This is a genomic window from Streptomyces griseoaurantiacus, from assembly GCF_036189845.1.
In the GTDB taxonomy this organism is placed as follows: Bacteria; Actinomycetota; Actinomycetes; order Streptomycetales; family Streptomycetaceae; genus Streptomyces; species Streptomyces griseoaurantiacus.
Window position 1 is genome coordinate 4296984 of record NZ_CP108326.1, and the last position, 55338, is coordinate 4352321.

The window sequence follows — 55338 nt, forward strand, 5'->3', positions numbered from 1 at the left end:
CCACGGCGCTCCGGCGGGCCGTGCGCAGCGCGTCCCAGGTGAGCAGGACGAGGGCAGCCCACACCAGGACGAACCCCGCCCACCGCTCGGGCGGCATCTCCTCGTGGAAGTAGAGGATGCCGAGCAGGAACTGGAAGACCGGCGTCAGGTACTGCAGCAGCCCCAGCGTGGACAGCGGCACCCGGATCGCGGCGGCGCCGAAGCACACCAGCGGCAGCGCGGTCACCAGTCCGGCCGCGGCGAGCAGCGCGGCGTGCCCGAAGCCGTGCGAGGCGAAGGTGGAACCGCCGTGCGCGCCGAGCCACAGCAGGTAGGCGAGCGCCGGCAGGAACTGCACGGCGGTCTCCGCGGCCAGCGACTCGATGCCGCCCAGGTTGACCTTCTTCTTCACCAGGCCGTAGGTGGCGAACGAGAAGGCGAGGCAGAGGGAGACCCACGGCGGCCGGCCGTAGCCGACGGTGAGGACGACCACCGCGAGGGCGCCGATCCCGACGGCCGCCCACTGCGCGGTGCGCAGCCGCTCCTTCAGCAGCAGCACGCCCATCGCGATGGTGACCAGCGGGTTGATGAAGTAGCCGAGCGAGGCCTCGACGACGTGCCCGGAGTTCACCGCCCAGATGTAGACGCCCCAGTTGACGGTGATCACGGCGGCGGCGATGGTGACCAGCCCCAGCCGCCGCGGCGAGCGCAGCAGTTCTCCGGCCCACGCCCAGCGGCGCATCACCAGCAGTGCCACCCCCACGATGCCGAGCGACCAGACCATGCGGTGGGCGAGGATCTCCACCGCGCCGGCGGGCTTCAGCAGGGGCCAGAACAGGGGGACGAGGCCCCACATGCCGTACGCGGCGAAGCCGTTGAACAGGCCGGCGCGCGATTCGCCGCCGTGCCCCGTCGATCCCTTGGTCGGCTGCCCGGACACCGGCGCCTCCTCTCCCACGCTCTCCCGCTCCACGGCGGCTTCGGGGCCGTACGCCGGTTCCGTCCTCCGCGACCGCGCGGCACGGACGGCCGACCGTACGACCCTCCGCAAGGTAACGCCGGAAACCCCCGCCTGTCATGTCCGTACCGGAATACGGTCATGACAGGCGGGGGGGGGCGGCAACCGGGAGAGCCGGGGCGTCGGGGAGGTCGGAGTGCCCCGGTGCCCCGGGTGTCCGGGGAGTGCCGTGGGGTCAGCCCTTGAGCGCCACCGCGATCGCGTCGGCCAGCGGCGTGGTCGGGCGGCCGGCCAGGCGGGAGAGGTCGCCGGTCGTGACCTCCAGCTCGCCCTCGGCGATGGCGGCGTCCACGTTCGCGAGCATCTCCGCGAAGGGCCCGGGGACCCCGGCGCCGGTCAGGATGGCCGCGTACTGCTCGGTGGAGACGGGGGTGTAGCGGATCTCCTTGCCGGTCTGCCGGCTGATCTCGGCCGCGTACTCGGCGAAGCTCCACGCCTCGTCGCCGCCCAGCTCGTAGGTCTTGTTCTCGTGGCCCTCGCCGGTGAGCACCGCCACCGCGGCGGCCGCGTAGTCCGCACGCGCGGCGGAGGAGAGCCGGCCCTCGCCCGCGGCGGCGACGACCGCGCCGTGCTCCAGGACGGTGCCGAGCTGCTCGGTGTAGTTCTCGTGGTACCAGCCGTTGCGCAGCAGCGCGTACGGCAGGCCGGAGGCCAGCAGCGCCTCCTCGGTGCCCCGGTGGTCGTCGGCCAGCGAGGCCGTCAGGCTCGCGGGGGCGCTGGTGTAGGCGAGCAGGGCGACCCCGGCGGCCCGGGCCGCCTCGATGACGACCTTGTGCTGCTGGACCCGGCCCTTGGCGAACTCGTTGCCGGAGATCAGCAGCACCTTGTCGCCGGCCGAGAAGAGGCCGTCGAAGGTCTCGGGCGCGTTGTAGTCGGCGACGGCGAGCCGTACGCCCCGCGCGGCGAGATCGGCGGCGCGGGACTCGTCGCGCACGACGGCGGTGACCTGGCCGGCGGGGACCTTCTCCAGCAGCTGTTCCACGACGAGTCGGCCGAGGTGTCCGGTGGCTCCGGTGACGACGATGCTCATGGGGGGTGCGCTCCTACGGGGGATGGTCGGAAGTTCGTCTGCTGCACTCACCCTAGGAGCTGCACTAACCAAATGACAGTACCCACTTTGAAGTAAGGTACTGGTGTCGGGGTAGGGTACGGGAATGGCGACGACCAGAGTGATGACCAAGGTGCCGAGCGCTGCGGAAGAGGCCGGGACGATGTGTCCCCACCGCCTCGTCCTCGAACACGTGACCAGCCGCTGGGCCGTTCTCGTGCTCGTCGCGCTGCTGGAGCGCCCCTACCGCTTCGGCGAACTGCGCCGGGAGGTCAACGCGATCGGCGGCAGGTCCGTCAGCGAGAAGATGCTCACGCAGACCCTGCAGACCCTCGAACGCGACGGCGTGGTCCACCGGGACGCCAAGCCGGTGATACCGCCGCGCGTCGACTACTCGCTGACGGACCTGGGCCGGGAGGCGGCGGAGCAGGTACGCGCGCTCACCCGCTGGGCGGACCGGCGCATGGACGACGTCCTGCGCGCCCGCGTGGTCTACGACGAGGCGCGCGCCGCGCACGAGGAAGCCCGGACCGCGTCGGCGGTCCGGGCTTCCTGAGGTACCGGCTCCCGCACCTGGTGCGAGGTCCGGCGGATCGGTTCAGCCGATGACGGTCCAGGTGTCGCCGCCGGCCATGAGTGCGGCGAGGTCGCCCTTGCCGTTCTGCTCGACGGCGGTGTCGAGTTGTCCGGCCATGAGGGTGTCGTAGACGGGGCGGTCCACGGAGCGGAACACGCCGATCGGGGTGTGGTGCAGGGTGTCGGGGTCGGCGAGCCGGGACAGGGCGAAGGCGGTGGTGGGTGAGGCGGAGTGTGCGTCGTGGATGAGCACCTGGGCTTCGTTGTCCGGGGTCACCTCGACGACCTGCAGGTCTCCGGTCGCGGGGTCGCGGACGACGCCCTTGGCCCGGTCCGGGCCGAAGCGGATGGGCTGTCCGTGTTCGAGGCGGATGACGGCTTCCTCGGCCTGCTGCTGGTCCTTGAGGGCTTCGAAGGCGCCGTCGTTGAAGATGTTGCAGTTCTGGTAGATCTCCACCAGTGCGGTGCCGGGGTGGGCGGCCGCCTGCCGCAGGACCTCGGTGAGGTGTTTGCGGTCGGAGTCCACGGTGCGGGCGACGAAGGAGGCCTCCGCGCCCAGCGCGAGGGAGACGGGGTTGAAGGGCACGTCGAGGGAGCCCATCGGCGTCGACTTGGTGATCTTGCCGATCTCGGAGGTCGGCGAGTACTGGCCCTTGGTCAGTCCGTAGATCCGGTTGTTGAACAGCAGGATCTTCAGGTTGACGTTGCGGCGCAGGGCGTGGATGAGGTGGTTGCCGCCGATGGACAGGGCGTCGCCGTCACCGGTGACGACCCATACCGACAGATCCTGGCGCGAGGTGGCGAGGCCGGTGGCGATGGCGGGGGCGCGGCCGTGGATGGAGTGCATCCCGTAGGTGTTCATGTAGTACGGGAAGCGGGAGGAGCAGCCGATGCCCGAGACGAAGACGATGTTCTCCTTGGCCACGCCCAGTTCGGGCATGAAGCCCTGGACGGCGGCGAGGATGGCGTAGTCGCCGCAGCCGGGGCACCAGCGGACTTCCTGGTCGGACTTGAAGTCCTTCATCGACTGCCGGGCGGCGGCCTTCGGCACCAGCGAGAGCGAGGCGAACGTCGTGCTCGCGGGGGTGCCCGCGGCGGCGGGTCCGCGGCCGGCGGGCCCGCCCGTGCCGTGTGCGGTCGTCGTCTCAGTCATCGATGGCCTCCTTCAGAGCCGTGGCGAGCTGTTCGGCCTTGAACGGCATGCCGTTGACCTGGTTGTACGAGTCTGCGTCGACCAGGTACTTCGCGCGGATCAGGGTGGCGAGCTGGCCGAGGTTCATCTCGGGGATCACGACCTTGTCGTAGGCGGCGAGGACCGTGCCCAGGTTCTTCGGGAAGGGGTTGAGGTGGCGCAGGTGGGCCTGGGCGATGTGTTCGCCGGCGGTGCGCAGCCGCCGTACGGCTGCCGTGATGGGGCCGTAGGTGGAGCCCCAGCCCAGCACCAGGGTGCGGGCGGTGTTGCCGGGGTCGTCGACCTCCAGGTCGGCGACCGCGATGTTGTCGATCTTGGCCTGGCGGGTGCGGACCATGAAGTCGTGGTTGGCGGGGTCGTAGGAGATGTTGCCGGTGCCGTCCTGCTTCTCGATGCCGCCGATGCGGTGTTCCAGGCCGGGCGTGCCGGGGACGGCCCAGGGGCGGGCCAGGGTCTGCGGGTCGCGTTTGTAGGGCCAGAACGCCTGGGTGCCGTCGTCCAGGGTGTGGTTGGGGCCCTGGGCGAACTCCACCCGCAGGTCGGGCAGTTCCTCGAGTTCGGGGATCCGCCAGGGCTCGGAGCCGTTGGCGAGGTAGCCGTCGGAGAGCAGGAAGACCGGTGTGCGGTAGACCAGCGCGATCCGTGCCGCCTCCAGCGCCGCCTGGAAGCAGTCCGCCGGGGTGCGCGGGGCGATCACCGGCACGGGTGCCTCACCGTTGCGGCCGTACATCGCCTGCAGCAGGTCCGCCTGCTCGGTCTTGGTCGGCAGCCCCGTCGACGGACCCCCGCGCTGGATGTCCACGATCAGCAGCGGCAGTTCCAGGGAGACCGCGAGCCCGATCGTCTCCGACTTCAGCGCCACCCCCGGCCCCGAGGTCGTCGTCACCGCCAGTGAACCCCCGAAGGCCGCCCCCAGCGCCGCCCCGATACCCGCGATCTCGTCCTCGGCCTGGAAGGTCCGCACACCGAAGTTCTTGTGCTTCGACAGCTCGTGCAGGATGTCCGAGGCCGGCGTGATCGGGTACGAGCCCAGATACAGCGGCAGCTCCGCCTGCCGCGAGGCCGCCACCAGACCGTAGGACAGGGCCAGGTTCCCGGAGATGTTGCGGTAGGTACCCGTCGGGAACGCGGTCGCCGCCGGGGCGACCTCGTAGGAGACCGCGAAGTCCTCCGTCGTCTCCCCGAAGTTCCACCCCGCACGGAACGCCGCGATGTTCGCCGCCGCGATGTCCGGCTTCTTCGCGAACTTCGTCCGCAGGAACCGCTCCGTGCCCTCCGTCGGCCGGTGATACATCCACGACAGCAGACCCAGCGCGAACATGTTCTTGCTGCGCTCGGCCTCCTTACGGGACAGCGCGAACTCCTTCAGCGCCTCCACCGTCAGCGTCGTCAGCGGCACCGGATGGATCTGATAGCCGTCCAGCGAGCCGTCCTCCAGCGGAGAGACCGCGTAGCCGACCTTCTGCATCGCCCGCCTGGTGAACTCGTCGGTGTTGACGATGATCTCCGCGCCGCGCGGCAGGTCCCCCACGTTCGCCTTCAGCGCCGCCGGGTTCATCGCGACCAGCACATCGGGCGCGTCACCCGGAGTGAGGATGTCGTGGTCGGCGAAGTGCAGCTGGAACGACGAGACACCCGGCAGGGTCCCGGCGGGCGCCCGGATCTCGGCGGGGAAGTTCGGCAGGGTCGACAGGTCGTTGCCGAACGAAGCGGTCTCGGAGGTGAAACGGTCACCCGTGAGCTGCATACCGTCACCCGAGTCACCCGCGAACCGGATGATCACCCGGTCCAACCGGCGGACGTCCTTGGTGCCCGCCGGTTTGCGCTGTCCTCCCACGAGGGCCCCGTCGGCCCCGTCGGCCTGTTCCGTTGTGCTGCTGACCTTGCTGGTCACTGAACTGGACCTCCCTCGAGGCGGCTGGCCGGGAGCGGTCGTCCCGCCGACCTTTCCGGCACAACCCTACGTCGGTAAGGGTGGCCTTCCCTCGGCCGTTCGCATGATGGACGTGGAAATGAGACCGCACGGCCGTGTGTGCGGCATCCCTGTTGACAAATTGTCAACGAGGACCGGCCGGGCAGTCTAGGAATTCAGATAGGTGAGCACGGCCAGCACCCGGCGATGGTCCCCGTCGCTCGGCGACAGGCCCAGCTTCAGGAAGATGTTGCTGACGTGCTTCTCGACCGCGCCGTCGCTCACCACGAGCTGCCGCGCGACCGCCGAGTTCGTCCGCCCCTCCGCCATCAGCCCCAGCACCTCCCGCTCCCGGGGGGTGAGCCCGGCGAGCACGTCCTGCTTGCGGCTGCGGCCCAGCAGCTGCGCGACCACCTCGGGGTCCAGTGCCGTACCGCCCCGCGCGACCCGGACCACGGCGTCCACGAACTCGCGGACATCCGCGACACGGTCCTTGAGCAGATAGCCGACCCCGCGGCTGGAGGCGGCCAGCAGCTCGGTCGCGTAGCGCTCCTCGACGTACTGCGAGAGCACGAGCACGCCGAGCCCGGGATGGGTGCGCCGCAGCTCGACGGCGGCGCGCACGCCCTCGTCCGTGTGGGTGGGCGGCATGCGCACGTCCGCGACGACGACGTCGGGGAGGGCGCCCTCGGCGGACAGCTCGGTGATCGTCTTGATCAGTGCCTCACCGTCGCCGACACCGGCGACGACCTCGTGCCCCCGGTCGGTGAGGAGGCGGGTCAGGCCCTCCCTCAACAACACGGAATCCTCGGCGATGACCACTCGCACCCTGTCCTCCACGGCGATGTTCCCCCTGCGATCCATGTGCGCCCCGCGCGCAGCGACAGCCCAAGCATCGCAGGGGACGGCGGCGGGCGGGGAGGGACGGCCCCCCGCTCCGCCCCTCCCCGCCCGGCCCCGCTCCGGGACCTGCCTCCGCCGGGCGTCGCGCCCGGCGGGTCTCAGGCCCGCCAGGGCAGCTCCGCCGTCACCCGGGTGGGCCCGCCCACCGGGGAGTCGACCACCAGCAGACCGTCCACCGCGTCCAGGCGCTCCGCGAGACCCGCGAGCCCGGACCCCCCGGCCACATCGGCCCCGCCCACCCCGTCGTCCTCCACCTGCAGCATCAGCCGGTCCTCGGCCCGCCACACGTCCACGACCCCCCGCTGCGCCCCGCTGTGCTTGCTGACGTTCTGCAGCAGCTCGCAGACCGTGAAGTAGGCGATGCCCTCGATCGCGGGCGCCGGCCGCGAGGGCAGGTCCACGTCCACCGACACCGGCACCGTGCAGCGCGAGGCGACCGAGGAGAGTGCCGCGTCCAGGCCCCGGTCGGTGAGGACCGCGGGGTGGATGCCGCGGGCCAGGTCCCGCAGCTCCTGCAGCGCCGTCTTCACCTCGCCGTGCGCCTCGTCCACCATGCGCGCCGCCGCCTCCGGGTCCTCGGTGACCTTCTCCTTGGCCAGCCCCAGGTCCATCGCCAGCGCCACCAGCCGGGCCTGCGCCCCGTCGTGCAGGTCGCGCTCGATGCGCCGCAGGTCCGCCGCCGCCGTGTTCACCACGACCCCCCGGTCCGACTCCAGCTCCACCACGCGCGCCGACAGCCGCGAGGGCCCGAGCAGCCCGTGCACCAGCACCCGGTCGACGGTGGTCAGCCCGCGAACGATCCACGGGGTGGCCATCGTGAACAGCAGGCCCACCAGCGCCGTCACCGTGATCTCGAACGGGTTGTCGAGGTAGATGCGGTGGGTCCCGTCACCGTAGAGCTGGAGGCCGCCCTGCCCGGCCCACATCGGGAAGACCCAGAACCACAGCGGGTAGGTGAGCGTCGCCCAGCCGTACGCCCAGAGGGTCAGCGCGACGGTGAAGGCGAACACCGCCCACGGCAGGTGCACCAGCGCGTACAGCAGGTGCCGCCACGAGGAGCCGCTGCGGAACATCGCCCCCGTCCAGGCCAGCACCCCCCGCTCCCGGGGCCGCAGCGGCTCCGGCTCGGCCACGTCGAGGCCCAGCAGGCCCCGCGCCCGCGCCCGCTCCAGCGTGCCGAAGCCCCGGCAGGTCGCGAGCGTCGCCGCGAGCAGCGGGATGCCGACGAAGGTGACCAGCAGACCCGCCCCGAGCGACACCATCGTCACGGTCAGCGTGAACATGAGGACGCTGAGCGGCAGGCTGAGCATCAGGTACGAGAACTCGCGCCAGCTCCGCCCCTCGAACGGTGCCCGCAGCCCGGCCGGCAGCCGGTGCCCGCGCCCCTCGGCACCGCCGCCGCGCCCCCCGCGGCCGTACACCTCGTGAACGTCGTGTCCCGGGTCGTACTCCCGCGCGTATCCCTGCCCGTACTGCGTGGCCATCGCCGCCGTCCGTTCGTGTCGTCGTGCTCCGTCGCTGTGCACAAGCCTCCCGGTCGGGGGCCCGCGCGGCCATGCGGCGGGTCGGCGTCCTCATGCGGGGGTTTTCCCCACCCCGGGCCCACCCCGGGCCCACCCCGGGCCCACCCCGGGCCCGTGCGGGCCTACGGGTGCCGGGTCACGGGGCTGCGGCCCGTCCGGTCCCGGTGGCCCTCCCGGTCCCACCACGGCAACTCGGCCGTGACCGTCGTCGGGCCGCCCTCCGGCGAGTCGATGACGAACAGGCCGTCGACCGCGTCGAGCCGGTCCGCGAGCCCCGCCATGCCCGTGCCGCCGTCCAGCCGCGCCCCGCCCCGGCCGTCGTCCCACACCTGGATCAGCAGCCGCCCCTCGGCCCGCCACACGTCGACGGCCGCCGAGCGCGCCCCGCTGTGCTTGCTGATGTTCTGCAGCAGCTCGGAGACGGTGAAGTAGGCGATGCCCTCGATCGCGGCCGCCGGCCGGGCCGGGAGCTCCACGGTGACCTTCACCGGCACCGTGCAGCGCGTGGCCACCGAGGAGAGCGCCGCGTCCAGGCCCCGGTCGGTGAGGACCGCGGGGTGGATGCCGCGGGCCAGGTCCCGAAGCTCCTGCAGGGCGAGCTTCACCTCGCCGTGCGCCTCGTCCACCATCACCGCGGCCGCGTCCGGGTCCTCCAGCAGCTTCTCCTTCGCCAGACCGAGCCCCATCGCCAGCGCCACCAGCCGGGCCTGCGCCCCGTCGTGCAGGTCGCGTTCGATGCGCCGCAGGTCCGCCGCCGCCGTGTCCACCACGAAGCCGCGGTCGGACTCCAGTTCACGGATGCGCCGCTCCAGTTCCTCAGAGGGGGAGAGCAGCGCCCGCACCAGCACCCGGTCCACATTGGTCAGCCCTCGTGCCACGAAGGGCAGCACGGGCCACAGCACGAACAGCGAGACCAGCGCCGTGGTGAAGGTGAAGATCCCCCACGGCAGCCGGATCAGGTCGTACAGCATCGTCCGCCAGCCCACCGGGTCCTTCAGCGCCAGCCACAGCCGGCGGCTCCGGCGGCCGCCCACGAGCACGGGGATCGGCGTCGGCTCCGCCACCCGCACACCGAGCAGCGTCCGCGCCCTCGCCCGCTCCAGCCGGCCGAGCTGCCGGGAGCCGGCCAGCCCCAGGGCCAGCAGCGGCAGACCGATCACGGTCACCGTCAGCGCCGAACCGACGGACAGCACCGTCACCGCGTAGACGAAGCCGATCAATGCCATCGGCAGGTTGCCCAGCAGGTGGACGATCTCCCGCCAGGTGCCTGCCGTGAGGGCGAACCCGGGGGGCGGCAGCCGCGCGTCCTCCGGCCCCGCCCCGGCCGTCCGCGCCGTCCCCGCTGCCGCTGTCGTCAGGTGTTCCGTCATGCCGTCAGCGTGCCGGTCGGGAGCCGAGAACGCCATGAGGCGGACCGGCTCGCGCCACCGGGGGAAAACCCCACCACGGCCCCGCCGAAACCCGGCCACGGCGCCGCCGCGGCGGCCCCGCGCATCCGTCCCGGCCCACCTCTCGCGCGGTGTGCCGGCCCGCGCGGAGGGTACCCCCGCATCCCAAGGTGTGACGGGCTGCTTACCGTCTCTTTAGCAGGGCCTAGACTCCCGTGCGTACGGATCGCCGGACTCACACAGTTCGCGAAGGTCACGAGGGTCGCAGAAGTCACACGGTCAGGGAGCGAGGGGCGGGCGTGCCGGAGCCGGAACAGCCGGGACAGACGGTCGTCGTCGCGGCGGACTACTTCTCCTCCTATTCGGTCGTCGGACTGCTCGCCGTCGTCGGCGTGCTCTTCGTCACCGTGGCGTTCGGCGCCAACCGCCTGCTGCGCCCCGCCGTGCCCACGCCCGAGAAACTCCTGACGTACGAGTGCGGCGTCGACCCCGTCGGCGAGGGCTGGGCCCACACCCAGGTCCGCTACTACGTCTACGCGTTCCTCTACGTGATCTTCGCGGTCGACTCGATCTTCCTCTTCCCGTGGGCGACGGTGTTCTCCGCTCCCGGCTTCGGCGCGGCGACCCTCGTCGAGATGTTCCTCTTCCTCGGCTTCCTGGCCGTGGGACTGCTCTACGCGTACAAGAAGGGCGTCCTGACATGGACGTGACCCCCACCCGTTCCGGAGGCGCCGACGGTGCGGCAGGTTCCGGAGGCCCCGGTGCTCCCGGTGCCTCACGGCCGGTGTTCCTGCCCGACCCCGCGCCGGTGACCGGCCCCTCCGGCCCGCCGGACCCGACGGGCTCCCCGGGCACGCTCGAGCCCCGGCGGCTCGGCACACTGGCCCGGCTCGCCCCCGAGCCGATGAAGGTGGTCCTCAACTGGGGCCGCCGCTACTCGCTGTGGGTCTTCAACTTCGGACTCGCCTGCTGCGCCATCGAGTTCATCGCCGCCTCGATGTCCCGCCACGACTTCATGCGGCTGGGCGTGATCCCCTTCGCGCCCGGCCCCCGCCAGGCCGACCTGATGGTCGTCTCCGGCACGGTGACGGACAAGATGGCGCCCGCCGTGAAGCGGCTGTACGAGCAGATGCCCGAGCCGAAGTACGTCATCTCCTTCGGCGCCTGCTCCAACTGCGGCGGCCCGTACTGGGACTCCTACGCCGTCACCAAGGGCGTCGACCAGATCATCCCCGTCGACGTCTACGTCCCCGGCTGCCCGCCCCGGCCCGAGGCGCTGCTGCAGGGGATCATCAAGCTCCAGGAGAAGATCGCCCGCGAGTCGCTGGGCGAGCGCTACGGCGCGCAGCACGGCGGGAGCGGCGGGCCGCGCCCGTCGACGGCCGCGCTCGGCTCCGGCCTCGTACGGGCCCCGGAGACGCCCGGAAGCGCGGGCGGCACCGGGGGGCCGGGGAGTGCCGAGGCTCCGGGGAGTGCCGGGGGTTCGGGAAGCGACGGGGGTTCCGGGGGTCCGGAGTCGTCCGAGGCTTCGGAGACGTCCGAGACTCCGGGGGCTTCCGAGGGCCCGGGGGCTTCGGGACGCGCGGCCGGTTCCGAGGGTCCGGGGGAGGGTGCGCGATGACCGAGGCCGGCTGGCTGCCCGCCCCCGTCGGCGAGCTCTTCGGTCCGGAGGCCACGGCCGAGGAGTCGTACGACCTCCTCACCGTCGACGTGCCGCCCACCGAGTGGATCACCGCCCTGCGCACCGCCCGGGACGGCCTCGGCTGCACCTACTTCGACTGGCTCAGCGCGGTCGACGAACCGGGCACCGGCTTCCGCGTGTCCGCCCACGTGGTCGCCCTCTCCCCGGTGCGGCGCCTCCTCGTCCGCACGACCGTCCCGCACGACGCCCCCGTGCTGCCCACCGCCGTGGACGTCTACGCGGGCGCCGGCTGGCACGAACGCGAGACGCACGAGATGTTCGGCGTCGGCTTCGAGGGCCACCCGGCGCTGGACCATCTGCTGCTCCCCGAGACCTTCGAGGGGCACCCGCTGCGCAAGGACTTCGTCCTCGCCGCCCGCGTCGCCAAGGCGTGGCCGGGCGCCAAGGAACCGGGGGAGTCCGAGCACGGCGGGCCCAAGCGCCGCCAGATGCAGCCCCCGGGCGTCCCCGACCCGAACGAGTGGGGCCCGCTCAAGGGCACGCTCCCGGCTGCCCCGGCCCGCCCGGCGCGCGGCGCCCGCGCGGCCGGCGAACGCCCTGCCCGCACCCCGGGCGAGCGCCCCCCGCGGCGCACCCGCACCGCGTCCCAGGGCTCGGTCGGCCAGGCGCCCGGGGCCCCGTCGGAGGCGACCCCCGCGCGGCCGGCCCGACCGGCCCCGGCGGAGGGCACCGCCCCCGCCCGCACCCCCCGCCGCGCCCGCTCGGCGGGCGAGGGCTCGGCCTCCCAGCGCCCGGGCCCCGGCGAAGCCACCGGACCGACGCGACCGGACGGGACCGGAGCCACGGAGGCCGCGGGGAGCACCGAGGCCGCCGGGGCCACGGGGCCCGCGGAGAACACGAACACCGGCGCGGACACGGGAGCCGCGGGCCCCACGGAGAGCACGGAAACCAGCGCGGCCACCGGAACCACGAGGCCCACGGAGTCCAGCGAGACCACCGAGGCCCCGGAGACCACCGAGGCCACGGAGACCGCCGGGACCACCGAGGCCCCGGAGACCACCGAGGCCACGGAGACCGCCGGGACCACCGAGGCCCCGGAGACCACCGAGGCCACGGAGAACACAGGGCCCTCGACGGCATCGAAGGCATCGACGGCATCGAAGGCATCGAAGGACTCGGATGTCTCGAAGGCCACCGAGGGGACCGGCCCGGCCGCGAGGCCGGCCCCCGCCCCGCGCGGCTCCGACGCTCCCTGGCACCACGCCCGCCCGGCCTTCGAGGACCCCGCACCCGAGGCGGACGTCCCCTCGGCGGACGCCCCGGAGCCCACCCCCGAGGCCCCGGGACCGGACGCCGAGCCGAACCCCGCGAAGCCCGCCGGCCCCACCCCCGACCCGGACGACGACCACCCCACCGGAGGCACGCAGTGAACGACGCCCTCGACGTCGCCCTGCGACTCCTCGTCGTCTTCGTCGTCTTCCTGACCTTCCCGCTGATCGTCGGCCAGGCCGAGCACAAGGTGATGGCGCACATGCAGGGCCGCCTCGGCCCCATGTACGCCGGCGGCTTCCACGGCTGGGCGCAACTCGTCGCCGACGGCGTGAAGTTCGCCCAGAAGGAGAACGTCGTCCCGGCCGAGGCCGACCGCCGCGTCTTCCAGCTCGCCCCGGCCGTCGCGCTGCTGCCCTACCTCCTCGTCCTGCTCGTCATCCCGGTCGGCCCCGGCGAGGGGGCCGTCGGCCAGTCCGTCGGCGCGGGCATCTTCTTCGTGCTCGCCGTCATGGGCGTCGGCGTCCTCGGCTCGCTCATGGCCGGCTGGGCCTCCGCGAACAAGTACTCCCTCCTCGGCGGCCTGCGCACCGCCGCCCAGCTCCTGTCCTACGAACTGCCGATGCTGCTCGCCGCGGCCTCCGTGGCGATGGCGGCCGGCACCGTCTCGCTCACCGGCATCCTCGACGCCTTCGAGTGGTGGTGGCTGCCCTGGCAGATCGTCGGCGCGCTCGTCTTCTTCGTCGCCGGGCTCGCCGAACTCCAGCGTCCCCCGTTCGACATGCCGGTCGCCGACTCGGAGATCATCTTCGGCGCGTACACCGAGTACACCGGGCTGCGCTTCGCCCTGTTCCTCCTCGCCGAGTACGCCGGGATCGTCGTCCTGTGCGGCCTGACCACCGTCCTCTTCCTCGGCGGCTGGCACGGGCCCTGGGGCGCCGACGGCCTCGGCTGGGTCTGGACCCTGCTGAAGGCCGCCCTCCTCGCCTTCGTCGTCATCTGGCTCCGCGTCACCTACCCCCGGCTGCGCGAGGACCAGTTGCAGAAGCTCTCCTGGACCGTCCTCGTCCCCCTCGCCCTCGCCCAGATCGCCCTCACCGGCGTCGTCAAGGTGGTGATCTCCTGATGCCGGAGCCGCTCCCCTCCACCCGGTCCCGCATCCCCGGCTCCGGCCTGGCCAAGGGCCTGGCCGTCACGCTGCGCACGATGACGAGGAAGACCGTCACCGCCCAGTACCCGGACACCCAGCCGCACCTCCCGCCCCGCAGCCGCGGCGTGATCGGCCTGTTCGAGGAGAACTGCACGGTCTGCATGCTGTGCGCCCGCGAGTGCCCGGACTGGTGCATCTACATCGACTCCCACAAGGAGACGGTCCCGGCGGCGAACCCCGGCGGCCGCGAGCGCAGCCGCAACGTGCTCGACCGCTTCGCCATCGACTTCTCCCTGTGCATGTACTGCGGCATCTGCATCGAGGTCTGCCCCTTCGACGCACTGTTCTGGTCCCCGGAGTTCGAGTACGCCGAGACCGACATCCGCGACCTCACCCACGAGCGCGACAAGCTCCGCGAGTGGATGTGGACCGTCCCCGCCCCGCCCGCCCTCGACCCCGGCGCGGAGGAGCCCAAGGAGATCGCCGCGGCCCGCAAGACCGCCGACAAGCTGGCCGCCGCCGAGGCCGCCCAAGCCGAGCAGGCCGCCCAGGCAGAGCAGGCCGATCACGCCGGTCCCACGGCCTCCGCCGACGCGGACCCCGCCACCCCGGGGGCAACGGGTCCCGCCACCCCGCCCGCGACCGGCCCCGACACCCCGCAGGAAGGTGAGTCGTGACCCTCGCCGCAGCCGCCGCTCCCGCGGCGCACGCCACGACCACCGCCGCCACGCAGACCCACGGGTTCCTCTCCCCGACCGGCGTCGAGATCGCCTTCCTCCTCGTCGGCCTGGTCACCCTCGGGGCCGCCCTGGTCACCGTCACCACCCGGCAACTGGTGCACGCCGCTCTCTGGCTCGTGGTGGCCCTCGGCGGCCTCGCCGTCGAATACCTCCTGCTCACCGCCGAGTTCATCGCCTGGGTGCAGGTCCTCATCTACGTCGGTTCCGTCGTCGTCCTCCTCCTGTTCGGGCTGATGCTCACCCGCGCCCCCATCGGCCGCTCCCCGGACACCGACTCGGGCAACCGCTGGGCCGCCCTCACCGTGGCCCTCGCCGCCGCGGCCGCCCTGGTGTGGGTGGTCGCCGACGCGTTCCGCACCACCTGGGTCGACCTGGACGGCGCCCCCTCCGGCTCCACCGAGGTCACCGGCCAGGCCCTCTTCCAGAACTGGGTCCTCCCCTTCGAGGCCCTCTCCGTCCTCCTCCTCGCCGCCCTCGTCGGCGCGATCGTGCTGTCCCGCAAGGCGAAGGCCGAGGCCGCGCCCCCCGCCGTCCCGGGCGCCCGCAACGGCCGGGGGCCGGCCGAGGAAGGTGCCCGCTGATGCACCTCGCCTATCCCGCCGTGCTGTCCGCCCTCCTGTTCTGCACCGGCCTGTACGGCGTCCTCGCCCGGCGCAACGCGATCCTGGTCCTGATGTCGGTCGAGCTGATGCTCAACGCCGTCAACCTCAACCTGGTCGCCTTCGACGTCTGGCTCGACCGCGCCGCCCGCGACACCCTCCACTCCGGCCAGGCCCTGACCCTCTTCATCATCGCCGTCGCCGCCGCCGAGATCGGCATCGGGCTGGCGATCGTCCTCGCCGTGCACCGCAACCGCGGCACCTCCGACATCGACCGCCTCCGCGACACCGCCGAGACCCCCGGGGGTCCCGACGGCCCGGACGGTGAGGACGGCGGACCCGACGACCCCGAAGGACCGGGCGGACCCGACGACCCCGACGGCGACGCCCACGACAGCGACGGCCCGGCAGCCACCGCGGCCCAGAAGGCCGAGGCCACCGCGTGACTACGACCACCCTCGCCGTCCTCGTCCCCGTCCTCCCCTTCCTCGGCGCCCTCGCCGGACTGCTCCTCGGCCGCACCGCCCCCGGCTTCGCGCGCCCCCTCGCCGTGCTGCCCACCTTCGCGGCGTTCGTCCTGGCCGTCCTGGTCGCGGCCCGCCAGGGCGGCGACGGCGCCCTCGACGCCGCCACCGAACTCACCCCCACCGGCTCGGTCCCCATCGAGCTCGCCCTGCACATCGACGGCTTCGCCGCCCTCGTCGCCGTCCTCGTCGGCACCGTCGCCACCTGCGTGCAGCTCTACTCGACGGGCTACCTGCGCCACGACCCGCGCTATCCCTCCTACGCCGCCCTCGTCTCCCTCTTCACCTCCGCGATGCTGCTCGTCGTCTACTCCGGCGACCTGATGGTGCTGCTGGTCGGCTGGGAGATCATGGGCATCTGCTCCTACTTCCTCGTCGGCCACTACTGGGAGACCCCCGAGGCCCGCGCCGCCTCGATCAAGGCATTCCTGGTGACCAAGCTGGGTGACGTCCCCTTCCTCATCGGCCTGCTCGCCCTCGCCCACGACACCGGCTCCTTCCGCCTCACGCGGATCCTCGGCGCCGTCGCCCACGGCGGGCTCGACCACCCGACCGTGATCGCCCTGCTGCTCCTGGCCGGCGTGGCGGGCAAGTCGGCGCAGTTCCCGCTGCACACCTGGCTCCCCGACGCGATGGCCGGCCCCACCCCCGTCTCCGCGCTGATCCACGCGGCGACCATGGTCGCCGCCGGCATCTACTTCGTCGCCCGCCTCCTCCCGGTCTTCGAGGCATCCCGGGCCGCGATGGTCGTCCTCGCCGTGATGGCCGCCGTCACCATGGCCGGCTCGGCACTCGCCGCGCTCGCCCAGGACGACATCAAACGCGTCCTCGCCTACTCGACGATCGGCCAGCTCGGCTACCTCAGCGGCGCCCTCGCCGTCGGCGACCGCGGTGCCGCCGTCTTCCACCTCCTCGCCCACGGCGCCTTCAAGGCGCTCCTCTTCCTCGCCGCCGGCGTGATCATCCACGCCGCCGGCACCAACTCGCTGGCCGCCATGTCCCGCATGGGCGACCTGCGCGCCCGCGTCCCCGACGCCTTCTGGACGATGACCGTGGCGCTGCTCGCGCTCGCCGCGATCCCGCCCTTCAGCGGCTTCTTCTCCAAGGAGGCGGTCCTCGGCGCCGCCGAGCACGTGGCCACCGGCCACACCGAGCACGCCCCCGGCGCCGCCGGCTGGATCGTCCTGGTCGCCGGTCTGCTCACCGCCCTCCTCACCGGTGCCTACGCCACCCGCCTGTGGCTGCTCGCCTTCCGCGGCCGGGGGGCCGAGGCCCCCGACCACGGCCGGCAGCCCCTCGTCATGAACGCCGTGCTCTGGGTGCTCGCCGTTCCCTCCCTCGCCTTCGGCCTCGCCTACGGCGCGCTGCCCGACTGGTTCGACGGCCGGGATCTGGCGCCCACCCTGCAGACCGCGGTCCTCGGCACCGGCCTCGCCCTGGTCGGTGTCCTCGTCACCTACGGCACCTGGCGCCACACCACTGCCCTGGCGGCCGGTACCCCGCTCGGCGCCGTAGCCGCCCATCCCGGGGGCGACGCCGGTGAGGTCGAGGCCGAGGCGATCGCCAGTCACACCCCCGTCTACGGGGACGTGGCCTCCGCGCCCGACCCCGCGGACCCCGGACGGCTGCTGCTCGGCCCGCTGCACCGCCACGCGGCCGCCGGCTTCCACCTCGACGCCGTCTACACGGTGCTCTTCGTCCGCCCCGTCCAGGCCGGCGCACGACTCGTCCGCTTCCTCGACCGCGCGGTCGTCGAGACCTACGTACAGGCCGCGGGCGCCGCGCCCCGCCTGCTGGGCGGTGCCGTACGGCGGGCCCAGACCGGCAATGTGCAGACCTATGTGAGCGCGCTGCTCGCCGGCACCGTCGTCCTGACGGTCGCCGCCGTCCTCGTCGCCACGGGAGCGTGAGCAGGCGTGATCGATATGAGCGAGTCCGTGATGCAGTTCCTTCTGGCGTTCCTTCTCCTCGCCCCGCTCCTCGGCGCGCTCGCCGCCCTCCTGCCGGCGCCCCCCGGACTGAAGGGGAGATCACCCGAGCAGGCCGTACTGCGGCACGGCGTGACCGTCACCGGCGTCGTCCTCCTCGCGGCGATCGCCCTGGCGCTCGGCTTCGACCACGACCATCCCTCGAAGATGCAGGCCACGACCGACATCAGCTGGATCCCCGCACTCCACGTGCGCCTCCACCTCGGTGTCGACGGCATCTCCCTCCCCCTTCTGGTCCTCACCGCGCTGCTGACCTTCCTCTGCGCGCTGTACTCCTACTTCAAGCCGGCCGCGGGCCCCGCCCCGAAGGCCTTCGTCTCCCTGCTCCTCCTGCTCGAGGGCGGCACCCTCGCCACCTTCGCCGTCCTCGACCTGCTGCTGTTCTTCCTCGCCTTCGAGACCGTGCTCATCCCGATGTACTTCCTCATCGCCCGCTGGGGCGGTGCGGACCGGGCCCGGGCCGCCTGGCGCTTCATCCTCTACACCCTGCTCGGGTCCGTGATCATGCTGCTCGGCCTGCTCCTGATCGGGATCAAGGCGGGCACGTTCGACATGGTGGCACTCGCCACTGACAACGGCCGGTCACTCACCGCGTCCGTGCAGGTCGTCGCCGTTCTGGCGATCGGCGTCGGGCTCGCGGTCAAGACGCCGATGTGGCCGCTGCACAGCTGGCTGCCCGACGCGCACACCGCCGCGCCCACCGTCGGCTCGGTCCTGCTGGCGGGCGTCCTGCTGAAGATGGGCACGTACGGGTTCGTCCGCATCCTGCTGCCGGCCGCACCCCACGGCTTCCACACCTTCGCGCCCTACCTCGCCGCCCTCGCCGTCGCCGGGATCATCTACGGTTCCCTGGCCTGCCTGGCCCTCGCCAGGGAGGGCGCGAAGGGCGACCTCAAGCGTCTGATCGCCTACTCCTCCGTCGGCCACATGGGCTTCGTGCTGCTCGGCATCGCCACCATGACCCCGACCGGCGTGAACGGCGCCCTCTTCGCCAACATCGCCCACGGCCTCATCACCGGCCTGCTGTTCTTCCTGGTCGGCGGCCTGAAGGACCGTACCGGCACCGTCGACCTCGACGCCCTGGCCAAGGGCGCGGGAGCCGCGCTCTACGGCCGGGCGCCCCGCCTCGGCGGCCTGCTCGCCTTCGCCGCCGTCGCCTCCCTCGGCCTGCCCGGGCTCGCCGGGTTCTGGGGCGAGATGCTCGCGCTGTTCGGGGCCTTCGACCCCGCCGCGGGGCTCAGCCGCCCCGCCTTCCTCACCTTCATGGCGATCGCCGCGTTCGGCACCCTGCTCACCGCCGCGTACATGCTCGTCGTGGTCCGCCGCGTCTGCATGGGAGCCGTACCGCAGGAGGCCTCGAAACTCACCGACGTTCACACGTTCGAATACGCGGCCTGGGCCCCGCTCGTCGTCCTCACCGTCCTCGCCGGCCTGTGGCCGAGGGCCCTCCTCGGCCTGACCGACCCGGCCGTGCAGCAGCTCCTCGCAGGAGGCACCCGATGAGTCCCCTCGCCGCCTCCGCGGTCCAGTCCGTCGACTGGCTCGCGCTCGCGCCCACCGTGCTCACCGCCGCCGTGGGACTCCTCGTACTGGTGGCCGACCTCTTCCTCGCCGAGGCGAGGAAGCCCCTGCTCGGCTGGGTCTCGGTGGCCGGCCTCGCCGCCTCCGGCCTCCTGCTGCTGCCCCTCCTGGACGGCGACCGCGCCACCTTCTGCGTCCGCGAGGCGGACGCCGCCACGCGTGCGTGCAGCTACACCGTGGACACCTTCACCCTCGTCATCCAGTTCCTCGTCCTCGGCGGCGCCCTGCTCACGGCCCTGCTCTCGGTCACCGCCCTCAAGGACTCCGCGCGCGGGCTCCCCGAGGGCGAGTACTGGTTCCTGCTGCTGTCCTCCGCGGCCGGCGCGGCCCTCCTCCCCGCCTCGCGCGACCTCGCCACCCTCGTCGTCGCCCTGGAGGTCGCCTCGCTGCCCGCGTTCGCCCTCGTCGGCCTGCGCCACGGCGACCGGAAGTCCTCCGAGGCGGCCCTGAAGTTCTTCCTCTCCTCGGTGACCGCGACCGCCGTCACCCTCATGGGCATCAGCTTCCTCTACGCCACCACCGGCACCCTCTACCTCACCGAGATCGCCGATCGCGTCCAGCACGTGGACAGCCAGTTCCACACCCTCGCCCAGGCCGGCGTCGTCCTCACCCTCATCGGCTTCGCCTTCAAGACCGCCGCCGTCCCCTTCCACTTCTGGGTGCCCGACACCTACGTGGGCGCCCCCCTGCCGATCGCGGCCTACCTCTCGGTCGTCGGCAAGGCGGTCGGCTTCACCGGCCTCATCCTGGTCACCGTCGTCGCCCTGCCCTCGTACGCCGACGTCTGGGGCCCCGCCCTCGCCGCCCTGGCCGCGCTCACCATGACCGTCGGCAACGTCGGCGCCCTGCGGCAGGGCGTCACGCGCGCCCACAGCGCGGTACGCCTGCTCGCCTGGTCCTCCGTCGGCCAGGCCGGCTACCTCCTGGTGCCGATCGCCGCGGCCGCCTACACCGACGACTCCGGGGAAGCCGGCCACGCCGTCGGCTCGACCGTCGCCTACGCCCTCATGTACGCGGCCGTCAACCTGGGCGCCTTCGCCGTCGCCGCCCTCGTGGGCCGCGCCCACGCCCGCAACCGCGTCGCCGACTACCGCGGCCTGTACGCCACCAACCCGCTCACCGCCCTGCTGCTGGCCTTCTTCCTGCTCTGCCTGGCCGGACTGCCGCCGGGCGTGATCGGCCTGTTCGCCAAGGTCACCGTCTTCTCCGCGGTCGTCGACGCGGGCCTCGGCTGGCTCGCCGTGGTCATGGCGGTCAACGTGGTCATCGCCCTCTTCTACTACCTCAAGTGGACGGCCCTGCTCTTCCGCGCCCCCGAGGGCGAGCCCGTGCGGCACCCGCTCCCGGCCCCGCTCACGGCCGCGCTCGCCCTCACCGGCATCGTCGGCATCGCCCTGTCCGGCGCGCCCCAGCTCGTCCTGCGCTTCGCCGACACCGGACTGTTCTGACCGGACAGGGCAGGCCGGCGCACCGCACGACAGGACACCGCACGCCCCCGGCACGACCCGGTACGCCCCCGCGGGCCCCCGCCCGCCGGGGCGCCTCACCCGTACGCCACGAGGCCGCCCGTGCGCGCACAAGGGAACTCGCCCAACCCGCCTGGCGTTGACCAGACCGGGAGGATCCACTGAGAAGTGGCGTCAACGGCATCCGTCGACAGCATCCCCAGACAAAGGGTTCCCCTGCCGCACGACTTGGAGGGCCTACCGTGCACCGCCGGCACAACGGGATCAGGACCGCAGTTCTCCTCGGGGGACTGTCCGCGCTCATCATCGTCATCGGCTCGCTCTTCGGCAGGGTCGGCCTGGTCGTGGCGGTCCTCGTCGCCCTCGGCACCAACGCGTACGCGTACTGGAACAGCGACAAGCTCGCCCTGCGCGCGATGCGCGCCCGCCCGGTCAGCGAGTTCGAGGCCCCCGAGCTGTACCGCATGGTGCGCGAGCTCTCCACCGAGGCCCGCCAGCCCATGCCCCGCCTGTACATCTCGCCCACCGAGGCCCCCAACGCCTTCGCCACCGGCCGCAACCCGCGCAACGCCGCGGTCTGCTGCACCGACGGCATCCTGCGCCTGCTGGAACCGCGCGAACTGCGCGGGGTGATCGGCCACGAGCTGAGCCACGTCTACAACCGCGACATCCTCATCTCCTCCGTCGCCGGCGCCCTCGCCTCCGTGATCATGTTCCTGGTGAACTTCGCCTGGCTGATCCCCATCGGCCGCTCGGAGGACGAGGACGGCCCCGGGCTCGTCGGCATGCTGATGATCATGCTCCTCGGCCCACTCGCCGCGAGCCTCATCCAGCTCGCGATCAGCCGCTCCCGGGAGTACGAGGCGGACGCCTCCGGCGCCCAGCTCACCGGCGACCCACTGGCCCTGGCCAGCGCCCTGCGCAAGCTGGAGACGGGCACCAAGCAGCTCCCGCTGCCGCCCGAGCCGCGTATCGAGACGGCCAGCCATATGATGATCGCCAACCCGTTCCGGCCCGGCCAGGGTCTCTCGAAACTCTTCTCCACCCATCCGCCGATGGGTGAGCGCATCACCCGACTCGAACAGATGGCAGGTCGACAGCGGTGAAAACGATCCTGAACGTGATCTGGCTGGTACTCAGCGGCTTCTGGCTGTTCCTCGGCTATCTGTTCGCCGGCGCGCTGCTCTGCGTGACGATCATCGGCATCCCGTTCGGCCTGGCGTCCTTCCGCATCGGCGTCTACGCGCTGTGGCCCTTCGGCCGCACGACGGTGGAGCGACGCGACGCCGGCGCCCCGTCCTGCGTGGGCAACGTGCTGTGGCTGCTGCTCGCCGGCTGGTGGCTGGCGCTCGCCCACATCACCACCGGCATCCTGCTGTGCGTCACGATCATCGGCATCCCGTTCGGCATCGCCAACTTCAAGCTCATCCCCGTCTCGCTGCTGCCGCTGGGACGCGAGATCGTCCCCACGGACCGGCCGTTCGCTGCCCGCTGACGGCCCGCACGCCGACGAGGGGCCCCGCCCTCCGCAACCGCCGGGGCGGCGAGATCGTCCTGTCGGGTGAGGACACGGCCGGCGGTACGGTACGGGCACGGTAGAAGGACGACGGGGAAGGGCAGGTCGAGGGCATGACCATCGTCAGCTGGATCATTCTGGGACTGTTGGCGGGGGCCGTCGCCAAGCTGCTGCTCCCCGGCAAGGACCCGGGCGGCCTCGTCGGCACGACCCTCATCGGCATCGCGGGCGCCTTCATCGGCGGCTGGATCTCCTCCCGGTGGCTGGACCACTCGATCAGCAAGCACTTCTTCGACGGCCCGACCTGGGCGGCGGCCATCGGCGGCTCCCTGGTGCTGCTGATCGTCTACCGCATCCTGTTCGGCGACTCCCGCCGCTGACCGCGCACCGGCCACGCGAGAGGGCGGGCACCCCCACCGGGGGCGCCCGCCCTCTCGCTTCGGCTCGTCAGGTGCCGAAGGCCACCGGACTCACCGGTAGTTGACGAACTGCAGGGCGAAGTCGAAGTCCTTGCCCTTGAGGAGGGCGATGACGGCCTGGAGGTCGTCCCGGCTCTTCGAGCTGACCCGGAGCTCGTCCCCCTGCACCTGGGCCTTCACGCCCTTGGGCCCCTCGTCGCGGATGATCTTCGCCACCTTCTTGGCGTTGTCCTGCGAGATGCCCTCCTCGATGGAGGCGAAGATCTTGTACTCCTTGCCGGAGAGCTGCGGCTCACCGGCGTCCAGCACCTTCAGCGAGATCCCGCGCTTGACCAGCTTCGACTGGAAGACGTCGAGGATGGCCTTCACCCGCTCCTCGGAGTTCGCCTGCATCAGGATCTTCTCGCCGGACCAGGCGATCGAGGCGCCGACGTTCTTGAAGTCGTAGCGCTGGGAGATCTCCTTGCCGGCCTGGTTGAGGGCGTTGTCGACCTCCTGCCGCTCGACCTTCGAGACGATGTCGAAACTGGAGTCGGCCATGTCCTGTGGCTCCTTGTATCGGGTGGATCGGGTGGATCGGGGGCGTACGCGGGCGGCCCGGCCCGCACCGGCGGGCCTGCGCCGCATCCGCATAAGCCTAGTCACCCCGGCCCCCTGCGGTACTGATCAACCAGGTGGCGGAGCACCCCCCTGCATCAGGTATCGTTTACGTCGTTGCCAGGGAGCACCCGCACGAGCGGCCTCCACGGCGATCACCCCGGCGGTGTGCCCGAGCGGCCAAAGGGAGCAGACTGTAAATCTGCCGGCTTCGCCTTCCCAGGTTCGAATCCTGGCGCCGCCACACGACCGAAAGGGTCTGTGACCAGCAGCAATGCTGGTCACAGACCCTTTCGTCGTTCCTGGGGGAGCGCGTAGCCATTTTGGGCGGTATTTCCCGGTGTGTCTCACCCTGACTCGCGTGCTGACCAGCCCGTGTGGGGCAGACGTGGGGCAGCCTCCGGGCCCCTAGCCGCCGTTCCTCAGCGCCTGCTCGATGCGCGCGTTCGCCGTGGCGGCGGCACCGTCCAAGCACTTCGCGTAGACCCGGAACAACACGGCCACGCTGTGCCCGGCGCGTGCGGCAACGACCTGCGGCTCAACGCCCGAACTCAACCACGTCGACACGGCGGCGTGGCGGAGATCATAGGGACGCTTGGCCAACTGCGACGAGCGCTGAGCAGGGGTGAGCGCACGAGCACGGGCCTCTGCCCACACCTCGCCATATCCGGTGTCCTGGATGAGCCCACCCCGCGCGGTCCGGAACAGCCGGCCGTCGGGAGCCGTGCCGTACGCCGTGACGTGCCAGCGCAACAGGGCCACGAGATCCGGCGGGATCGGCACGGTGCGGACCGCTTTTCGGGGCCGATGCTTGAGGCCGCGCCGATCGTGCGCTTCGCCGCTGTCCGTCCACGCCGATCCGGACCGTGGGCGGGTCTCTCGGAGCCGGAGCGTCCCCCACCCACGGCGGGGAAGGTCGCAGTCTTGTAGGCGCAGCCCGATGACTTCCGCCGGTCGCGCCGCCGCGTAGTACATGCAGCCGAAGAACGCCACGAGACGGCGCCCCCGGGCGCTCTGCGTCCGCACGGCATCGAGCAGGGCGAGGGCCTGCCGGGGGTCGGGCACAGAGGCAGGGTCCAACTCTTCCGCCACCTGCTCCGGAGCTTTCCACTGCACTCGTGGCAGGGGGTTGTCGGCCAGGCGGCCGGCGTCGACGGCGAACCCGAGCGCGTTGTGGAAGATGGCTCGCTTCCGTCGAATAGTCGACGCGGAAGCGGTCGTGCCGTCCAGCTTCCTGGTCAGGGCTTCCAGAGCCGCGCGCACCCTCATCCGGTCGGCCAGTGCCGACGTGGGCAGGGATTTCCGCTCGAACCAGTCGAGCACCTTCGCCACTTCGGCCGGCGGTTCCTCGTTGCGGCGGCTCACATTGAATGCCCAGCTGTAGAGCGCCGTCCGTACCGTCCGAGGGTCGGCCATTCCCTTGGTGTCCTTGACCAGAGCGGGCGTGACCGTGGCCATCGCTTCGGCGAGCGTCCGGCGAGTGGAGCCGGGGGAGTGCGTCCACTTCATCTCGATGTACTCGCGGGCGTGGCGGTACCAACTGACGTCGTCGCGCTCCCGCAGCTCGGAGAGCGGCAATCCTGTGGACTCGTCGAACGGCTCGCCGGCGTGCGCCGCCCGCAGCAACTCGGCACGGCGGCCGTCGGCCAGCGTCTTGGTGCGGAACGTCTGCGAGTGCGGGGTGGCGCCCGTCTTCCAGCGCAGTTCGGCAGAGCTCTGCCCCCGGTCCTTCCGCTGCCGAACGGACCAAATCCGAACGTCGTACGTCTTCCCCATCTGGGGCCTTCCTGTGGGAAGGGGCCCGGCTTGAGCCGGGCCCCTTGGGTCGTTTCTGGGTTGTTCTTCGAGCTACGCGGCGTCCTGCTCGCAGCGCTCCCACCACGCGTCAAGGTCGCTGCGGCGGCAACGGAGGTGCCCGTTGGGCAACTTGATGAGCTTGGGAGCCTGGCCACGGGCGCGCATGCGGTAGAAGGCGGCGCGGCTCATCTCGATCTCTTCGAGGACTTCGGGGAGCTTGAGCATCTTGGGGGTGGCCAAGGCAAGGACTCCTTGTCGGGGTTCGTCGGGGAGGGGCGGACTGCCGTGGGCTTCCGCGTGTGTCCGAGGTGTGGATTTCTGCGTCACCCGCGTCATCTGCGTCATTCATTGCGTTGACCTGGGGTTTTGTGGTGACGCAGCGGGGTGGGGGTGTGTCATCGGTGACGCGGGTGTCCGTCATCGGGTGACGCGGGTGACGCGGGGTGACGCAGGATTCGAGGGTCTGCGTCACCCGTCTTCCGGCAGGTCATCGCCGGTTTTCGGGGTGTGGGTGACGCTGGTGACGCAGCTTCTTCCTACTTAGGACGAAGGGGGGTGGTGTCTGTTGTGGTGCGCGGCTTGGAACGTTAAGAGGGGGCCGCTTCGCGGCGCGTTTGTTGCGGGGCGGCGGTGCCGCCGAACAGCAAGAGGAGCACGCGCCGGCGGGTGCTCCTCTTGCTTGTCCCGGCGGTCCGGGGGTGCCGGGCGGTCAGAAGGCCGCTTCCTGCTCCGACGGCGCCGGGGCGGCGGGGCGGGTGATCTCGATGTAGCGGGATGTTTTGGTGCGTCCCCAGTCGATGAGGACGCCCCGTGCGGCGAGGGTGGGTTGCAGCCGCTTGAGGCGGTCCGAGAGCACCTTGCCCGTGGTCGGCCACCCTTTGGGCAGGGGGCGGCACTCCTCACCGCTGTAGAGGCCCGTGAGGGCGTGCAGCCATTCGGCAGATGTCATCCGCTGCTCGCTGCCCGGTTCGATGGCGTCGGCCGCGTGCTTGAGGACGGTCTGTGCCAACAGGTCGCCCTCGATGACGTCGTCGTTGAGGTCGTCCAGGCTGGCCCGGTAGGCGGCCAGCGCCCCCAGACCGGTGGCGGCGTCGAGCTGCGCGCACAGGTGCGCGAAGTCCGCCATCCGTAGGTCCGTCGGGATGTCCGCCTCAGCCGCCCGCACTTGGACGGTGAGGTCCAGGAGTGAGCCGAGGATGATGGGCAGGGCCTCGGCGAAGTCGGACCACAGTTCCGCCTCTGTGCGCCGCACGCGGGGCCGCTCCAGCCGCAGGGGCAGGAGTCGTTCGGCGAGGTCGGGGCGGATGACGCCGACGTCGATTCCGGTCAGGAGCAGGGGGCGGCGGTAGGCGATGCGGAAGACGTCCCCGTCGGTGAACAGCGCCCGCTTGACGTCCTCGGCGCCGGTGACGATGCGGCACATGGCGTCGGAGAGTTCCGGGGTCATGTGGGAGAGGTTGTCGAGCGCGGTGACCCATCCGGCGGCCACGGCTGTGGTGAGGTTGTCCTCGTCCTTGGGGGCGCGGCGCAGGTCGCCGGTCATGCCCTCGATGATCCGTACGAGCATCCGCCCGCCCGTCGACTTCCCCGCCCCCTGCGGGCCCGTGAGGAACGGCGCCGGGACCGGGACCGACGGGGCGAGACAGCCGACAAGCCAGGCGATGGCCAGGCACTCGGTTTCGGCGGTGGCGAAGTTGCACAGCCGCATCAAAAGATCGATGCCTTTGCCGTTCGTGTCCTTGACGGGCAGCGGGAGTTCCCCGGTGAGCTGGGTGCGGCGCCAGCACACTTCCTTCGGGTCCGGGGTGCGGATGTCCCACCCGGCGGGGTGGATGCGCACCGACTGCCCATCGGCCCGTCCGAGGTCGAGCCACGTGGCGCCGTCGAATCCGGGGGCCACGCGGATGTGCACGGGCTGAACGTCCTCGGTCAGCGCCAGGGCTTCGATCAGGTCGAGTGCCTCTTTCATGGCGGTTCCGTTGAAGACGCCGACGCCGTCGCGGAACAGCCCGACCATGAGTTCCTGCCGGTGGCTGCCGGTGGTGCCCTGGGAGCGAATCGGGCGGGCCACGGGGTGGCCGTTGCGCTGCGCGTAGACGGTGCCGTCGGCGGTGCGGAAGTACCGGAAGTGCGATTGCGCGTACTCGGTGATGATCTCGCGTGCCGGGGTCTTGTCGTCCTCGGACATGGTCACAGTCCCAACATGGTGCGGGCGTTGGTCCACGCGTCGACGCAGTGCCGGGCCCTCTCGCCCTTGGCCTGCGCGGCGGTGAACAACCGGTTGACGTGGGTGTCGGTGAGGCAGCCGCACCGGCCGTGCCGGGACAGCACCGCGAGGAACGTCCGGTAGACGGTCGCGTGGACCGCGCTGGACGCTTCGGTGATCTGCTGCTCGGCCATGGTGATGCCGCGTTCGAGGTAGGCGGGCGTGCGGTGCGGGCAGTCCCCGCCGACGCTCGCGGGCACGGCATCTGCAGGGGCGGGGCGGGCGGGTGCCGGCGTCCTCGCGGCCAGTGCGCGCACGGTGTCCGGCAGGGCGGTCAGGGGGCCGGTGCCGGGGCCGAGGTAGCGGGCGTAGGACATGGTCGACTTGATGTCGACACCGGGGCGCACGGCGTTGCGGGAGGTCATCACGCCCCGGTAGATCCAGTGCTCACCGCGCGTCGTCTCCACCGTCCGCGTGGCGGGCAGGACGGTACGTGCCCAGTCGACGGCCGCCGCGTCGTCCAGGTCGACCACGGTCAGACCGGCGCCGCCGGGGTGGTAGCCCACGCACACCGCGCGCCGCCATGCCGCCGCCCACTCGCGCGAGTCGATGACGGCCGGGTCGGTGGTGGCAGCGGCCCACGCGTGGCAGACACCGGGGCAGTCACACGGGCCAGGGGTCTTCATGTTCGGCCGGCCGCCGCACGCGTTGCCCGCGCAGACACGGCAGTTGCCGAACGGCACCTTCCCCGCGCGCAGCGGCAGGACAGGCACCCCGGTGGCGGCCAGGGTCAGCGCGGTCCGCAGCGTTTCGGGTACTCGCCGGATGAGGGTCGGTTGCGTCATGCTGGGGGACCTCCAACAGGTCTGTAGTGGTTGGTTGGGCAAGGGCGGCCCCGCTTCTTTGGCGAGAGGGAGGGGCCGCCCTTGGCGTAGCTAGCCGTGGAAGTGGTTGCGCCTGAACACGGCCTTGCGGATGTTCACCGTCGTACCGCCCCGGTGGCCGCCGATACCGAGCACCTGCACGGCGATCCAGCCGCCGAAGATCACGGCGGCGAGGATGATGAGCTGGGTGATGAACGCGGTGAGTGCGGCGATGAACGAGGTGAGCAGGAGTAGTCCGCCGCAGACCGCGAGGAATCCGACGCCTCCGAGGGCGACGTTCACCGCCGCCCGCGAGACGACCGGCTTGGCGGTGAGCGGTTCGGGCTGTGCCGGGGCCACGGCGTAGCCGGTGACGATGCGGCCGTCGGGTAGGACGATGCTCGCCACCGCCGGGACGCTGTCCGGCTGCACCGGTACGAGGGGCGCCGGGGTGGTGGCGGTGGGCGGGTAGGGGGTGGGCTGGTGGATCTGTATGGCCCGCTGTGCGGGGGTCTGCGAGGTGTGTTCGGGGTACATGCGGAATCCCTTCCGGCCTACGGCCAGGGAGGCGTAGGCACCCCCTCGCGGGGGTGCTGTGGTGGGGTGTTCGGGGGGGTGTGACCTGCGTGGCTCCCTGCCTCCCTGAACGATCATTCGTGCAGGTCAGGGGGAGGGAGGCGGGTCAGGGAGGGGTTCAGGGAGTTCTCCCTGTCTCCCTGACCCGCGCGGGGGTCGCTCCCTGCCGTCAGTCGGTGGAAGCGGAACCGTCGGTGTCGCGGCCGGCGAGGGCGCGGGCGACGCGGTCGCGGGAGACGACCATGACGCCGTCGGACTTGTAGGGCTCGGCGCCGGCGTCGTCGAGGACACGCTTGAGGTCGATGAACGACCAGCCGCCGTAGGCGTCCCGGTTCTGTGTGGCGAGCCGGGCAAGCACGTCCTTGGTCCGCACCCGGGGCGCATCCCCGATGACGGCGGCGATGTCGGCGAGCGGGTCGCGCTCCTCACCGCGCTCGATGGCGTGCAGGGTGGTGACGCCGTCGCGAAGGGCCCGGGCGCGGGCGGCGATCTGCTTCGCGGCGTCGGTGCTGATGTAGTGCGTGCGGACCGTGATGGATGACTGGCCCTTGGGGATCTCGATGCCGTCGGAGGCGACGACCAGGGTTCCCCGGTCCAGCCCGGGGCGCAGGAGGTTGGGGGCGGCGCCACCGTCGACGGCCTTGTCTCCCAGCGCCATGCGCGCCTGTGATTCGGTGCCGAGCGCGAGGGAGGCGCGGGTGTGGGCGCCCTCGCGGACCAGCTTGGGAAGGTTCTGGTCGGTGGGGTCCTGGGTGCCCTGCCACAGCAGCACGTTGACCGCCCGTCCCTGGTTGTGGATCTTCCGGGCCGCCATGAAGTACCGGGAGTTGGCCTTGGAGCCGCCAAAGGGGCGCTTGTCCTCGTCCTTGGCCGGGCACATGAACGCCACCTGCGCCTCGTCCACCACAACGATCAGCGCGGGGAACACCGTGCCGGGCGGCGCCTGGATACGGCGGTTCATCTCCTCCACGGCGTCCTCGACCATCTCGGTGACCTGGATGACGTGGTCATCGGTCGGGCCCTGGATCAGCCGGGTGGCGAGTGCGTCGAACATGGCCCAGTCGCCCACGCCCTTGAGGTCGCCCACCCAGAACTCAACCGACCGGTCAAGGGCGAGCCACAGGGCGAGCGCCCGCAGCGCGGCGGTCTTGCCCTGATTGGACAGGCCTGTGATGAGCAGGTGCCGCTGGTAGACGCTCAGGGCGGCGGCGTCCCCGCGCAGGTCCTGTCCCCACGGCGCCTTGCCGGTCTTGTAGTTGGCGGTCATCGTCTCGTCCGTGACCAGCGGAGACGGGCCGATCGGCTCATCCAGCGCCCCGCTGTCGGCGATCCACAGCCGCACCGTCCGCGCAGCCTGCGGGATCGTGATGAACACTTCGTGTTCGTGCCGGGTCAGGTTCTCCGCGAGCTTGCGCCGCCGCTGCTGCACTTCCACAGTCGACACCCCGGAAGGCAACGTGACGTCGACCTCCACGCCGCATCCGGCGATCGTGATGGGGCCGAGCATGGAGGCGCCGGCGTCGCCCATCTCCTTGATGGCGTTGCGCAGCGCCGGGACTCCGAGGTCGCGCAGGGCCTTGACCACGATGGACGGGGTGATGGGCTCGCCCTCGCCCGACCGGACGTTGGCGGGCAGGGCCCAGGCGGGTGCGGCTTGTTGCTTGCGGCCCACGGACCACAGGGCGAGCAGGGCGAGGAACGGGCCGAGGGTGAGCGCCGGGCCCCAGACGACTTGCACGATGCGGATGAGCAGGGCGATGAAGTCGATGGTTGCCGTGAGCGGGGTGATGACGTTCCCCGGGCGGCCGGTGTTGACCGCCATGGCGACGCCGAGGGCGACCAGGACGCCGACGCTCATCCCTGCGCCGACGGCCACGCCCCGGGCGGCTTCCACGGGCGAGTGGAGCAGGTCCATGCGGCGGTGGTGGCGGGCGGCGCGGAAGCGCTGCAACCGCTCCTCCCACTCCTCGGCCGCTTCCAGGTTCCCCGCGGCTTCCGCCGCCCGGATCATCCGCTCATACCGGGCCCCGGTACGGCCGTCCCACGTCCGCTTCGCCACGATGCGGCCGCCGTTGAGGGTGTAGAGACTGTGCCGCGCCGCCGCCCGCACCGTGGCCCGGGTCGTCTCATGGGTGGCGACGGTCTTCACCGCCCGCCCGGAACGCACCCACAACGGCACCGGCCCCGTCGGCGGGGCGGGAGGCGCGTCGGGGACGACGGTGAGCACGGTCGGGGTGGTGTCGGGGGTCAGGGGGTCGGTGGGCTTGTGGAGGTGAACGACGTTCTCAGACATGCTGGAACTGCTCCTGACTGCCCCCATGCGGGGGCGGGAGGTGGAGTGAGCCGGGGTGGCCGGGTCCGTGGAAAGAGCGGCCACCCCGACGCTGATGCGGGCTGGTCAGAACCAGCCGGAAGACTTCTTCTTCGCCTTGGTGCGGGCGGCCTCCGTAAGCAGGCGCTGACGCTCGCCGTGCAGCGCGGTCAGCTCCGCGTTCAGCCGCATCTCCGCACTGCTGGTGGTGGCGTCCATCCGCTGCTCGGCACGCCCCGCGCTACGACCCCGCGCCACCTTGTAGGCGCCGCCCGCCACGGCGCGGGCCATGGCCCGGCGCTCGCTTCCGTTCAGCGGCCACCACTCGCCCCGGCGGACCGCTTCCAGCTTCTTCGCCGTCGCCTGAATCTCACGGTCCAGACGACGGATATCGGCATTACGCATGGTCAGGCACTCCTCGAAGGATCGTCGGGGTGGGGGTAGGCGCACGGCACGCAGGTGCCGAGCGAGGTCGGAATGACGTATCCCGCATCCCGGCGGCACTGCGGGCAGTAGCGGCGGGCGCCGTTCGCGGCGGCGAGCGCCGCCCACTTCGCCGGCGTCATCGGACGGACCGGCTTCGCGAGGTCGACGCGGTAGAGGTGGGCGACCAGCGGGGCCCGGCGTCGGCGGGGGCGTTCGAGGGTCGCGGCCACGTCCTGGCCGCCGGGCCGCAACCCTCGGGCACGGAGTTGGCGGCGGGTGGCGTAGCCGTCCGGGGCCAGGTGCCACCGGAAGACCGGCAGCGTGGCCATCAGGCCACGCGCTTCCACGCCGCCCTGAGACGGACCTCGGAGGCGGAGTGGCCGGCCGCGCGGAAGCGGGCGGCCATCTCCCGGTACGACAGGGGCGGCGTCTGGCTGTGCCGGATGTCGTGAACGAGGGTGTCCAGCTCGTCATCCGACAGCGCGGGCGCCGCCGACTCCAGCGCCGGAACCTGCTCGCTCGGCCCCCACACCGGCAGTTCCCACCGGGGCGTGACGCCGGGTGTGACGGGGGTCGTCACGCTGGTCAGCGCCCGTCCGGTCTCCTCACCCTTACGGGCGCTCTCCAGCGTCGACCACGCCCCCGCAAGCGTCTGCGCGGTCTGTGCTTGGACGCGTGCGACGCGGGCCCCGGCCTGCGTCACGGCCGTCAGCCGGGTCTCCTCCGTGGCCGCTTCCGCCCGCAGCCGGGCACGTGCCACGGCCGCCTCGTCCCGCGCTTCCTGCTGAATGCCCCGGATCGCGTCCAGGGCGAGCGGGGTCAGCGCGGTGCGCTCCCACAGGCTGTGGACCAGCCACAGGGCCTTGGCAGCGATCGGCAGCCACGCCACCGCCAGCCACGCGCCCGGGGAGTGGTCGGCGGTCAGCGCGTGGGCGACCAGGACGCCGGCCGCGAGGACGCCGAAGGACCAGCCGACGGCGGTGACGGCGCGGTTGTGGTCGCCCTGCGCAGCCAGACGGCGTTCGTAGGCGAGGGTGGCCAGCCATCCGCCGTCGATGCCCAATCCGACGACCAGGGCGACCGGCCACGGCACCGCCGTGCCCAGCCACATCATGACCACCGCAAGGGTGAGCACCATCGACACGGCCGTCATCGCGACCGCCGGAAGAACGGTCTTCGCCTTCACGCGGCACCCCCGGGCAGGCTCGCTCCCGCCGTGCGGTTGACCAGGGCGACCCGCGCGGCCAGCGCCCTGCGCCGGGCCCGACGGATACGCCGCTCGTCGACCTCGGTCGGGGTGCGGTCCAGGGTGACGATGTGCGCGTCCAACAGGTCGACGTCCGCCAGGATCACGGGCATCTCCCGCTCGACCGCGTCCAGCTCGGCAGCGGTCGGCTCGATGAAGTCAGCGAACGCCGTAATGGCGTCCTGAAGTGTGACAACGTGGTTCATGGGTCGTGGTTCCTTCCAGCGAGGAACGGCCCGAACAGCGGCCCCGGGTCTAGCCACCCGGGGCCGCGCGCCGTTGGAGTCGGTTCCGGCTCCCCTCAGCGCTGCTCGTACGAGACGAGCAGCGGAGGCAACCGGCCGCAGCTCGAATGCGCTGCGGTAAGTCGTGGTCGTGCAGGTGTCTCCTTCGGGAACACGGGCTCCCGTTACAGGCGTATGGAGACGTGACCTTCCGGTCTAAGCCCTCCCGAATGACCAGGGTCGGGGGCGCCCTCGGCCCGCTCTGTCCCGGGCCCCTTGACGCTGCGTTCGCGAACGCAGCGCCCGTCGATGTACACCACGGCTCGGACGCGAGTCCGTTAACTGGCGCGCACCAGTAGATTGCATCTGGTGCGCACCAGAGTCAAGGTGGTTCGCCGGATCGGGAGGCGTTCACCCTGCTGCGGTGCCTCTCCAGAAGACCTCTCGGAGGGGGTCGCTCGGTAGCCAACAGGGCTTAACTTTCGTCCTGTTAACCCCTGTTGACCTGCGGCAATGTGCGGCATGCTGAGAGGGTCAGTGAAGGCACCCACCGTCGGACGGTGATCTGTGAGCGCAGGACTTCGAGGCGCGCGGACGGCGCGCGGCTGGTCTCAGGAACGGTTGGTTCGTGAGATTGAGCGGTACGCCCGGCAGAACGTCACGGACGTCGCGTCGACCGCCAGTTTGCGGGTGTACGTATCCGAGTGGGAGAACGGCAAGCGCACCCTGTCGGACCGGTATGCGGCCATCCTGCGGAAGCTGCTCGGGGTCACCGATGCGGAGCTGAGGGACAGCGGCCCGGCGCCGGTGGTCCCGTCGGCGGACGGATACGACGAACTGCTCAGCCGGATCGATGCGGCCGGCAGTGTCGGGGCGCCCATGGTCAAGGCGTTCAACGACCAGACCGAGCTACTGCGCACCATGGATCGGCAGATGGGCGCGGCTGGCCTGGTCGACCAGATGACAGGCCACCTTGCCGCGCTGGAAGACGCGCTCAACTTCGCTGTGCTGCCCGCCGCGCGTCAGCCCGTGGCACTCGCCCTCGCGGGCGCGTCGACCCTCGCGGCGTGGCAGGCAATCGACTCCGGGGCGGTCGAAAGGGCGTGGCGGCACTACGAACTCGCCAAGCGGGCGGCGCGCGACGCTGAGGCGCCCATGTACCTCGCGCACGCCATGGCGGAACAGGCGTACGTGCTCTGCGAGGCGGGTCGGCCGGCGCTCGGAGTCGACCTGGTCCGCGACGCGCAGCGCACCGTCGACCGGTCCGGCTCCGCTCGGCTCCGGGCGTGGCTGTACGCGGCGGAAGCGGAGATGTGCGCGTACGCCGGCCTGCCGGACGACTGCCGGCGTGCGCTCGATGCCGCCATGGCCACGATCCCGCCGGGCCCGGAGGACCGGGACCCAGACATGCTGAGCATCTTCCTGAACGGCGTCCACCTGACCCGGTGGCAGGGCAACGTGCTCGCCCTGCTCGGCGACGGCGACGCGGTCACGAGCCTGTACGGGGCGCTGGAACGGATGGACCCCACCTTCGTGCGGGCCCGGGCCGGTCTGCACACGGACCTGGCGCACGCGCACCTGACGCGAGCCGAGTACGACGACGCGCACACTCACTTGCGGCAGGCGCGGCTGTTGGCGAGCCGCACCGGTTCGGTGCGGCAGCGCCGCCGCGTCGACATGCTCAGCGCGCGGTTGTGATTCCCTGTGCGCGCCGGTTGGCCAGGATGTGCAGCAGGGCAACGAGGGTGCCGGACCCCATGAGGTCGCCGCGGGCCATGAGCCCCGGAACGTCTGCCAGGGGAACCCACTCGATGTGGCCGGCTTCTTCGAGGTCGGTCGGCTCGCCCACCTTCTCCGCCCCGTGGCCTACGAAGATGTCGTGAGGCGAGTCGACCATGCCCACCATGGGCTGATACGTGACGACGTGTTCCAGGGACTTCGGCCGCCACCCCGTCTCTTCCACGACTTCCCGTAGCGCCGTCTCCGCCGGTTCCTCGCCGGCGTCGACGATGCCGCCCGGGAGCTCCCAACCGAATCGCTGGGGGACGAAGCGGTACCGCCACATCATGAGCACGCGGTCTTGGTCATCCAGAACGGCGGTCACGGCGACGTGGTGCAGCTTTACGACGTGGTGCTCGAATGGCTCCATGCCGGGCGGCTGCACGTCCCACATCTGGAGCTTGACCCAACGGTTGTCGTAGAGGTCGCGCTCCCCGTGGATCTGCCACGGCTCCACACCCTCCGGCCGCCCGACGCTCACTGCACCCGGCACCCGGTACGAACTGCGCCCCCGCACCTCCAACGCACCCTCGGCAACGAGACGGGCCAGCACTTGCCGCAGCGCCGTCCGCCCAATGCCGAGTTCTTCGACCAGCACACGCTCTGAGGGAAATTTGTCGCCGGGGGCGTACTCGCCTGACGCAAGCCGTGAGCAAAGCGTTTCGTAGACCTTGGTCGTCTTCGGTCCCATTCGCGGAGCACTCTCCGTTCTGCCGTGGTGCATGCCAGTTTAGCGGGTGGTCGTTGTGCATGTAATCGCCATCATCAGTCGACTGGCCGCACCCTGCTTTCTGGATCCTCCTTAGCTGAGATGGCCGCTCCTTTTATGGAACGAGTCACAACTTCGTTGAAAATCAATCGCACGCGAATCGGTGAATTACTAAGGAGCTGACGCGTTCGTTCTGCTTCGTCTTTGGTCTGCAGGTCAAATGCCCGCGTAAGGATTGGGCGCACATCTTCCGGATCGACCCTACTGGCTGCGTCAACCCTACGTAGGACCTGGTCAGGGCCGTAACCGAGTCGGACAGCGAGGCTGCGGGGTAGCCCTTCGACTGATGCTTCCTCAGGTGAGGCAGATACCAGGTGCTTTCTCAGGGTCGCCGTGGATTCTTCGCGGAGTCGTTCACGCTTAGCGTCTTCCAGTTCGCTTTGCAAGGCTGCGATTCTCTCCTGAGCCGCAGTCATCTGGTCTTGTGCCTCAGCGTACTTTTGAGCCGCGCTCTGTTGCGCTTCGTCTGTTGCTGTGTGAACGTGTTCTGCTGCTGTTCTCGTGTCTATGTGGGATGGTTCTTCCTCGGTCTTCTTTCCTTCTCTTGCTTCGACGCTCTCGATTTGCCGCTCTAGTTGATCGCATCGCTCTTCGGCCAGCATACGTGCATTTGTGGCTTCCTTGAGCTGCTTCTTTAGGACATCGATCTCTGCCTGTAGTTGTTCTCTCTCCTGGCGCAGGTCATCAGCCTCGGAGGCAAAGAGTTCGATCTCTGCCTTGGCTGCCTGTCTATCTGCTGCCCGAACTGCACGTAAAGCTTTCAGTTCAACATTCAGGTGATCTATCTGTTGCTGGGACTCGTGGAGTGTCTGCCTAAGTAGTCGCTCGAGGGAAGCTGCTTCGCGTGCCTGCTCGTCTGCCTCCTCGAGAAGTCGTTGCAGGTCGGCTGTTCTCTTAGTTCCCGTGGTGGCGCCAGCCGCGCGAACGTATAGCTGACGTAGTAGCGCTACGGCTTCATCGCTCGTCTGGCTTTCCCGTGCCTCTGCCACGTGTGCGAGCAAATTGACGATGAAACTCCATGAGGGGATTCGCAGCCCTTTGAGGTATCGAGAAAGTGTGCCCGGGTCGGTGTGGCATCGAGCGGCGTACCTGCGCATCGAAATGCCGAGCGAGTCGAACAATGTTCGCAGTGCTTCAGCTAGAGCGCGGTTCTCCTCGGGTACTGCTTCGCCGATGGGTTCTAGCGTCCCCATGTGATCCTCCCCCAGGGCGTTGCGTCACTCGCAACACCCACTGTTGGCGCTCCTGCAACAGTGCGGCTCGCCTGATCAGAGGTCGAGAGTCTACTGGTGCAGGTTCGTGAAGCTATGAAGCAATGATGCCCGTTGCGGCGAGGGCAACGCCAGGGCGGCCGTCCTCCCGGTGTTGCCAACCCGCAGCAACACCCTGTTGCGGTTTCTGCATCATCCACCTTCGACGGCACGCTTAGGGCGATACCCAATAAGGGCTGCGGCCCGCCGAAGAAAGGCAGAAGAGAGTGACTACCCGCGAGGACTCTTATTCGAACGCTGCTCGCCTGTTTGACTTTATGGCCTTTGTGGGCATTCTCTCCGTGATTATTACTGTCGCCTACCTGGGAGTGCAGGCCACTTCCATCGCTGCTATCGCCGCTTTGGTTGGGGTCTGTGGTCGTATCTGGGTAGCTATCACCCGGCAGTCGGGCACGTTCCGTAGGGATAAGGCGCACGTGACGTGGGCTCCAGGTAAGTGGCAAGGCAAGATCGAGACCGAACGTCGGGCGGAAGGAACGTCACAGGAGTAACTACGCCGCCCGCCCCACGTGTGGGGCATCCAAGGGGCAGGCCGACGTGAAGGGGAGAGACGTCCAGCTTGATGGCGATACCCCGCGCAGACTGTAAATCTGCCGGCTTCGCCTTCCCAGGTTCGAATCCTGGCGCCGCCACACGACCGAAAGGGTCTGTGACCAGCAGCAATGCTGATCGCAGACCCTTTCGTCGTTCCCGGGGAGTTCCAGTGGAGCGGGTGGCCGTTTTGCGGGTGTGGGGCAGCTTCCGGGCCCTGACCGTCGTTCCGCAGCGCCTGCTCGATGCGCGCGTACGCCGTGGCGGCGGCGCCGTCCAGGCACCGCGCGCGGGCCGTCAGAGGTTGCCGGGGCCCGCCGTTGCCACGGCCTCGGTCGCCGCCCGCCGCAGCGCACGTTGCGTGAGCCGGCTGTTCTTCCCGCCGGTCAGGCAGGCCACGGCACGGCCCACCCATTCCGGGTCGCCGAGGAGGTGGGGTTTCCCCTCGTCGACGAGCTGCCGCAGCAGACTCTCCAGCCGGAGGGCATCCACCGCCCGGTACGGGCGCGCGTGCTGGTCGAAGCGCAGCTGGTGGTCCTCGTACGGGTGGCGAAGCGTCATGTGCATCCAACCTCCGTCACGCCCCGCAACCGTTCCCTTGAGCGTGTACATGCCCCTGCGGTCCGTGTTCCAGGAGTGCTTGCCCCAGGTGAGCCGGATGCCGGTCATGATCCGTGACCACGGGATCAACCGTCCCTCGGAGTCCGGCTCGCGCTGGTGGAACCCGTCCGGGCGGAGCTCCACCCAGTGGGTGTCCGGGCGGGTGGCGTCTCCGACCGCCCAACGCCCGCTGACCAGTTCCAACGGTCCCAGATGTGTACCGTCCGCCTCCATGTGGGGCATTGAATCACGCGCTCCGTGACCTGCTCCAGAAGCAGGTCACGGGCCCTTCGTCGGGTGCCCGGCGGGTCGGGGCGCCGTTCGCTCCTCCCGGTGCCGTGGGTGGAGCGGCGCGGGGCTGGGCCGCCCCGGTGATCCTCGGGGCGGCGGTGGGGCGTGACTTCTGCGTGTTGCGGGGCACCCGGTTGACTGGCGCGCGTACGTGAGGCGCCAGGTCATGCCGGCGTGGTCCACGGTTCGCAGTCCTCTTGAGGAGCAGTGCATGTCGCAGATCACCGCCCCCGCGCAGGTCGATACGTTTCCTCGGCTGGGCTGGGTCGACGAGCTGCTGTCTCCTGCCCTCCGGGCGGCCCTGGCAGCGCTGCCACCGGACGAGGGCCGGATCGCCGGGTACCACAAGGGCTGGTGCGAGGCCGACGGGACACCGACCCTCTCGACGGCCGGCGGGGGCAAGTCCGTCCGCCCGGCGCTGACCCTGCTGTCGGCGATGGCCGTCGGCGGCAGCGCCGAGAGCGCGGTCCCGGGCGCCGTCGCCGTCGAACTCGTGCACGACTTCACTCTGCTGCACGACGACGTCATCGACGGCGACGACCTGCGCCGGCACCGCCCCGCCGCCTGGTCCGTGTTCGGCACGCCCGCGGCGGTGCTCACCGGTGACGCCCTCCTGGTGGCGGCGATGCGGGTGCTGACGGATACGCAGCAGCAGCGGATGGCCGTCGCCGTGAAGGAACTCGTGGACGCGCTGCTGGAGCTGGTGGAGGGCCAGAGCCGTGACGTCGCCTACGAGAAGGCGCCCGAGGTCTCGGTCGCGCAGTACCTGGCCATGGCCGAGGGCAAGACGGGTTCCCTGATGGGCTGCGCCGCCGCTCTGGGCGGTGTGCTGGCCGGGGCGGACGAGGTGCGGGTGCGCGGGCTGCGGGAGTTCGGCCGCCGGCTCGGGGTGGCGTTCCAGTGCGCGGACGACGTGCTGGGCATCTGGGGGCACACGTCACGCAGCGGCAAGCCGGTGGGCGGGGACCTGGCCGCGCGGAAGAAGTCCCTGCCGGTGGTGACCGCCCTGGAGAGTGACGGCCCGGCGGCCCGGCGGTTGCGGACCCTGTACGACTCCCCGGACGCCCTTGGTGAACAGGACGTCGCCCTGGCGCGCGAACTGGTCGAGGAGGCCGGCGGCCGGGAGGCGGCGGAACGCGAGGCGGAGCGGCAGCTGTCCGCCGCGTTGCGCGCGCTGTCGCGCGTCCGGCCGACGGCGGAGGCGCACCGGCAACTGCGGGAGATCGCCTGGGCGGTGGCGCGCCGAGAGGCCTGAGCCCAGGGGCCGCCACCTCCGGAGGGGGCGTTCACCGCGCCCACCGCCGGTGGACACCGGCCGGGCCCGCCTGCGGCCCGCGCCTCACATGTGCCCGCACGAGGGGACGGCCGCGGGAAAGCCGCCGTGCCGGATGCGGTCCCGCTCGTACGCTGGACCCATGTCGTCACCTCGCAGGACCTGCCCGGAGTGCCGTCGGGAGATCGCCGTGGTGGCCGGGCGGTTCGCACGGCACGATCCGCCGGGGGCACGGGCCGCCGGGGAACTCGTCTCGTGCCCCGGCTCCCGGCGGTCCGTCGGGCCGAACGCCGCCCAGCCCGCCCTGGACGGCTACACCGTCCCGGAGTTCCCCGGGCAGCTGCCCCTCTTCTGAGGTCTCGTCGCCCCGTCAGTTCCCGGCGACGGCCTTCACCGCGACCGACACCGGGGCCGAACCGCTGATCAGCTCCAGGGTCAGGCCCGCCGTCGCCGGGGTGTCGACGAGTTCGGCGAGGACCGCCGCCACGTCGTCGCGCGGGACCGGACCGCGGCCCGTCGCCGCCTCCAGACGCACCAGGCCCGTGCCGGCCTCGTCCGTCAACTGGCCGGGGCGCAGGATCGTCCAGTCCAGGGCCGCGTGGCCGCGCACGTACGCGTCGGCCTCGCCCTTGGCCCGCAGGTACACGTCGAACACCCCGTCCCCGCGGTGCTCGGGGTCGGCGCCCATCGAGGACACGACGACGTACCGGCGTACGCCCGCGCGCGCGGCCGCGTCCGCGACCAGCACCGCGGCGCCCCGGTCCACCGTGTCCTTGCGTTCCGTCCCGCTGTTCGGGCCGGCGCCCGCCGCGAACACCACCGCGTCCGCGCCCCGCAGCAGCTCCGCGACCTCGTCCTCCGAGGCGGACTCCAGGTCGCACACGAGCGGTTCGGCGCCGGCCGCCCGCAGGTCCTCGGCCTGCTCCGCCCGGCGGATGATGCCCGCCACCTCGTCGCCGCGCGCGGCGAGCAGCCGCTCCAGCCGCAGCGCGATCTGACCATGTCCACCAGCGATGACAATGCGCATGAGGTAGACGGTACGCCGGGAGCGCCGCTCCCGCCGCGTCACACGGCCACGGGCCCCGGCACCGGGCGCCGCCCCGGCGGAGGAGCCCGACCGGGGTCCGCCCCCACGGCATCCCGGCCCCCGTGACGCTCCGGCCCGTACGGCATCCCGGCTCCGGTGACGCTCCGCCCCTTCACGGCACCCCGGCCCCCGTGACGCTCCGCCCCTTACGACGCCCCGCCCCGCCCTTGCCTGGGCAGACCCAGCGCAGCCGTCGCCGCCGAGTCGCAGTACTCGCGCACCGCGCTGGTCCGCGCCACCACGCGCCCCCGGTGCACCACGACCCTGCTGTACGCGAGCGACAGCGCGCCCGCCATGTCCGTGCCGCGCACCGCCAGCAGCTCGGCGGGGAAGCCCGCCTCCACCCGTACCTCCGGCAGCCCCAGCACGGCCCGCGCGGCCGCGCTCACCGTCCCGTACGCCGTCTCCGGGCGCAGCCCCTGCCGCGAGGCCAGCAGGTAGGCGGCCTCCAGCGGATCGCCCCGGCCGACCGGGTTCGAGGCGTCCCGCAGCGCCCCGCTGCCCGCCGCGACCCGCACCCCGGCCGCGCGCAGCAGCCGTACCGGAGGGGTGCCGAACCGTCCGGCCGCGCCGCAGCCGCCCTGCGGCAGGCAGACCACACCGACGCCGGCCGCCGCGAGCTGGTCGGCCACCCGAGCGGCGGCCTCCTCGGGCAGTCGGCCGAGGCCGCCGCAGGGGCCCAGCGTCACGCCGGGCCGCAGCCCGCCCGCCATCGCCGCGATCCGGGTGAGCCGCGCCGGGTCGGCGGCGTCGGTGTGCAGGTCGACGGGGAGGCCGTGCTCGGAGGCGACCTCCAGGACCGCCTCCACGTGCCCGGCGGGGTCGGGGTCGGTGTCCGGGCAGCCACCCACCACGGCGGCGCCCGTCTTCACCGCGTCCCGCAGCAGGGCGCGTCCGTCCGCGCCGGCCGCTCCGGTCAGGACGCGGGGCATCGCCACCGCCGTCAGCTCGGCCAGCCCGCGCAGGGAGTGACGGGCCCGCAGCACGGCGGCGAGCGCGTCGAGCCCCTGCATCTCGCCGATCCCGACGTGCGAGCGCAACGCCGTGGCGCCGTGTCCGAGCTGCAGCAGCGCCGCCTCGGTGGCCCGGCGCTGGACCTCCTCGGCCTCGCAGGTGGGCGGGCCGTCGGCGGACAGGGCCGTGTCGCCGTGCGCGTGCGGTTCGGCGGGGGCGGGGAGGAGCAGATAGCCGCCGAGGTCGACGCGGGAGCCGGCCGGCCCGGGCACCAGGCTGCCCGCGGTGCCGACCGCCTCGATCCGCTCGCCGCCCAGCCGTACGTCGACCGTGCGGCCGTCGGCGAGCCGTGCTCCGCACAGCAGCAGTCCCGTCGGTCCGACGGCGGACCCGGGGGCCCCCGAGGGGGCCGGGAAGGGGGAGCGGGGCGGCTGCGGACGGTCGTCGGGCATCGCACTCCTGGGATCGGGCGGCACGGGGCGGCGCGGCGGACGGGTGAGACGGATGACGGAAGACGGGGGGAGACCGAAGTCACGCGGAGTGAGGCCGAGCCTAGGACGGTGGCCGGGCCGCGCCGGGGAGGAGCGAAATAGTCGTACCGGTGTGGTCCCCGGTGCTGGTGAGACGGCCGGGAGGGCATCGGAGGCGCCGTCGAACCGGCCGGGAGCGGGATGCGACGTGCCCGCGGAACGGGGTGCCGGGCGGGGAGGGAACAGGTCGGGCCCGGCGGCACGAAACGGATTTGGGCGAACGGCGGGCGACCGTGTAATGTCTTCCTCGCTCGCCCCAATAGCTCAGTCGGCAGAGCGTCTCCATGGTAAGGAGAAGGTCAACGGTTCGATTCCGTTTTGGGGCTCTGGTGAGTGAGGTTCCCGTCGCGAGGCGGGCGCCGATCGCACCTGCAGCGGTGTAGCTCAGTCGGTAGAGCAAGCGGCTCATAATCGCTGTGTCACCGGTTCAAGTCCGGTCACCGCTACTTCAAGTAGCCGATTGCGGGGTCGGTCCTTCGATCGGCTACTCTTTTCTGCGTTCATTCAAGTCAACCGTTCGTCAAGGAGCACTCACGTGGCTGCCACCGACGTCCGCCCGAAGATCACGCTGGCCTGCGTGGAGTGCAAGGAGCGGAACTACATCACCAAGAAGAACCGGCGTAACAACCCGGATCGTCTGGAGATGAAAAAGCACTGCCCGCGTTGCAATGCGCACACCGCGCACCGCGAAACGCGATAACAAGGCTCGTACACGAGGCCGCCCCCGCAGTTCGGGGGGCGGCCTCGTGTCGTTTTGTACGCTCAGCCCACCGGTCTTCCCGGCTCTTAGCCGGGGACCGTTCTCCCCGCTCGTCCAGACATCAGCAGGAGGTGCCGAGCCGATGGCGCTCGACCAGTCCTTCGTGGGGCGGTCCTACCCGCCCACCGACCCCTACGAGGTGGGCCGGGAGAAGATCCGCGAGTTCGCGGAGGCGGTGGGGGACGCCAACCCGGCGTACTTCGACCCCGAGGCCGCCAAGGCGCTCGGGCACCCCGATGTGATCGCCCCGCCGACCTTCGTCTTCGCGATCACCTTCAAGGCCGCGGGCCTGGTCATCGAGGACCCGCAGCTCGGACTGGACTACAGCCGCGTCGTGCACGGCGACCAGAGGTTCGCCTACACCCGCCCGGTGCGCGCCGGCGACCGGCTCACGGTCACCTCGACCATCGAGGCGGTCAGGTCCATGGCGGGCAACGACATCCTGGACGTCCGCGGTGAGGTGCACGACGAGTCGGGCGAGCACGTCGTGACCGCCTGGACCAAGCTCGTGGCCCGCGCGGCCGAAGGGGAGGCGTGAGGACGATGACGGCGAAGATCGCGTACGCCGAGGTCGAGGTCGGCACCGAACTGCCCGCGAGGACGTTCCCGGTGAACCGGGCCACGCTGGTCCGGTACGCCGGCGCCTCCGGCGACTTCAACCCGATCCACTGGAACGAGCGGTTCGCCAAGGAGGTCGGGCTGCCGGACGTCATCGCGCACGGCATGTTCACCATGGCCTCCGCGATCCGCGTGGTCACCGACTGGGCCGGTGACCCGGGGGCGGTCGTCGAGTACGGCGTCCGCTTCACCAAGCCGGTCGTCGTCCCGGACGACGACAAGGGTGCCCTCGTCGAGGTCAGCGCCAAGGTCGCCGCCAAGCTCGAGGACAACACCGTGCGCGTGGACCTGACGGCGACCAGCGCCGGGCAGAAGGTCCTCGGCATGTCCCGCGCGGTCGTCCGGCTGGCCTGACCGCAGCCCCCGCACGACGCCGGACGGGCCCGCACCCCTTACGGGGGTGCGGGCCCGACCGTGCACTCCCTTGACGAAGTTAGTGATTGAGCACTAACTTTCTCGCATGGTCAGGATGAGCGCGGAAGAGCGGCGCGAGAGCGTCATTCGCGCGGCGACGAGCGAGTTCGCCCGCGGCGGGTACCACGGCACGTCCACCGACGCGATCGCCAAGCGCGTCGGGGTCTCGCAGCCGTATCTCTTCCGGCTCTTCCCGGACAAGCGGGCGATCTTCCGGGCGGCGACCGAACGCTGCACGAAGGAGATCATCGAGACGTTCGAGAAGGCGGCCGACGGACTGCGGGGCGAGGAGGCACTGCACTCCATGGCCGAGGCCTACACCCAGGTCATCGCCGAGCGTCCGGAGCTGCTGCAGCTGCAGATGCAGATGTACGTCGCCGTGGCCGCCGCCGAGCGGGAGGGCGACCACGAGTTCGGCGAGGCCGTGCGGGCCCAGTGGATGCACCTCTGGGACACCGTGCATCTGCCGCTCGGTGCGGACGTCGACGAGACGACGACCTTCCTGGCGTACGGGATGCTGGTCAACTGCCTGGTCGCCATGGGCTTCCCGCCCGAGCACCGGGTGTGGGAGGGGCTGTACCCCTCGGCGCGGGCCAAGCGCCGCCTGGGGGAGCGGTAGGGAAGCGGACGGGGCATGGCCCCGGCGCCGGGCCGCCGGGTGGCGAGGGGTAGGGCTCCGGACCGCCCCGACGTCTGTCCGCAGAAGTTAGTGGTCGATCACTAAGAAGACATCGAAAGGGATGAGGGGGACCGTCGTGTCAGGGACCGTCGAGTCGGAGAAGACCGCGATCCGGGGAGGGGCCGTCTGGGCCCTCCTCCTCACCAGTGCCGCCGGCTTCATGGCGGCGCTCGACAATCTCGTCGTCACCACCGCCCTGCCCTCCATCCGGGAGGATCTCGGGGGCGCGCTGGACGACCTGGAGTGGACCGTGAGCGCCTACACGCTCACCTTCGCCGTCCTGCTCATGTTCGGCGCCGCGCTCGGCGACCGGTTCGGCCGGCGGCGGCTCTTCCTCACCGGGCTCGCCGTCTTCACCGGCGCCTCGGCCGCCGCGGCCATGGCCCCCGGCATCGACTCCCTGATCGCGGCCCGGGCCGTGCAGGGCGTCGGCGCGGCGATCATGATGCCGCTCACCCTCACCCTGCTCACCGTCGCCGTCCCCGCCGCCAAGCGCGGCATGGCCTTCGGCATCTGGGGCGCCGTCAACGGACTCGCCGTCGCCTCCGGGCCGCTCATCGGCGGCAGTCTCACCGAACACGTGTCCTGGCACTGGATCTTCTGGCTGAACGTGCCGGTGGGACTCGCCCTGCTGCCGCTCGCCCGGCTCCGCCTCGCCGAGTCCCGCGGCACCGGCGCCCGACTCGACCCCCTCGGTACCGTCCTCGCCAGCGGCGGCCTCTTCGGCATCGTCTACGGGCTGGTCCGCGGCCCCGCCGACGGCTGGACCGACCAGCTGGTGCTGACCGGGCTGTTCGCGGGGACGGCCCTGCTGACCGGATTCGTCGTGCACGGCTCGCGGGCCGCGCACCCCATGCTCCCGATGCGGCTGTTCCGCTCCCGGGCCTTCGCCGGGATCAACGCGGCGAGCCTGCTGATGTTCCTCGGCATGTTCGGCTCGATCTTCCTGCTCAGCCAGTACATGCAGGGCGTGCTCGGCTACTCGCCCACCGAGGCGGGGCTGCGGATGCTGCCGTGGACCGGCATGCCGATGCTGGTCGCGCCGGTCGCCGGATACCTCGCCGACCGGGTCGGAGGACGGCCGGTCGTCGCCGCGGGGCTCTTCCTCCAGGCGCTGGGGCTCGGCTGGCTCGCCGCGGTGGTCACCGCCGACGCGCCCTACGGGACGCAGCTCCCCGGGCTGATCATGAGCGGGATCGGCATGTCCCTGTACTTCGCGCCGGCCTCGCACCTCGTGATGTCGAGCGTGCGGGTCGAGGAGCAGGGGATCGCCTCCGGGGCGAACAACGCCCTGCGCGAGGTGGGAGGCGCCCTCGGCGTCGCCGTGATGGCCTCGATCTTCTCCGCCCAGGGCGGCTACGAGACCGCGGCGACCTTCGTGGACGGGCTGCGGCCCGCGCTCGTCGTGGGAGCCGGGGCCGTGGCACTCGCGGGGGCGGCGGCCCTGGTCATCCCGGGCCGGCGGCGGTCGGGGAAGAGCGCGCTCGTGCAGGAGGAGACGGTGGCGCAGGAGGAAACGGCGATGCCGGAGGGCGTGCCGGTGGCGACGCGGGTGTGAGGACGGGGCGCGCGCGACGTGGAGTGGCGCCCCGGCGCCCGCGCCCTTCCGATCGCCAGGGGCCGTGCACCTTCGCCCCCCGGGCCTTCGGGCCCGGGGGGTTCTCTCCTGCGCGTCCGTCGTTCACCCGGCTCCTCGCGCCCCCTTACCGGCCGCGCCCCCCGAGGGGGACCGTAGGCTTGTCGCGTGCAGGTACTTCATGATGCTTCGCTCGCCCCCCTGACCACCTTTCGGCTCGGCGGGCCGGTGGACCGGCTGGTCACCGCGACCGAGGACGCCGAGGTGATCGAGGTCGTGCGGGAGGCCGACGCCTCCGGGACGCCGCTGCTGCTGATCGGCGGGGGATCGAACCTGCTCGTCGGCGACAAGGGCTTCGCGGGCACCGCCCTGCGCCTCGCCACCCGCGGGATCGCGCTCGACGGCAACCGGCTGGAGGTGGCGGCCGGCGAGGTGTGGAGCGACGTCGTCACGCGCACCGTCGAGGCCGGGCTCGCCGGCATCGAGTGCCTCGCCGGGATCCCCGGCTCCGCCGGCGCCACCCCGGTGCAGAACGTCGGGGCGTACGGCCAGGAGGTCTCCGCCACCCTCACCGAGGTGCTCGCCTACGACCGCCGCGCGGGGGAGACGGTGACCCTCACCAACGAGGAGTGCGCCTTCTCCTACCGGCACAGCCGCTTCAAGGCCGAGCCCGAGCGGTACGTCGTCCTGCGCGTGCGGTTCGCGCTGGAGGACGCCGACGGGCTGTCGGCGCCCCTGAGGTACGCCGAGACCGCGCGGATGCTGGGCGTCGGGGCGGGGGAGCGCGTGCCGCTCGCCGCCGCGCGCGAGACCGTGCTGAAGCTGCGCGCCGGGAAGGGCATGGTGTTCGACCCCGAGGACCACGACACCTGGTCGGCCGGGTCCTTCTTCACCAACCCGATCCTCGACGAGGAGGCCTTCGCCGCCTTCCGCGCGCGGGTACGCGAGCGGCTGGGCGAGGAGGCCGAGCCGCCCGCCTACCCGGCGGGGGAGGGCCGCACCAAGACCTCGGCGGCCTGGCTGATCGACCGGGCCGGCTTCACCAAGGGCTACGGCAGCGGCCCCGCCCGCATCTCCACCAAGCACACCCTCGCGCTCACCAACCGGGGCGGGGCCACCACCGAGGACCTCCTGGCGCTGGCCAGGGAGGTCGTCGCCGGAGTCCGCGAGGCCTTCGGAGTCACCCTGGTCAACGAGCCGGTGATGGTCGGGGTCGACCTACAGGCGTGAGGCCGGGAGGGGCGTGCGGCCGGGCGCACCGGACGGCGGGGCCGCGAGCCACGCGTCGATGTCCGCCAGGAGGCCGGCCCGCACGTCCTGCGGCGCCGCCGAGCCCCGCACCGACTGACGGGCCAGCTCGGCCAGCTCCTCGTCGGTGAAACCGTGGTGGCGGCGGGCGATCTCGTACTGGGCCGCCAGGCGCGAGCCGAACAGCAGCGGGTCGTCGGCGCCCAGCGCCATCGGCACGCCCGCCTCGTACAGCGTGCGCAGCGGGACGTCCTCCGGCTTCTCGTAGACGCCCAGCGCCACGTTCGAGGCCGGGCACACCTCGCAGGTCACGCCGCGCTCGGCGAGGCGGTGCAGCAGCCGGGGGTCCTCCGCCGCCCGGACGCCGTGGCCGAGCCGGTTGGCGTGCAGGTCGTCGAGGCAGTCGCGGACCGAGGGCGGGCCGTTCAGCTCGCCGCCGTGCGGGGCCGACAGCAGACCGCCCTCGCGGGCGATGGCGAACGCGCGGTCGAAGTCGCGGGCCATGCCGCGCCGCTCGTCGTTCGACAGCCCGAAGCCGACGACGCCCCGGTCCGCGTACCGCACGGCCAGCCGGGCCAGGGTGCGGGCGTCCAGCGGGTGCTTCATCCGGTTCGCGGCCACCAGGACCCGCATGTGCAGGCCCGTCTCCCGGCGCGCCGAGTCGACCGCGTCCAGGATGATCTCCAGGGCCGGGATCAGCCCGCCCAGGCGCGGGGCGTACGAGGTGGGGTCGACCTGGATCTCCAGCCACCGGGAGCCGTCCCGGATGTCCTCCTCCGCCGCCTCGCGGACCAGGCGCCGGATGTCCTCCGGCTCCCGCAGACAGGCGCGGGCCGCGTCGTAGAGCCGCTGGAAGCGGAACCAGCCGCGTTCGTCCGTGGCCCGCAGTCTCGGCGGTTCGCCGCCGAGGAGGGCCTCGGTCAGCGCGTCGGGCAGACGCACGCCGTACTTGTCGGCGAGTTCCAGCAGGGTGGCGGGCCGCATCGACCCGGTGAAGTGCAGGTGCAGATGGGCCTTCGGCAGCTCGGAGACATCGCGGGCACCGCGTTGCTCGGAGAGTTCACGTACACGCTCCATTGCATGATCCTGCCGTACGTTCGGACCGTCCCGGTACCGCTTTCCCCGATAGTGGCCTTGCTCGCACACATGACCGCGGGCCCCGTCCGCTCCTGGGAGTGGACGGGGCCCGCGGTCATGTGTGGGGTCGGGGGAGGTCAGTCCCGCGCCTCCGCCAGCAGCTTCTGGATCCGGCTCACACCCTCGACGAGATCCTCGTCGCCGAGCGCGTAGGACAGCCGCAGGTAGCCCGGGGTGCCGAAGGCCTCGCCCGGGACGACCGCGACCTCGGCCTCCTCCAGGATGAGCGCGGCCAGCTCCACCGAGGTCTGCGGGCGCCTGCCGCGGATCTCCTTGCCGAGGAGCGCCTTGACCGAGGGGTACGCGTAGAACGCGCCCTCCGGCTCGGGGCAGAGGACGCCGTCGATCTCGTTGAGCATGCGCACGATGAGCTGGCGGCGCCGGTCGAAGGACTCGCGCATCCGCGCGACCGCCTCCAGGTCGCCGGAGACGGCGGCCAGGGCGGCCACCTGGGCGACGTTGTTCACGTTCGAGGTGGCGTGCGACTGGAGGTTGGTGGCCGCCTTGACGACGTCCTTCGGGCCGATGATCCAGCCCACCCGCCAGCCGGTCATCGCGTACGTCTTGGCCACGCCGTTGACGACGATGCACTTGTCGCGCAGCTCGGGCAGGAGCGCCGGCAGCGAGGTGAAGGTGGCGTCCCCGTAGACGAGGTGCTCGTAGATCTCGTCGGTGAGCACCCACAGGCCGTGCTCGACGGCCCAGCGGCCGATGGCCTCCGCCTCGTCCCGGCCGTAGACCGCGCCGGTCGGGTTGGACGGGGAGACGAACAGCACGCACTTGGTCTTCTCGGTGCGCGCGGCCTCGAGCTGCTCGACGCTCACCCGGTACCCGGTGGTCTCGTCGGCGACGACCTCCACCGGGACACCGCCGGCCAGCCGGATCGACTCGGGGTACGTCGTCCAGTACGGGGCCGGGACGATGACCTCGTCGCCCGGATCGAGGATCGCGGCGAAGGCGTTGTAGATGGCCTGCTTGCCGCCGTTGGTGACGAGGATCTGCGAGGGGTCGACCTCGTAGTCCGAGTCGCGCAGCGTCTTCGCGGCGATCGCGGCCTTCAGCTCGGGCAGCCCGCCGGCCGGCGTGTACCGGTGGTACTTCGGGTTCTTGCACGCCTCGACGGCGGCCTCGACGATGTAGTCCGGCGTCGGGAAGTCGGGTTCACCGGCGCCGAAGCCGATCACCGGGCGCCCGGCAGCCTTCAGGGCCTTCGCCTTGGCGTCCACGGCGAGGGTGGCGGACTCGGAGATCGCGCCGATGCGCGCGGAGACCCGGCGCTCGGTGGGAGGGGTTGCAGCGCTCATGCACCCATCGTTCCAGACCGGAAAGAACCCCGGCACGCGGGTTTCACGGACTGAACACGGGAAGGCCCCGGCCCGGACACCCGTACGTATGCGCCCCGCGCGCGGCACGGGACACGAGGGAGCCCGGCGCGCCCCGATCACCGTACGGGCGCTTCCCGTTCGACGCCCGGCCGCGGACCACGTACACTCCTACGTCGTTGGCCTCTGACGGGCCGCGTCGAGCCGGTGCACGCTTGGCACTCGGTCGGATGCGGTACGTTGGGGGACGGACAAAGGGTCGTAGCTCAATTGGTAGAGCACTGGTCTCCAAAACCAGCGGTTGGGGGTTCAAGTCCCTCCGGCCCTGCTACACACTCCTTCACCGAGGATGTGTGCTGCAGAGTACGTACTTCATGCACCCGCCGTGCGGCTCAACCGGGCGCGGCACGGCCACGACCCGGGATCAGGTGAGGATGAATGACGGACGCCGTGGGCTCCCTCGACACGCCTGACGCCCAGGACGAGGTGACGGAGAGCAAGCGGAAGCAGCGCAGGGGCGGTAAGCGGGGCAAGAAGGGCCCCCTCAAGCGCCTGGCCCTCTTCTACCGCCAGATCGTCGCGGAGCTCCGCAAGGTCGTCTGGCCCTCGCGCAACCAGCTGACGTCGTACACCACCGTGGTGATCTTCTTCGTCGCCATCATGATCGGTCTGGTGACCGTGATTGACTATGGCCTCAACCACGCAGCGAAGTACGTCTTCGGCTGAGCCCGGAGCGAAGGGCGCCGTGTCCGGCGCCCCTTTCGCATGTTCCACCCCTCTGTATCCAGGAAGAAGCAGCCACAGTGTCTGACCCGAACCTGAACGACGCCATCGAGCCGGTCGAGTCCGCGGAGGACGAGCTCGACACCGTCGAGGGCGCGGACACCGGGGACGCCGAGGAGTCCACCGAGGCCCAGGCTGCCGAAGCCGCCGCACGCGAGGCCGCCGCAGCCGACGAGGGCGGGACGGACACGGCGGAGGCGGACACCGAAGACGAAGCCGCCGAGGCCGCCGAGGACGAAGCCGCGCAGGACGAGGCCGTCGAGGCCGAGCCGGAGCCCGTGGTGGACCCGGTCACCGCGCTCCGCGAGGAACTGCGCACGCTGCCCGGCGACTGGTACGTGATCCACACCTACGCCGGTTACGAGAAGCGCGTGAAGGCCAACCTGGAGCAGCGCGCCGTCTCGCTGAACGTCGAGGAGTTCATCTACCAGGCCGAGGTGCCCGAGGAGGAGATCGTCCAGATCAAGAACGGCGAGCGCAAGACCGTGCGGCAGAACAAGCTGCCCGGTTACGTCCTCGTCCGGATGGATCTGACGAACGAGTCCTGGGGCGTCGTCCGCAACACCCCCGGCGTCACCGGCTTCGTGGGCAACGCCTACGACCCGTACCCGCTGTCCCTGGACGAGATCGTGAAGATGCTCGCCCCGGAGGCCGAGGAGAAGGCCGCCCGCGAGGCCGCCGAGGCCGAGGGCAAGCCGGCCCCGCAGCGCAAGGTCGAGGTCCAGGTGCTGGACTTCGAGGTCGGCGACTCGGTCACCGTCACCGACGGCCCCTTCGCCACCCTCCAGGCGACGATCAACGAGATCAACGCCGACTCGAAGAAGGTCAAGGGCCTCGTCGAGATCTTCGGCCGCGAGACGCCGGTCGAGCTGAGCTTCGACCAGATCCAGAAGAACTGACCTTCTGGTTCCCCCTCACGTCCGAGCAGGTCAGACGGTCGCCTCGGTGACCGTCTGACCTGCTCGGTTTTCAGCCGCACATGTATACCCGTTATCGTTGTGCGGTATGCCTGCGTCCGGGTGGTCCCCGGGGGTGGGCAGGACCCGAACCGAAAGGACCCGGAGAGCCATGCCTCCCAAGAAGAAGAAGGTCACGGGGCTCATCAAGCTCCAGATCCAGGCCGGTGCCGCCAACCCGGCTCCGCCGGTCGGCCCCGCGCTGGGTCAGCACGGTGTCAACATCATGGAGTTCTGCAAGGCCTACAACGCGGCGACCGAGTCGCAGCGCGGCTGGGTGATCCCGGTGGAGATCACGGTCTACGAGGACCGCTCCTTCACCTTCATCACCAAGACCCCGCCGGCCGCCAAGATGATCCTCAAGGCCGCGGGCGTCGAGAAGGGCTCCGGCGAGCCCCACAAGACCAAGGTCGCCAAGATCACGCAGGCGCAGGTCCGCGAGATCGCCGAGACCAAGATGGCCGACCTCAACGCCAACGACCTGGACGCCGCCTCGAAGATCATCGCGGGCACCGCGCGTTCCATGGGCGTCACGGTCGAGGGCTGAACCACCCTCGGGCCGTCCCAGCCCCGTAGTACCTCGTAGAAACCGTGGAAGGGCCTGCTCGGCCCGTACCACGACTCCTCAAACCACACAGGAGCAGTTGTGAGCAAGCGCAGCAAGGCTCTCCGCGCTGCGGACGCCAAGATCGACCGGGACAAGCTGTACGCCCCGCTCGAGGCCGTCCGTCTCGCCAAGGAGACCTCCACCTCGAAGTTCGACGGCACCGTCGAGGTCGCCTTCCGCCTGGGTGTCGACCCGCGCAAGGCGGACCAGATGGTCCGTGGCACCGTGAACCTCCCGCACGGCACCGGCAAGACCGCCCGGGTCCTGGTCTTCGCGACCGGTGACCGTGCCGAGGCCGCGCGTGCCGCGGGCGCCGACATCGTCGGCTCCGACGAGCTCATCGACGAGGTGTCCAAGGGACGCCTGGACTTCGACGCCGTCGTCGCCACCCCGGACCTCATGGGCAAGGTCGGCCGCCTCGGCCGCGTGCTCGGTCCCCGTGGTCTGATGCCGAACCCGAAGACCGGCACCGTCACCCCGGACGTCGTGAAGGCCGTCAACGAGATCAAGGGCGGCAAGATCGAGTTCCGCGTCGACAAGCACTCGAACCTGCACTTCATCATCGGCAAGGCGTCCTTCGACGACACCAAGCTGGTGGAGAACTACGGCGCGGCGCTGGAGGAGATCCTCCGTCTGAAGCCGTCCGCCGCCAAGGGCCGGTACATCAAGAAGGCCGCCCTGAGCACCACGATGGGCCCGGGCATCCAGCTCGACCCGAACCGCACCCGCAACCTCCTCGTCGAGGAGGACCCGGCCGCGGTCTGAGCCTCCGGCTCGCCCCAGCGGTAGTCCGACGGGCCCCGCACCTTCGCAGGTGCGGGGCCCGTCGTTTTTTTCTCGCGAGGGGGCACTGGCGTAAATGCGGGGCGGAGCGGATCCGTCTGGTGGAAAATCGTAAAACCATTCGAACTTTCCAGGACGATCCTGCGTCTTGCCCGTGTGTGAGCCATCGGTCGCCTGTGCCCCTGGGGGAAACATGAACAAGAAGTCCTTACGTCTGCCCGTCGGCGCGGCGCTGGCCGCGCTGCTGGCCGCGGGAGCGGTGAGCTGCGGCAAGGGGGAGGACGCGGACAGGTCCCCCGCCATGAGCCCGGCCGCGGCCGTGGCCAAGGTCGCGAAGAAGTCCGAGCGGATCACGTCCATGCGCTACCGCATGAAGGGTGACTTCCCGGGGCAGGGCCGCATCGAGGCGGAGGCCAGCATGCGGATGAAGCCCGAGACCGCGATGAGCATGAAGATGTTCCTGCCCGGCCGGACCGACCTGCCCATGGAGGTCCGGCTCATCGACAAGGCCATCTATGTCGATGGGGGTGCTGATGCCGCCAAGGAGATGGACGGCAAGAACTGGATCAAGTTCGATCTCTCCGGGACGGATGCCGGGAAGCAGTTGGATCAGATGGGCGGACTGGGCGCGGCCTCCCAGGCCGACCAGAACCCGGCGGCCCAGTCGAACATCCTCGCCGGTGCCGACGACGTGAAGAAGGTCGGCACCGCGACCGTCGACGGCGTCAGGACGACGCACTACCGGGGCACCATCGCCGTGGACGACATGGACGAGTCGGCCTTCACGAAGAGCGGGGTGACCGAGGAGCAGCGCCGCAAGGCCGTCGAGCAGTACCGGAAGATGGGCGTCGACGAACTCACCATGGACATGTGGGTCGGCGGCGACGACCGGATGAAGCAGTTCCGCGTGCGGAGTGACGCCGACAAGGGGCCGATGGACATGACCTTCACGGTCCTCGACTACAACAAGCCCGTGAACGTCACCGCCCCGCCGGCCGGGAAGACCGCCGACCTGGCCGAGATGCTGAAGGGGCTCCAGGACGCCTGAGGGACGCTCCGAGCCGCAGAACGGGGCGGATTTGCCTGGCGCCGCCCCGTTCGCGTACGCTTCCGAGGAAGCCAAAGACCGCTGGTCGTTGCCGTGCGCTCGTGAGAGGGCGCGGTGGCCGAAGGATCCGCTGAACAGCGGACGACCCGCGCAGGTGTCAGTGGATTGCTCCCGGGATCGTTCCGTGTGAACGGTACGCCTCCGGTCGAGCCACGCCCCGTGCATCTGTGCCGGGGCGTTTCGTTTTTCCCAGTCCTCCTTCGGGTCCGCGCGGTCCGAATCACCCGGAAGGAGGCCGAGGCTCTATGGCGAGGCCCGACAAGGCTGCCGCGGTTGCCGAGCTGACGGACCAGTTCCGCAACTCGAGCGCTGCCGTGCTGACCGAGTACCGCGGTCTCACCGTGGCGCAGCTCAAGACGCTGCGTCGTTCGCTCGGTGAGAACGCCCAGTACGCCGTGGTGAAGAACACGCTGACCAAGATTGCGGCCAACGAGGCCGGGATCACGACGCTTGACGACCTCTTCAACGGTCCGACGGCAGTCGCCTTCGTCACCGGTGACCCGGTGGAGTCGGCGAAGGGTCTTCGTGACTTCGCCAAGGAAAACCCCAACCTCGTCATCAAGGGCGGTGTCCTTGACGGCAAGGCGCTGTCCGCCGACGAGATCAAGAAGCTTGCGGACCTCGAGTCCCGCGAGGTTCTGCTCTCCAAGCTGGCCGGTGCCTTCAAGGCGAAGCAGTCCCAGGCTGCCTCCGTCTTCCAGGCGCTGCCCTCGAAGCTCGTCCGCACCGTGGACGCGCTCCGTGCCAAGCAGGACGAGCAGGGCGGTGCCGAGTAACTCGGCTCGCACCCCGGTCGCCGCTGCCTGAACGCGGGGACCGTCGCGGGCCAGACGTACGCCCGCCTCACATGTACATCCGGCACCTGCCGAATTAGTGGAAGGACCGCCATCATGGCGAAGCTCAGCCAGGACGAGCTGCTCGAGCAGTTCGAGGGAATGACCCTCATCGAGCTCTCCGAGTTCGTGAAGGCCTTCGAGGAGAAGTTCGACGTCACCGCCGCCGCGGCCGCCCCGGTCGTCGTCGCGGGTGGTGCCGCCGGTGGCGCCGCCGCCGAGGCCGCCGAGGAGAAGGACGAGTTCGACGTCGTCCTCACCGGCGCCGGTGACAAGAAGATCCAGGTCATCAAGGTCGTGCGTGAGCTGACCTCCCTCGGCCTGAAGGAGGCCAAGGACCTGGTCGACGGTGCGCCGAAGCCGGTTCTGGAGAAGGTCACCAAGGAGGCCGCGGACAAGGCGAAGGAGTCCCTCGAGGGCGCCGGCGCTTCGGTCGAGGTCAAGTAAGACCTCACCCGCGTTCTTCGGAAGGCCCGTGTGGAGCAGTGGCTCCACACGGGCCTTCCGTGTTCCCCGGAGGCCCCCGGGAGCCCCGGAAGAGGGTCTCTCGCGCCGGGGTGTAACGCCCGCGACCCCATGAGCGATCATCCAATCGGGTGGTCGCTCAACGGCATTCCGAGGCGCCGGCGACGGCCGCCTTGCGCCCCGGTCCCCGGGGAGTAGGGTGATCTTCGTCGTGCCTCCGGGCGCCCTTCGGTGCCCGCTGCACATGACGACGGCAGCAACCGGTTTGGGCAAGGGGGGCCTTGA

55 protein-coding genes and 4 tRNA genes (1 of these 59 cut by a window edge) are annotated in these 55338 nt (G+C 71.2%); 34 read left to right on the plus strand and 25 right to left on the minus strand.

The window, feature by feature from the left end; genetic code table 11:
• Both rarD and OHB09_RS19145 read right to left on the minus strand, forming a co-directional pair.
• On the minus strand, positions 1-919 hold the 5' portion of the coding sequence (rarD, locus tag OHB09_RS19140; RefSeq protein ID WP_407077335.1) for an EamA family transporter RarD. 122 nt of this gene lie to the left of the window's left edge; the window shows 919 of its 1041 coding nt (coding positions 1-919); it begins with the start codon at positions 917-919; the stop codon falls past the left edge of the window.
• Positions 920-1172: 253 nt separating this feature from the next.
• Positions 1173-2027, minus strand: a complete 855-nt coding sequence (locus OHB09_RS19145) for an SDR family oxidoreductase (protein WP_167793509.1) — start codon at positions 2025-2027, stop codon at positions 1173-1175.
• Positions 2028-2151: 124 nt separating this feature from the next.
• On the opposite strand from OHB09_RS19145, the gene OHB09_RS19150 reads away from it, so the two are divergent.
• Positions 2152-2601: a winged helix-turn-helix transcriptional regulator gene (locus OHB09_RS19150; RefSeq protein WP_234527738.1), complete on the plus strand. Its 450-nt coding sequence runs from the start codon at positions 2152-2154 to the stop codon at positions 2599-2601.
• 42 nt (positions 2602-2643) lie between these two features.
• Here the strand turns inward: OHB09_RS19150 and OHB09_RS19155 are convergent, their stop codons facing one another.
• From OHB09_RS19155 to OHB09_RS19175, 5 genes are all read right to left on the minus strand, one after another.
• Positions 2644-3645, minus strand: coding sequence for a 2-oxoacid:ferredoxin oxidoreductase subunit beta (locus OHB09_RS19155; RefSeq protein ID WP_234527743.1), 1002 nt, complete (start codon positions 3643-3645; stop codon positions 2644-2646).
• A 121-nt stretch (positions 3646-3766) separates the two neighbouring features.
• Entirely contained in the window at positions 3767-5707 is a 1941-nt protein-coding gene (locus OHB09_RS19160; protein WP_006140989.1) for a 2-oxoacid:acceptor oxidoreductase subunit alpha, read from the minus strand.
• Between the two features lie 186 nt (positions 5708-5893).
• Complete coding sequence (locus OHB09_RS19165) at positions 5894-6565, minus strand: response regulator transcription factor (RefSeq protein WP_078630966.1); 672 nt, start codon at positions 6563-6565, stop codon at positions 5894-5896.
• A gap of 161 nt (positions 6566-6726) precedes the next feature.
• Positions 6727-8112: a sensor histidine kinase gene (locus OHB09_RS19170; RefSeq protein WP_040895612.1), complete on the minus strand. Its 1386-nt coding sequence runs from the start codon at positions 8110-8112 to the stop codon at positions 6727-6729.
• 161 nt (positions 8113-8273) lie between these two features.
• The gene (locus OHB09_RS19175; protein WP_191890198.1) at positions 8274-9521 is read right to left on the minus strand and encodes a sensor histidine kinase; all 1248 of its coding nucleotides are present in this window, start codon (positions 9519-9521) and stop codon (positions 8274-8276) included.
• A 317-nt stretch (positions 9522-9838) separates the two neighbouring features.
• Between OHB09_RS19175 and OHB09_RS19180 the strand changes: the two genes are divergently transcribed.
• The 13 genes from OHB09_RS19180 (at position 9839) to OHB09_RS19240 (ending at position 22394) form a co-directional block, all read left to right on the plus strand.
• A complete protein-coding gene (locus OHB09_RS19180) occupies positions 9839-10249 on the plus strand; it encodes an NADH-quinone oxidoreductase subunit A (RefSeq protein WP_006140984.1) in 411 nt (136 codons plus the stop codon).
• Entirely contained in the window at positions 10240-11160 is a 921-nt protein-coding gene (locus OHB09_RS19185) for an NADH-quinone oxidoreductase subunit B (RefSeq protein ID WP_191854561.1), read from the plus strand. Before OHB09_RS19180 ends, OHB09_RS19185 begins: the two co-directional genes overlap by 10 nt.
• Positions 11157-12611, plus strand: coding sequence for an NADH-quinone oxidoreductase subunit C (locus OHB09_RS19190; protein ID WP_328922294.1), 1455 nt, complete (start codon positions 11157-11159; stop codon positions 12609-12611). Before OHB09_RS19185 ends, OHB09_RS19190 begins: the two co-directional genes overlap by 4 nt.
• Entirely contained in the window at positions 12608-13576 is a 969-nt protein-coding gene (locus tag OHB09_RS19195) for a complex I subunit 1/NuoH family protein (RefSeq protein ID WP_006140979.1), read from the plus strand. The genes OHB09_RS19190 and OHB09_RS19195 overlap by 4 nt, the downstream gene beginning before the upstream one ends.
• Complete coding sequence (locus tag OHB09_RS19200) at positions 13576-14277, plus strand: NuoI/complex I 23 kDa subunit family protein (protein WP_191890200.1); 702 nt, start codon at positions 13576-13578, stop codon at positions 14275-14277. Before OHB09_RS19195 ends, OHB09_RS19200 begins: the two co-directional genes overlap by 1 nt.
• A complete protein-coding gene (locus tag OHB09_RS19205; protein WP_006140977.1) occupies positions 14274-14921 on the plus strand; it encodes an NADH-quinone oxidoreductase subunit J family protein in 648 nt (215 codons plus the stop codon). The genes OHB09_RS19200 and OHB09_RS19205 overlap by 4 nt, the downstream gene beginning before the upstream one ends.
• On the plus strand, positions 14921-15385 hold the full coding sequence (nuoK, locus tag OHB09_RS19210) for an NADH-quinone oxidoreductase subunit NuoK (protein ID WP_006140976.1): 465 nt from the start codon (positions 14921-14923) through the stop codon (positions 15383-15385). The genes OHB09_RS19205 and nuoK overlap by 1 nt, the downstream gene beginning before the upstream one ends.
• On the plus strand, positions 15382-17373 hold the full coding sequence (locus tag OHB09_RS19215) for an NADH-quinone oxidoreductase subunit 5 family protein (protein WP_006140975.1): 1992 nt from the start codon (positions 15382-15384) through the stop codon (positions 17371-17373). Before nuoK ends, OHB09_RS19215 begins: the two co-directional genes overlap by 4 nt.
• A gap of 6 nt (positions 17374-17379) precedes the next feature.
• Complete coding sequence (locus OHB09_RS19220) at positions 17380-18954, plus strand: complex I subunit 4 family protein (RefSeq protein ID WP_191890203.1); 1575 nt, start codon at positions 17380-17382, stop codon at positions 18952-18954.
• The gene (locus OHB09_RS19225) at positions 18951-20480 is read left to right on the plus strand and encodes an NADH-quinone oxidoreductase subunit N (RefSeq protein ID WP_328922295.1); all 1530 of its coding nucleotides are present in this window, start codon (positions 18951-18953) and stop codon (positions 20478-20480) included. The genes OHB09_RS19220 and OHB09_RS19225 overlap by 4 nt, the downstream gene beginning before the upstream one ends.
• 260 nt (positions 20481-20740) lie before the next feature.
• A complete protein-coding gene (gene htpX, locus OHB09_RS19230; RefSeq protein ID WP_006140971.1) occupies positions 20741-21604 on the plus strand; it encodes a zinc metalloprotease HtpX in 864 nt (287 codons plus the stop codon).
• A complete protein-coding gene (locus OHB09_RS19235; RefSeq protein ID WP_006140967.1) occupies positions 21601-21993 on the plus strand; it encodes a YccF domain-containing protein in 393 nt (130 codons plus the stop codon). Before htpX ends, OHB09_RS19235 begins: the two co-directional genes overlap by 4 nt.
• A 134-nt stretch (positions 21994-22127) precedes the next feature.
• Positions 22128-22394, plus strand: coding sequence for a GlsB/YeaQ/YmgE family stress response membrane protein (locus OHB09_RS19240; protein ID WP_006140964.1), 267 nt, complete (start codon positions 22128-22130; stop codon positions 22392-22394).
• A 90-nt stretch (positions 22395-22484) separates the two neighbouring features.
• On the opposite strand, the gene OHB09_RS19245 is transcribed toward OHB09_RS19240, so the two are convergent.
• Positions 22485-22973 (minus strand): YajQ family cyclic di-GMP-binding protein, encoded by a 489-nt coding sequence (locus OHB09_RS19245; RefSeq protein WP_093593704.1) that lies wholly within the window; start codon positions 22971-22973, stop codon positions 22485-22487.
• A gap of 219 nt (positions 22974-23192) precedes the next feature.
• Here OHB09_RS19245 and OHB09_RS19250 point away from each other — a divergent pair.
• Positions 23193-23274 (plus strand) — tRNA-Tyr (locus OHB09_RS19250).
• 164 nt (positions 23275-23438) lie between these two features.
• Here the strand turns inward: OHB09_RS19250 and OHB09_RS19255 are convergent.
• From OHB09_RS19255 to OHB09_RS19300, 10 genes are all read right to left on the minus strand, one after another.
• On the minus strand, positions 23439-24806 hold the full coding sequence (locus tag OHB09_RS19255; RefSeq protein ID WP_328922296.1) for a tyrosine-type recombinase/integrase: 1368 nt from the start codon (positions 24804-24806) through the stop codon (positions 23439-23441).
• Positions 24807-24878: 72 nt separating this feature from the next.
• Positions 24879-25067, minus strand: a complete 189-nt coding sequence (locus OHB09_RS19260; protein ID WP_328922297.1) for a helix-turn-helix transcriptional regulator — start codon at positions 25065-25067, stop codon at positions 24879-24881.
• A gap of 469 nt (positions 25068-25536) precedes the next feature.
• Positions 25537-27015: an ATP-binding protein gene (locus OHB09_RS19265; protein ID WP_328923039.1), complete on the minus strand. Its 1479-nt coding sequence runs from the start codon at positions 27013-27015 to the stop codon at positions 25537-25539.
• A 2-nt stretch (positions 27016-27017) separates the two neighbouring features.
• Complete coding sequence (locus OHB09_RS19270) at positions 27018-27878, minus strand: bifunctional DNA primase/polymerase (protein WP_328922298.1); 861 nt, start codon at positions 27876-27878, stop codon at positions 27018-27020.
• Positions 27879-27968: 90 nt separating this feature from the next.
• Positions 27969-28433: a hypothetical protein gene (locus OHB09_RS19275; protein WP_328922299.1), complete on the minus strand. Its 465-nt coding sequence runs from the start codon at positions 28431-28433 to the stop codon at positions 27969-27971.
• 208 nt (positions 28434-28641) lie between these two features.
• Complete coding sequence (locus OHB09_RS19280) at positions 28642-30765, minus strand: ATP-binding protein (protein WP_328922300.1); 2124 nt, start codon at positions 30763-30765, stop codon at positions 28642-28644.
• 105 nt (positions 30766-30870) lie between these two features.
• Complete coding sequence (locus OHB09_RS19285) at positions 30871-31188, minus strand: hypothetical protein (RefSeq protein WP_328922301.1); 318 nt, start codon at positions 31186-31188, stop codon at positions 30871-30873.
• 2 nt (positions 31189-31190) lie between these two features.
• Positions 31191-31538: an RRQRL motif-containing zinc-binding protein gene (locus tag OHB09_RS19290; protein ID WP_328922302.1), complete on the minus strand. Its 348-nt coding sequence runs from the start codon at positions 31536-31538 to the stop codon at positions 31191-31193.
• Entirely contained in the window at positions 31538-32395 is an 858-nt protein-coding gene (locus OHB09_RS19295; RefSeq protein ID WP_328922303.1) for a protein spdB, read from the minus strand. Before OHB09_RS19295 ends, OHB09_RS19290 begins: the two co-directional genes overlap by 1 nt.
• Positions 32392-32661 (minus strand): DUF6284 family protein, encoded by a 270-nt coding sequence (locus tag OHB09_RS19300; RefSeq protein WP_328922304.1) that lies wholly within the window; start codon positions 32659-32661, stop codon positions 32392-32394. Before OHB09_RS19300 ends, OHB09_RS19295 begins: the two co-directional genes overlap by 4 nt.
• 708 nt (positions 32662-33369) lie before the next feature.
• Between OHB09_RS19300 and OHB09_RS19305 the strand changes: the two genes are divergently transcribed.
• Entirely contained in the window at positions 33370-34377 is a 1008-nt protein-coding gene (locus OHB09_RS19305; protein WP_328922305.1) for an XRE family transcriptional regulator, read from the plus strand.
• Here OHB09_RS19305 and OHB09_RS19310 read toward each other — a convergent pair.
• The 3 genes from OHB09_RS19310 to OHB09_RS19320 form a co-directional block, all read right to left on the minus strand.
• Positions 34361-35149 (minus strand): NUDIX domain-containing protein, encoded by a 789-nt coding sequence (locus OHB09_RS19310; RefSeq protein WP_328922306.1) that lies wholly within the window; start codon positions 35147-35149, stop codon positions 34361-34363. The genes OHB09_RS19305 and OHB09_RS19310 overlap by 17 nt on opposite strands.
• A 74-nt stretch (positions 35150-35223) precedes the next feature.
• Entirely contained in the window at positions 35224-36420 is a 1197-nt protein-coding gene (locus OHB09_RS19315) for a hypothetical protein (protein WP_328922307.1), read from the minus strand.
• Positions 36421-37326: 906 nt separating this feature from the next.
• On the minus strand, positions 37327-37872 hold the full coding sequence (locus OHB09_RS19320; RefSeq protein WP_371788293.1) for a hypothetical protein: 546 nt from the start codon (positions 37870-37872) through the stop codon (positions 37327-37329).
• A gap of 259 nt (positions 37873-38131) precedes the next feature.
• Between OHB09_RS19320 and OHB09_RS19325 the strand changes: the two genes are divergently transcribed.
• Positions 38132-39175, plus strand: coding sequence for a polyprenyl synthetase family protein (locus OHB09_RS19325; protein ID WP_191890205.1), 1044 nt, complete (start codon positions 38132-38134; stop codon positions 39173-39175).
• 160 nt (positions 39176-39335) lie between these two features.
• The gene (locus OHB09_RS19330; RefSeq protein ID WP_040895605.1) at positions 39336-39548 is read left to right on the plus strand and encodes a hypothetical protein; all 213 of its coding nucleotides are present in this window, start codon (positions 39336-39338) and stop codon (positions 39546-39548) included.
• Between the two features lie 15 nt (positions 39549-39563).
• On the opposite strand, the gene OHB09_RS19335 is transcribed toward OHB09_RS19330, so the two are convergent.
• Together OHB09_RS19335 and OHB09_RS19340 are read right to left on the minus strand one after the other, a co-directional pair.
• A complete protein-coding gene (locus tag OHB09_RS19335) occupies positions 39564-40220 on the minus strand; it encodes an SDR family oxidoreductase (RefSeq protein ID WP_093593752.1) in 657 nt (218 codons plus the stop codon).
• 206 nt (positions 40221-40426) lie between these two features.
• The gene (locus OHB09_RS19340; protein WP_319351345.1) at positions 40427-41686 is read right to left on the minus strand and encodes an amidohydrolase family protein; all 1260 of its coding nucleotides are present in this window, start codon (positions 41684-41686) and stop codon (positions 40427-40429) included.
• Between the two features lie 331 nt (positions 41687-42017).
• Between OHB09_RS19340 and OHB09_RS19345 the strand changes: the two genes are divergently transcribed.
• The 8 genes from OHB09_RS19345 to OHB09_RS19380 all read left to right on the plus strand — a co-directional run bounded on the left by OHB09_RS19345 (position 42018) and on the right by OHB09_RS19380 (position 47041).
• Positions 42018-42090: transfer RNA gene (locus OHB09_RS19345), tRNA-Thr, on the plus strand.
• Between the two features lie 47 nt (positions 42091-42137).
• Positions 42138-42210: transfer RNA gene (locus tag OHB09_RS19350), tRNA-Met, on the plus strand.
• Positions 42211-42299: 89 nt separating this feature from the next.
• Positions 42300-42464, plus strand: coding sequence for a 50S ribosomal protein L33 (gene rpmG, locus OHB09_RS19355; RefSeq protein ID WP_003948671.1), 165 nt, complete (start codon positions 42300-42302; stop codon positions 42462-42464).
• A gap of 142 nt (positions 42465-42606) precedes the next feature.
• Positions 42607-43062 carry a MaoC family dehydratase N-terminal domain-containing protein gene (locus OHB09_RS19360; protein ID WP_328922308.1) on the plus strand — a complete coding sequence of 152 codons (456 nt, stop codon included), beginning with the start codon at positions 42607-42609 and terminating at the stop codon, positions 43060-43062.
• Positions 43063-43067: 5 nt separating this feature from the next.
• Positions 43068-43496 carry a MaoC family dehydratase gene (locus tag OHB09_RS19365; RefSeq protein ID WP_040895603.1) on the plus strand — a complete coding sequence of 143 codons (429 nt, stop codon included), beginning with the start codon at positions 43068-43070 and terminating at the stop codon, positions 43494-43496.
• Between the two features lie 106 nt (positions 43497-43602).
• Positions 43603-44175 carry a TetR/AcrR family transcriptional regulator gene (locus tag OHB09_RS19370; RefSeq protein WP_176945026.1) on the plus strand — a complete coding sequence of 191 codons (573 nt, stop codon included), beginning with the start codon at positions 43603-43605 and terminating at the stop codon, positions 44173-44175.
• Positions 44176-44296: 121 nt separating this feature from the next.
• Positions 44297-45793 (plus strand): DHA2 family efflux MFS transporter permease subunit, encoded by a 1497-nt coding sequence (locus OHB09_RS19375; RefSeq protein ID WP_328922309.1) that lies wholly within the window; start codon positions 44297-44299, stop codon positions 45791-45793.
• Between the two features lie 186 nt (positions 45794-45979).
• Positions 45980-47041 carry a UDP-N-acetylmuramate dehydrogenase gene (locus OHB09_RS19380; protein ID WP_234526262.1) on the plus strand — a complete coding sequence of 354 codons (1062 nt, stop codon included), beginning with the start codon at positions 45980-45982 and terminating at the stop codon, positions 47039-47041.
• On the opposite strand, the gene OHB09_RS19385 is transcribed toward OHB09_RS19380, so the two are convergent.
• Entirely contained in the window at positions 47030-48136 is a 1107-nt protein-coding gene (locus tag OHB09_RS19385) for an adenosine deaminase (RefSeq protein ID WP_093593765.1), read from the minus strand. The two genes, OHB09_RS19380 and OHB09_RS19385, sit on opposite strands and share 12 nt — an antisense overlap.
• A gap of 137 nt (positions 48137-48273) precedes the next feature.
• Positions 48274-49500 (minus strand): pyridoxal phosphate-dependent aminotransferase, encoded by a 1227-nt coding sequence (locus OHB09_RS19390; protein WP_006140936.1) that lies wholly within the window; start codon positions 49498-49500, stop codon positions 48274-48276.
• 273 nt (positions 49501-49773) lie between these two features.
• Between OHB09_RS19390 and OHB09_RS19395 the strand changes: the two genes are divergently transcribed.
• The 8 genes from OHB09_RS19395 (at position 49774) to rplL (ending at position 55035) form a co-directional block, all read left to right on the plus strand.
• Positions 49774-49846, plus strand: a tRNA-Trp gene (locus tag OHB09_RS19395).
• Positions 49847-49956: 110 nt separating this feature from the next.
• Entirely contained in the window at positions 49957-50244 is a 288-nt protein-coding gene (secE, locus tag OHB09_RS19400; protein WP_006140935.1) for a preprotein translocase subunit SecE, read from the plus strand.
• A 77-nt stretch (positions 50245-50321) separates the two neighbouring features.
• Entirely contained in the window at positions 50322-51200 is an 879-nt protein-coding gene (gene nusG / locus OHB09_RS19405; RefSeq protein ID WP_328922310.1) for a transcription termination/antitermination protein NusG, read from the plus strand.
• Positions 51201-51369: 169 nt separating this feature from the next.
• Positions 51370-51804, plus strand: a complete 435-nt coding sequence (rplK, locus tag OHB09_RS19410; RefSeq protein ID WP_006140933.1) for a 50S ribosomal protein L11 — start codon at positions 51370-51372, stop codon at positions 51802-51804.
• Positions 51805-51903: 99 nt separating this feature from the next.
• Positions 51904-52629, plus strand: a complete 726-nt coding sequence (gene rplA / locus OHB09_RS19415) for a 50S ribosomal protein L1 (protein ID WP_006140932.1) — start codon at positions 51904-51906, stop codon at positions 52627-52629.
• Positions 52630-52840: 211 nt separating this feature from the next.
• Positions 52841-53695 carry an LppX_LprAFG lipoprotein gene (locus OHB09_RS19420; protein ID WP_328922311.1) on the plus strand — a complete coding sequence of 285 codons (855 nt, stop codon included), beginning with the start codon at positions 52841-52843 and terminating at the stop codon, positions 53693-53695.
• Positions 53696-54000: 305 nt separating this feature from the next.
• Positions 54001-54531: a 50S ribosomal protein L10 gene (gene rplJ, locus OHB09_RS19425; protein ID WP_006140930.1), complete on the plus strand. Its 531-nt coding sequence runs from the start codon at positions 54001-54003 to the stop codon at positions 54529-54531.
• A 114-nt stretch (positions 54532-54645) separates the two neighbouring features.
• Positions 54646-55035 carry a 50S ribosomal protein L7/L12 gene (gene rplL / locus OHB09_RS19430; protein ID WP_006140929.1) on the plus strand — a complete coding sequence of 130 codons (390 nt, stop codon included), beginning with the start codon at positions 54646-54648 and terminating at the stop codon, positions 55033-55035.
• The last annotated feature ends 303 nt before the right edge of the window (positions 55036-55338 follow it).

Excerpts from the sequence above, each read along its gene's own strand:
- OHB09_RS19280 (WP_328922300.1), bottom strand. The coding sequence starts at position 30,765 with ATGTCTGAGAACGTCGTTCACCTCCACAAGCCCACCGACCCCCTGACC.
- nuoK (WP_006140976.1), top strand. The coding sequence starts at position 14,921 with ATGCACCTCGCCTATCCCGCCGTGCTGTCCGCCCTCCTGTTCTGCACC.
- OHB09_RS19340 (WP_319351345.1), bottom strand. The coding sequence starts at position 41,686 with ATGCCCGACGACCGTCCGCAGCCGCCCCGCTCCCCCTTCCCGGCCCCC.
- OHB09_RS19385 (WP_093593765.1), bottom strand. The coding sequence starts at position 48,136 with ATGGAGCGTGTACGTGAACTCTCCGAGCAACGCGGTGCCCGCGATGTC.
- OHB09_RS19275 (WP_328922299.1), bottom strand. The coding sequence starts at position 28,433 with ATGTACCCCGAACACACCTCGCAGACCCCCGCACAGCGGGCCATACAG.
- rplK (WP_006140933.1), top strand. The coding sequence starts at position 51,370 with ATGCCTCCCAAGAAGAAGAAGGTCACGGGGCTCATCAAGCTCCAGATC.
- secE (WP_006140935.1), top strand. The coding sequence starts at position 49,957 with ATGACGGACGCCGTGGGCTCCCTCGACACGCCTGACGCCCAGGACGAG.
- OHB09_RS19270 (WP_328922298.1), bottom strand. The coding sequence starts at position 27,878 with ATGACGCAACCGACCCTCATCCGGCGAGTACCCGAAACGCTGCGGACC.
- OHB09_RS19300 (WP_328922304.1), bottom strand. The coding sequence starts at position 32,661 with ATGAACCACGTTGTCACACTTCAGGACGCCATTACGGCGTTCGCTGAC.
- OHB09_RS19325 (WP_191890205.1), top strand. The coding sequence starts at position 38,132 with ATGTCGCAGATCACCGCCCCCGCGCAGGTCGATACGTTTCCTCGGCTG.
- OHB09_RS19330 (WP_040895605.1), top strand. The coding sequence starts at position 39,336 with ATGTCGTCACCTCGCAGGACCTGCCCGGAGTGCCGTCGGGAGATCGCC.
- rplJ (WP_006140930.1), top strand. The coding sequence starts at position 54,001 with ATGGCGAGGCCCGACAAGGCTGCCGCGGTTGCCGAGCTGACGGACCAG.
- OHB09_RS19365 (WP_040895603.1), top strand. The coding sequence starts at position 43,068 with ATGACGGCGAAGATCGCGTACGCCGAGGTCGAGGTCGGCACCGAACTG.
- OHB09_RS19375 (WP_328922309.1), top strand. The coding sequence starts at position 44,297 with ATGAGGGGGACCGTCGTGTCAGGGACCGTCGAGTCGGAGAAGACCGCG.
- OHB09_RS19310 (WP_328922306.1), bottom strand. The coding sequence starts at position 35,149 with ATGGGACCGAAGACGACCAAGGTCTACGAAACGCTTTGCTCACGGCTT.
- OHB09_RS19360 (WP_328922308.1), top strand. The coding sequence starts at position 42,607 with ATGGCGCTCGACCAGTCCTTCGTGGGGCGGTCCTACCCGCCCACCGAC.
- OHB09_RS19240 (WP_006140964.1), top strand. The coding sequence starts at position 22,128 with ATGACCATCGTCAGCTGGATCATTCTGGGACTGTTGGCGGGGGCCGTC.
- OHB09_RS19200 (WP_191890200.1), top strand. The coding sequence starts at position 13,576 with ATGCCGGAGCCGCTCCCCTCCACCCGGTCCCGCATCCCCGGCTCCGGC.
- OHB09_RS19320 (WP_371788293.1), bottom strand. The coding sequence starts at position 37,872 with ATGCCCCACATGGAGGCGGACGGTACACATCTGGGACCGTTGGAACTG.
- OHB09_RS19170 (WP_040895612.1), bottom strand. The coding sequence starts at position 8,112 with ATGGCCACGCAGTACGGGCAGGGATACGCGCGGGAGTACGACCCGGGA.
- OHB09_RS19390 (WP_006140936.1), bottom strand. The coding sequence starts at position 49,500 with ATGAGCGCTGCAACCCCTCCCACCGAGCGCCGGGTCTCCGCGCGCATC.
- OHB09_RS19245 (WP_093593704.1), bottom strand. The coding sequence starts at position 22,973 with ATGGCCGACTCCAGTTTCGACATCGTCTCGAAGGTCGAGCGGCAGGAG.
- OHB09_RS19370 (WP_176945026.1), top strand. The coding sequence starts at position 43,603 with ATGGTCAGGATGAGCGCGGAAGAGCGGCGCGAGAGCGTCATTCGCGCG.
- OHB09_RS19315 (WP_328922307.1), bottom strand. The coding sequence starts at position 36,420 with ATGGGGACGCTAGAACCCATCGGCGAAGCAGTACCCGAGGAGAACCGC.
- OHB09_RS19155 (WP_234527743.1), bottom strand. The coding sequence starts at position 3,645 with ATGAAGGACTTCAAGTCCGACCAGGAAGTCCGCTGGTGCCCCGGCTGC.
- OHB09_RS19265 (WP_328923039.1), bottom strand. The coding sequence starts at position 27,015 with ATGTCCGAGGACGACAAGACCCCGGCACGCGAGATCATCACCGAGTAC.
- OHB09_RS19335 (WP_093593752.1), bottom strand. The coding sequence starts at position 40,220 with ATGCGCATTGTCATCGCTGGTGGACATGGTCAGATCGCGCTGCGGCTG.
- OHB09_RS19290 (WP_328922302.1), bottom strand. The coding sequence starts at position 31,538 with ATGGCCACGCTGCCGGTCTTCCGGTGGCACCTGGCCCCGGACGGCTAC.
- OHB09_RS19420 (WP_328922311.1), top strand. The coding sequence starts at position 52,841 with ATGAACAAGAAGTCCTTACGTCTGCCCGTCGGCGCGGCGCTGGCCGCG.
- OHB09_RS19175 (WP_191890198.1), bottom strand. The coding sequence starts at position 9,521 with ATGACGGAACACCTGACGACAGCGGCAGCGGGGACGGCGCGGACGGCC.
- OHB09_RS19150 (WP_234527738.1), top strand. The coding sequence starts at position 2,152 with ATGGCGACGACCAGAGTGATGACCAAGGTGCCGAGCGCTGCGGAAGAG.
- OHB09_RS19225 (WP_328922295.1), top strand. The coding sequence starts at position 18,951 with ATGAGTCCCCTCGCCGCCTCCGCGGTCCAGTCCGTCGACTGGCTCGCG.
- OHB09_RS19190 (WP_328922294.1), top strand. The coding sequence starts at position 11,157 with ATGACCGAGGCCGGCTGGCTGCCCGCCCCCGTCGGCGAGCTCTTCGGT.
- OHB09_RS19255 (WP_328922296.1), bottom strand. The coding sequence starts at position 24,806 with ATGGGGAAGACGTACGACGTTCGGATTTGGTCCGTTCGGCAGCGGAAG.
- rplL (WP_006140929.1), top strand. The coding sequence starts at position 54,646 with ATGGCGAAGCTCAGCCAGGACGAGCTGCTCGAGCAGTTCGAGGGAATG.
- OHB09_RS19185 (WP_191854561.1), top strand. The coding sequence starts at position 10,240 with ATGGACGTGACCCCCACCCGTTCCGGAGGCGCCGACGGTGCGGCAGGT.
- OHB09_RS19145 (WP_167793509.1), bottom strand. The coding sequence starts at position 2,027 with ATGAGCATCGTCGTCACCGGAGCCACCGGACACCTCGGCCGACTCGTC.
- OHB09_RS19285 (WP_328922301.1), bottom strand. The coding sequence starts at position 31,188 with ATGCGTAATGCCGATATCCGTCGTCTGGACCGTGAGATTCAGGCGACG.